The organism is Salibaculum griseiflavum (assembly GCF_003129565.1).
Lineage (GTDB): Bacteria > Pseudomonadota > Alphaproteobacteria > Rhodobacterales > Rhodobacteraceae > Salibaculum > Salibaculum griseiflavum.
In genome coordinates this window covers 1-54,326 of record NZ_QETF01000017.1, presented here as the reverse complement: position 1 = coordinate 54,326, position 54,326 = coordinate 1, and the positions used below count along the sequence as shown (strand labels likewise).

Here is a 54,326-nt window from a genome sequence, read left to right as displayed (position 1 = left end):
AATCTCAATCAGCTGCGGCGCGGTTCCAGCGCCGGTTATCATCACGGTTTGCTTTTCAAACACAATTGGTTCAAAAACGATCCGATCGCCGGACTGCAGGAAGACCTTGCGCGATGGCTGGTCAATCAGCGACCGGCGTACTGATACCCGGTATTCCTGACCATTGCGAATGATCCGCGCCATGACATCGGTTTCGCTGTCGACCGCGATATTGGCGGCATTGATCGCATCGGCCAGTTCCAGCGGTTGGGATGTCACCGGCAACTCCACGCTGGCTCCGTTGCCTGCAACCGACGTGACCGACACAGACTGCGAATTGAATCCGACAATATTCACCGCAAAATCCGGGGCACTTTCCTGAGCCTGGATCCGTATGGTGTCATCGGGGTGCAGATATATCGGCGCGCGCCGCTCAGGGCCCAGCAAATTCTTGAGTAGCACGCCATAGCGTTCTCCCTCGCGTCGGATCTCGATCAGGTAGTCCCGACCGGGTGGAGTTTGCAGACCCAACCGACTGACCACGTCAACCAACCGAACAGGCGCCTCGGCAATCGGGATCAAGCGGTCTTCAATGGTGGTGGGCAAATCACCAATCAGCCGGAGAGGCTTCGAGTTATTGGCCTGTATCGAAAGTTCGATATCAGGGTTCAGGCCATTGCGAAGCAATTCGGCGGAGATTTCCTCGATTGCCTCTCCAGTCGTGAGGCCGCCAACATCGACATCCCCCGCTCCAAGCGGCCTGACACTGCCGTTGGACGCCACGACCAGGGGCCGAGTATTGGGCACATCATTAACGTTCCCATCATCCGAGACCTGCGGCAAGACCCTGGTGATCGCCAGCACGTCACCAGCACCGATCCGGTAAACGGGTGGCGCGCCGGTGGGTGGAGGCGTCAGCTCCGTCAAAGCCTGCGCGTCTCGGCCAGAGGAACGCGCAAGCTCCCGACCAATAAGATCACGGACCGCATTTAAGGTTCGCGCCCGTACTTCAATAGATCCAATTTGGGCCGAGAAGATCGTGCCATCTTCTTTCACGGGCAGCTGTAGCACCTGAGATGTTGCGCGCGGTACACCATCACGATCGACCACCTGTTTCTTAATTTCGAGGCTCAGTTCGTCACCAACTCCCAAACGGTAGACTGGGGGCGAGGTGACGGGTGGCAGATTCTCGGCGCGGGCTGATGCTTCCTGCCGCAAGCTGGTGCCTTCGGCAGCTTGCCGGTTCGGTACAATGGCCTGCCGGTGCCATTGGCGAGCATTTGCCAGCGCAATTTCTTCGCGCGTCAGTGGTTTTACATTGAGTTTGAATTCGGTCTGCTCCACCTCGGTCACGCGTGAGGTCAATGGCAGGGTCTGGGGCTCATAGGCAATATCGCAGGCCGCAAGTGTGAACAGCGCCAAAGCTGATACTTTATAATACATTATGGCGATCTTTCTACTCAAGGATCAGCGTCTGTTGCGAGATCTTGAAGCGGTCACGCAACGCCTTCAAACGATCCGTTTGCTGCCTCGTGGTGCGCCCGGCGCCCAGGACCGACACAAGACGTTGTGCGCCCGATGCAAGGGCCGCGGCAATCGGGGCACCGGCCCCCACGCGCGGGCATATGACCAGAACACGGTCAAACTCATGCTCGATCCCGGCGACGGCCTGCTCAATCGTGAACGGACTGACCCGCGTCTTGTCCGCTGGTTTGAAAACTGTCGGGCCAGAGGCAAGATCAAACCGGTCAAGACTGCCTTCCTCGCCCGCTGGGGCCGCCCCTTTGAGGTCCAGCGTTCCGGTCAGATCAACAACAGCGCAGCGGGGACCCTCTTCGGACAAAGCGAGGTAAAGTCCGACTGCACCGGCCACCTGTTCCGATCCTGTTGGCAGGACCAGAACACGTTTCGGTGATCCCTGAGCTATTTCTACGGCTACTTCGTCCAGCTGATTATGCGGGCGCTTTTCAAATTGGGCGATCCGCCGATCAACGGGGCGTCTGCGGCCTCCGAAGTATTTCGCCACACGATCGGCGCCGATCCTGCCATTCATGGCATCCGATAACGCGTTCGCTGTATGCAGAACGCCCCGCCGCATGGATCGCACGATCCCTAAACCAGAACCAACCACTAGGCCAAGGACAAGTCCGAGAGCCGCAATCAGTTTGTTGTTAGGAGCAGATGGCTGCACTGGCGGCACAGCCATTTCATAAACATCCGCGATCGAGGCGACAAACCCATCGGTGATGCGCTGGGTCTCAAATTGTTGTACGATCACTTCATAAATAGTCTTTTGAACTGTTGCCTCACGCTCAAGAGCCGCCAGCTCGGCAGCAGCCGAGGCGTTTCGACGGGCATCTTCCTCGAACTCGTTTATCGTGCGTTCGACTTCCTCAAGTCGTTGCGTTGTCCGATCACGCGCGGTCGCCAGTTGGATGGCATCTGGCAAGACCCAATTCACAGGAGAGCTGGGCCAGCTCAGCAAGCGACGGAAATCTGCGTCGCGTATGAACGGATGATCCGTCACCAGCTGCTGCCGCAGTGGAGCCGTAAGGATATCGTTTTTTTCTGCTATCGCCTGCAGATCATCGAGCGCCGCTAGAAAACTCCTAAAACTGTCTCGCTGCTCCCGCAACAGCACCAGCTGCGCCGAGGCACGAGCCAACTCTTGATCGGATGCCAAGTCGTTCTCTACCGCATATTCAGTGATTGATGCCGTCGTTGCCTCGACATCTGCCTGGACATCAAGCAGCTGCTTGGAAAGATAATCGATCTGGGCCCGGGATTTCCGCTCCTGATCTTCAAGGAGCGTGGCCAGCGCATGGTTAACGATTGTATTCGTAATCTCCGCAGCCCTATGCGGGTCAACATGGGTCGTTGCGACCGTGACAACCCCGTTCTCACCCAACTCCACCGAAACGGACTCATTAACCCAATCGATGACGCGCATCTGTTCCTTGGCGTCAGAAGCTGTTGGAGGCTCGCTAATACCTGCTGCGATCAGAAGTGCACCTACCGGACCGACCTGTCCTACTGGTGGATTGACCTCAGGGTCTTCAAAAAGGCCGGCCTCCGGCGCGATCTTCAGAATGAAATCCCGTGATTTGATACGGTCCTCCAGCGTCTGGGCCGGGCCGCCGCTTGTCCCCCCTGAAACACCAACCAAAGCCGCAAGCCCCCCCAATTCGCTGGGCAGGGAAATGCCCCCAGAGCCATCCTCAAAAGCAAACTTTGCCCCCGCATCATAAGTTGGCTCAGCAACCCAAACCGCATAGTAGATCGCCGCTGCTGAAAACAGCGCGGTGGTTGCGCCGATCAGCAGCCAATTCGACAGAAGGGCCGAGAATAGCTCGGCTAGATCAATCTCGTCATCTAGAGGGGCGTCCGGGCTATCCGTCAATCGAGCCTCCAAGGCTTACAAGTTATAATGGTTACTGCGATGTTTATCGCCGCTTTTCAAGGCCCCAAGCTTGTTGGGCATCTTATACCGGAGCTGTCTGGGCTTGTGTACAGCTAGGGATAGAGGAGGGTAACACCATTCCGTATATCACGGTCACTTGGTAGTGAGCGACATCACAAGCGCGCTTGAGGAATGCAGGTGCGCCGACGTCAAAAGCTTTTCGACAACTCAATACTTAAAACCAGCCCTTCATCGACGGCTGTCCGATCGAGTTCATAACCGTTATAATGAACGCGCGATACCACTCGCGTTCCATGGTAGTCAAAACCTAAGCCAAGATGCGCGCTTAATCCATCGACGCGCTGACTTGAAAGCCGGTGGTTAGCAATCGACGCATCATTGACCACATCATATCCAAGGCTCCAATCAATATCATAATCGGGAAGGTCATGGGCACCGCGTACTGATACCGAAACCCCTTCGCTATCTATTGGAGCCCCCATGACAACACCATCTTGAACATACGGATGGGTCCCGTTTCTGTAGGCAGTGCCTGGCCCGCACCACCCGTTTGGGGTTTCAGAAATTCTTGTATCGACAACCTCGAAGTTTAAGTTGCTCGGAACAGTACCGATGACCGTTTGGCGTGAAAAGCCCGCAAGATACATAAAGCATGATGGCGCAAGCCCCGCCGCATCTTCACCGATCGCCTGAGCGTAGATACGGTTTGCGCCCCATGCGTAGGCCACCCCGAAACCAGCCATTCCATTCGCGTCTGGTGAAATGCCAGCGTTGGTTTCATCGCCAAAAATGTTTCGGAAATCAGCATCATCAGGAAAGAATTGAGTGGTCCAGACAGCTTCAAGCTCGAAGTCTTTGATTGGTTCTATGACGACACGTGCTCCAAGCATATTCGCGTCTCGAAAGCTGTCTCCCTTGTAGTTGTAGCCAAAGAAAAAATCAGCTTCCCAAGGGCCAATCCAGGCGAGTATGGGCGATTGAAACGGCGACCTATCACTCTTCGTTAGATATATCGTCGGGAGGGGAGCTGCATTATCAGAAAGGATCAATGATGTATTGGGCGATAGGGACCAGTGCCTATCTTTGAGCCCAACTCCAGCCACCCAATCGCCAAACGGAAGTTGAACGTAGGAGCCATCATAGAAAAGAGTTTCTTCAAGGGTCTCGTATTTGGCGTGCACCCCGCCCTCAACTGGCCCAAGTTCGAACCGATATTGACCATCAATCCATACACTTGAGCCCGCGCCGTAGGTTGACCCCTGCCCCAGTATTCCATCGCTGATGAAGCCGGCGTGAAAAGTTAGAGCATCATCCGCGGTCGTCGCTTTAGGAAAAAAAAAACCCACGCTTACAACTGCGAAAAATCTTATGATATCTCTTCTCTCACTTATCTTCATTATCTACGTATCCTTGTTTGAAGCGTTGTCGTGATCTTTTGTTAAGCGAGGATGATCTTCCGATGGCTATCTTTACACCAGCGACATGCTGTCAGCGGTAAATTCGCCTAAGACTATCCGTTAGACAAGCAGTTCGTGGTCTTTACTGTGGCTTCAACGGCGTTTAGGCGGTCAAAATCCACCAGCCTTACGGTCTCCGGCCGTTTCGCGCTTGTGCCACTTCGCGACCGTCTTCTGGATGGGCGTGGCATTTTCCGCATTAATACGAAATCTACGGATCAGAGCTGGGGCTGCCACATATGATGCAAAAAACACGATTCCGAAGCCTACGACGGCTGCAAATGAATTTATCGTGTTGTTCCAGAAGACAACTCCAACAACCGGTGGTGCAATAACGAAAGGGGTCAGCACCAATGTGGTAAGCGGATTGGCGATCCGGCGCCGATTGCGCCCCAGGGCGCAGATTTCCAAAGCGCGCATGACCATCTGATGAACATGCAACCTGTCCGGCGCCATGGCGTCCGCCTTGCGACGCGACCGACGGTAAATGGCTAGGAGCATATCGGCCACTGGCCAGAACAACACGAGCAAGATCGCCCAAGGTGAGGCGGTCGGAGCCTCGAGGAGGATTGCAATCCCGAACCAGCTCAGCACGAAGCCAAGCGTGTAGGCGCCCGCATCGCCAAGGAAGATCTTGCCAAAAGGGTAATTCAGCAGAAAAAACCCAAACACACCCCCGGCCAGCATCAAGGCCAGATGCACCATCGCGTGATAGCCAGCCTTATCGGCGATTAGGCTCATCGCCACGGCAGTTACGATCGCCGTCATTGATGCCAGGCCGTTGACCCCATCAATCATGTTGAAGGCGTTTGCGATACCAGCGGTCAGCAGCAATGTGAAGGGGATCCCGATGGGCCAATAACCCAACACTGCATCTAGGCCTGGGATACCGGCACGTGGCAACCAAACACCCAGAAGCAGCACCACCAAGAGACTGGCTCCCGCAGCCGCCAATAGTCGGTTGCGCGGCGACACATGAAACCCAAGGTCCTCGAGCAGCCCCGCTGCGAAGAGCAGAGCGGCTGACATACTAAAGAGCGCATATGACTGTGAAATCGATGCCGGCGCGAATATCACACTGAGACCAAAGGCGCCGAAAATGGCGATACCTCCAACTCGTGGTGTTGGTCGTGTATGCATTGATTGCACGGCGTGCAAATCATGAGCGCGACCAAGCAAGCGCGCCGTGCGTCGACCGTATGCGACAAAGAATAAGCTGATCATAAACGATAACGCCAGCAGCGTGACCACTCGCCAACCCAGATACACAGACGCCCATTCAAATAGCAATTTTTACATCCACATGATTCTCAAGAGCATTTGTACTTCAACCTTAACGCATCCAGAAGTTGAAATGGTTCCGTTTGGCATGATCTAAGACGAAAAAGCCAACTCGCGCACACAGGTTGTGGTTAAAATGGCACACCCGCAAGCGCCTGCCTATCCATTAGTATCTCAATTAGCACCCAATAGACTGACTGCGCACTCCAGCGCGTGGCGATCACTCACTTTGCGACAGCCGGATGGCGCGCGATGCCGCCGATCCTGGTAGATGAAAGAGGTGGCCCGTTGTCGTTGCACTACGTCGTCCGCAGCTGCTCCGCTCCGACTGCGACCCGTTTTTGCCCGCCCATGATCTCCATCAAGACCCAGACGCGGCGATCCGGCGCAATCTTTTCAACCTCGGCCACAAAGTTTGCGAACGGTCCCTTGGTCAGCGCGACCTGATCTCCAGGCTTGAGCTCTTCCGGGGGCAGTAACTTGCCGTCTGCGTCACAGCGCAGCATGATCTGCGAGACTAGATCGAGCGGCACCGCTGCGGGCTCCTTGCCAAAGCTGACCAGCCGAGTGATGCCGTAGGTCGAGTTGACTTGCCGCCACAGGCCGAGGTCTGCATCAAAAGCAACGAAGATGTAGCCCGGAAATAGAGGCCGTTCGACTGTCACGAATTTGCCATTGCGCTGTCGCGTTTCCTCGTCGAGCGGCAGGAAGGTCTGAAACCCCTGCCGCGTGAGCTGCTTGTCTGCGATCCTGGCGCAATTTGGTTTCAACTGCGCCAGGAACCAACTTGTGCCGCGCTCGTGTGCCGTCATTGCGCCTCCTTGTGTCATTGGCCCACTTATCGCTCAAATTCGAGCGCATTCAAGCCGAGTTTGCTGAAGTGATGTGATGTTTTGGTGAAGCCGGGTGACGCATCCCCTTTCAACGTTATCGCACAAACCGCGATCGCGACCGCATCGTGCTCAACACGCGCCTGCGTGCCCTGCGCCCGAAAATCATTGAGCGCACCGCTGCGGCGATCGATAATATGGGCGGTCATGTGCAGTGCGACCCGAAGTCGGAACTTCTGCACAGTAACGACGAACTGATCATCAGTTTGGTTTTGGCGGGCTGCCAGCCGACGGGGAAGAGGCGGCTGCTGTGGCGCATTCGTTTTGATCCGATGCGCTATCAAGCTGATGTCACGCTGGCTGTGCGGCCTGACCCGATGAATGCGGCCGAGCTCGATTACTACCTGCTGCCCTGGCTCGATTTGCCCTGGTAGGAAATCCGCCTCTGCAATCAAACCTCCAACGCTTTTGAGGTCTTCCGTTTCGAAGACCTCGGCTTTTTCCACGGCATGGCTGAGCGTGTGGGGCTCCAGCGATGATGGGGCAGGGGCAGAAATCGAATATAACCAGAAAGGAGAACGAGCCATGACTGCCATTAAACCAAGGAGGCCCTATCGCAGCACGTCCGCTAGGGACGGCTTGATACGAGACTGCCGGTGGGCTCTGCAGGGCCACCGCATCGCGGACTCGGCAGGTGCAGGATTTCTCTGTTGTCTACGTGTGCGTTGTGCCGTAGCGATCCCTAGGTATTTTGCCCGCATTGTAAGGGTATAGTGCGCCGTCCAGGTCGACGAGGATCGACCTCCTTCCTTGGTCTTCAGCTAACATTTGCTGTTGCGTAAGCAAGCGCACGCATATATCGCTCAAGCCAGAGCGTTCATGTTGATCGAGCTGTACATTGCAAAACCCGTTACCCCGAGGAGGCCTGCAGGCAGTCCTTGTGCGGTAGCCTGCGCGAAACTCCCAAAGTCATGACCTCCCAGCGTGACAAGCTGCGCGAAGAGGTGCAGTTTCGTATCCTGCGCCTTTTGGCGGACAATCCAGAGCTGTCGCAGCGTGAGCTGGCGAAAGAGGTTGGGGTCAGCACGGGTGGCATCCACTACGTGCTTACTGCACTGGTGGACAAAGGGCTGGTGAAGCTGGGGAATTTCACTGCTGCCGAGGACAAAAGGCGTTATGCCTACATACTGACGCCGAAGGGCCTGTCGGAAAAGGTGACATTGACCCAGCGGTTTTTGGCTCGCAAGCGTGCGGAATATGTGGCGTTGAAAGAAGAAATTGATGCGCTGGAGCGGGAAGCAGAACTTCGCGCTGATATGGCGCCAGCGCCAAGGGCCAATAAGTGATCCCTGCGTCATCGGGCGTCTGATCGTTGATTTGCGTTATCGGGCGTTTGCGAGATGAGGGGTTGCGTTATCGGGCATTTGATGCGGGGTGCGAGACGGCCAGCGTTTTGGTCCACCACATGACGTATTCGGAAAAATGAAAATCCTGGTGACAGGTGGCGCGGGGTATATTGGCAGCCACACGCTCGTCGTGCTGCTGGCCGCGGGGCATGACGTCGTCGTGCTGGACAATTTTTCCAACGGGTCGCGGGAAGCGCTTCGCCGGGTGCAGCAATTGTCCAACCGGGATTTCAATGTCGTTGAGGGAGACGTTCGGGATCGGAGCATCTTAGACCGACTGTTCGCCGACCACGAACCCGCGGCGGTGGTACATTTTGCCGGGCTGAAGGCGGTCGGCGAAAGTGTTGAGGACCCACTTTCCTATTACGACGTGAATGTTGGTGGTTCGATGCGCCTTCTGGAGGCGATGTCAAAAGCATCGTGTAAGCGGATCGTTTTCTCGTCCTCGGCGACGGTCTACGGCACGCCCGAGTATCTTCCGTATGACGAGGATCATCCGACCCGGCCGGTCAATCCCTACGGCAGAACCAAGTTGGCCGTGGAAGAGCTCCTTGGGGACTGGTGCGCGGCGAGCCCGTCCCGGTGCGCCATCTCTCTCAGGTATTTCAACCCGGTGGGCGCGCATCCCTCGGGTCGGATCGGGGAGGATCCGAAAGGGATTCCTAACAACCTGATGCCATATATAGCGCAGACGGCCGTTGGGCGGCGTGAGCGGCTGCAGATTTTTGGGGATGACTACGATACACGCGATGGTACCGGAGAACGGGATTACATCCACGTCATAGACCTCGCCGAGGCCCATGTCGCGGCGCTCGAGCGCCTCGAGAACATGTCGGCGCATACCGCTCTCAACATCGGAACAGGAAGCGGGATGACCGTGAAAGAGTTGATCGGTTGTTTCGAAAATATTCTTGGCCGTAAGTTGCCGACCAGTATAGCGCCCAGGCGGGAAGGGGATCTTCCAAGTTTCTACGCGAACCCGTCACGGGCGAATGAGGCGCTTGACTGGAAGGCTCGTCGGTCCCCCGAAGATATGTGTCGGGACAGCTGGACCTGGCAGTCCCGGAACCCGGAAGGCTTTGGTCCAACGGCCATAGACTAGACGAGGCGCCTGATCGCCATCGATCGTCTCAAGGCACGCCAGCAACAATGAAATCCAGAGCAAACAGAGTGAACGCTAACAGTGTTTGACCACGAGACTGATACTTCGCACCTCGCCCCGATCCCGGAGCTTTACGTCTCCCCTGACAGCGCGCAGAAGCTGAAGCGCGAGGCGGGCGATTTGCCGAGCTGGGACCTCAGCCCACGCCAGATCTGCGACCTGGAGCTTCTGATGAACGGCGGGTTCAGCCCGCTGAAGGGGTTCCTGGGCCAGGCCGATTACGACGCGGTCGTCGAGGAGATGCGGCTGGCCGACGGCACGCTCTGGCCGATGCCGATCACGCTGGACGTGTCCGAGGCGTTCGCCGAGGGCGTCGAGATCGGCCGCGACATCGCGCTCCGCGACCAGGAGGGGGTGATCCTCGCGATCATGTCGGTCACCGACAAGTGGGTGCCCGACAAGACGCGCGAGGCCGAGAAGGTCTTCGGCGCCGACGACCCGGCGCACCCGGCGGTGCACTACCTGCACAACGCGGCCGGCCGGGTCTATCTCGGCGGGCCGGTCACCGGCATCCAGCCGCCCACGCATTACGACTTCCGCGGCCGGCGCGACACGCCGAACGAGTTGCGGGCGCTCTTCCGCAAGCTGGGCTGGCGGCGGATCGTGGCCTTCCAGACGCGCAACCCGCTGCACCGCGCGCACCAGGAGCTGACCTTCCGCGCCGCCAAGGAGGCGCAGGCGAACCTGCTGATCCACCCGGTGGTCGGCATGACCAAGCCGGGCGACGTGGATCACTTCACCCGGGTGCGCTGCTACGAGGCGGTGCTGGACAAGTACCCCTCCGCGACGACGACGCTGAGCCTTCTGAACCTGGCGATGCGGATGGCGGGCCCGCGCGAGGCGCTCTGGCACGCGCTGATCCGGCGCAACCACGGCTGCACGCACATGATCGTGGGCCGCGACCACGCCGGCCCCGGCAAGAACAGCGCGGGCGAGGATTTCTACGGCCCCTACGACGCGCAGGAGATGGTGCGCGCGCATGCCGGCGAGATCGGGCTCGAGATGGTCGACTTCAAGCACATGGTCTACGTGCAGGAGCGCGCGCAGTACGAGCCCGCCGACGAGATCGAGGAGGGCGTGACGGTGCTGAACATCTCGGGCACCGAGCTGCGCCGGCGGCTGTCGGAGGGGCTGGAGATCCCGGAATGGTTCTCCTTTCCCGAGGTGGTGCGCGAGCTGCGCCGGCGATACCCGCCGCGGGCGAACCAGGGCTTCACGGTGTTCTTCACCGGGCTTTCGGGCTCGGGCAAGTCGACGATCGCGAACGCGCTGATGGTCAAGCTGATGGAGATGGGCGGGCGGCCGGTGACGCTGCTGGACGGGGACGTGGTGCGCAAGCACCTGTCGTCGGAGCTGGGCTTTTCCAAGGAACATCGCGACATCAACATCCGCCGGATCGGCTACGTGGCCAGCGAGATCACCAAGAACGGGGGCATCGCGCTCTGCGCGCCGATCGCGCCCTACACGGCGACGCGGCGCACGGTGCGCGAGATGATCGAGCAATACGGCGCCTTCTGCGAGGTGCATGTGGCGACCAGTCTCGAGGAATGCGAGCGGCGCGACCGCAAGGGGCTCTACAAGCTGGCGCGCGAGGGCAAGATCGAGGAGTTCACGGGGATCTCGGACCCCTACGAGGAACCGGCCACCCCCGAGCTGCGCGTCGACACCGAGGGCATGGACGTGGACCACTGCGCCCACCAGGTGATCCTCAAGCTCGAACAGATGGGGCTTATCAAGGGATGAGTCTCAGCCGAAGTGTAAACGTGAATTGATCCATTTACCGTGCGGCGACCGATGCTCGCTGCCGAACTTTCTGACATGACTAGCGTGACATTCATGTTTGTCCACAGTCGCCGCAGCGTCGAACAAAACTGTCAAAAAGTCTTGATGGGTTCCGGCGAACAGTTAGTCGACGATTGAGCCTTGTCCTGAGCCTTCAAAAAGATCTTTACAAAAAGGCTTTCGCAAGTGACGCCGAGAGAGCTGGCAAAGAAAGCTGTTCGCTCAATAAGGCGTCAAAAACATGGGCAAGGCTCATAAAATGAATGACTACGCCGTTTCCGCGCTCAGGAGAAGCGAGGAGCACGGAGTACTATTCGTCACCTATCAGGATCATTTGACACGAGTATTGCGCAATGCCATGGCGGTCAGAGGTAACCACGCTCGTTTCGCTGCAGCATCTGCTCTGTTGTCGGACCAAGAGGGCGTGTGAGTAAGTGTTTAGGCGTTCTTGCACAGGAAACCGCCCAAAAAGCTCCGCCCGTCGGCATGAGAGCTTGCCTGTCAAAGCAAAAATGAGCCTTTTTATCAAAGGGCTGGTAACCGGAGGGCGCGGTTTAATAAGGCGTGCGCTTATCGGTGAGCTCCCGCACCTCAAATCTGATAAATGTGCTGTACCTGCCTGTTATGACGCCAAGTATCAGCACTGGGGCCTTTGCGATTGTGACTGCTCGCGAGACAACCGGACCAGAGACAATAGCCCCTCTTTTGCCCAATAAATTTAGGAGGCATGCGCTATCCCGATGAGTGTTATGTTCCCACTTGCGACGAAAACGCGATGCGGAATTTCACAAATAGCTGGAAGTTGCGCATGCGTCTCGGAGTGGAGCCCAAGGTTGCGATTGCCCTTTGCATGCGCAAAGCGATCCACTCCTACCCGGCTGACCAAGTGTGAAATCTGTAGATAAATGGAGCGAAGAAATGCGTGTCCTGATACTCGGCGGAGACGGATACCTCGGCTGGCCAACGGCCATGGATTTTGCGGCAGCCGGGCATGAGGTGACAGTGGCCGACAATTATCTTCGCCGGCACATGGCCGAGGCCACGGAGAGCGACGCTCTTCTCGTGGCACCGAACCTCTCGGAGCGTGCAGCGATCTTCAAAGGCACCACCGGGCACGAGATACACGTTCGGATCGGGGATCTTTCGGACCCGGACGTCATGTTCGACATTGTCCGTGACACGACACCCGATACGATCATCCATTACGCGGAACAGCCCTCGGCACCCTACTCGATGCGCGGGTTCCGGGAGGCGCGGGAGACGTTTCAGAACAACCTCGACGTGACCTTTAACTGTATCTGGGCGGTCAAGGAGATCGTCCCGGAGGCCCATGTCGTGAAGCTCGGCACCATGGGTGAATACGGCACGCCGAATATCGATATCGAGGAGGGGTGGCTGGAGATCGAGCACAAGGGTCGCAAGGACACGTTCCTTTACCCGCGTGCGGCGGGCTCCCTCTACCACACCACAAAGGTTCTCGATACGGACCTGCTCTGGTTCTACGTACGGACCTACGGGTTGCGTGTCACCGACCTCATGCAAGGCCCGGTCTACGGGATCTCGACCGACGAGGCGGATCTCGATCCGCGTCTCTGCCCGAACTTTCATTACGACGATATCTTCGGGACGGTCGTTAACCGTTTCCTGGTCCAGGCCGTGGCTGGCGTCCCATTGACCGTCTATGGCGGCGGCGGGCAGACGCGCGGCTACCTGAACCTCCGCGATACCCTGCAATGCGTTCGCCTCGCGGCGGAGAAACCGGCCGAAAGCGGTGAGCTCCGGATCTTCAACCAGTTGACCGAGACCTTCACGGTTTCCGAGCTTGCCGAGCGCGTGAAGGGCGTCGGGGACCAGATGGGTCTCGGTGTCGAGATCAAGTCGATACCCAATCCCCGGAAAGAAAAGGAAGAGCACTATTACAACCCGACCCATTCCGGGCTTATAGAGCTTGGCCTGGAGCCGCATTACATGACGGAGGGGATTCTTGGCGCGATGCTCGAGCGGATCATCGAGAACCGCGATCGGATCGTTACGGATCGTATCATGCCGCGCGTGCGCTGGAGCTGATCATTATGGAAAAATTCAAGGACAAGACGGTCCTGGTGACGGGGTCCTGCGGCACGGTCGGTGCAGAGCTCGTCCGTCAACTGGTGGAAAGCCCGGCCGCGCATGTCGTCTGCATAGACAACAACGAGACGGAACTCTTTTTCCAGATCGAGCAATACCGGGGATCGGGGAAGGTTTCAGGGCACCTGGCCGACATTCGGGACCGCGAAGCACTCATGCTTCGCATGCGCGGTGTGGACATCGTGCTGCACGCGGCCGCGCTCAAACATGTCGGGCTCTGCGAGGACAGCCCGGCCCAGGCGATTGCAACCAATATTCAGGGCACGCAGAACGTCATCGACGCGGCCCAGGCAAATGGGGTCGAGCGAGTTATATTTACGTCGTCGGACAAGGCCGTAAACCCGACCAACGTGATGGGGACGTCCAAGCTGATGGGTGAGCGGCTCATGACCGCCGCCGCGGAGACCACTGCGAACGGGCTCGATATCAGGTCTCGTAACGCGGGCACGATCTTCGCATCGACGCGCTTTGGCAACGTGCTGGGATCACGCGGATCGGTCGTGCCGCTCTTCCGCCGCCAGATTGAGAAGGGCGGCCCAATCACGCTCACTGACCGCCAGATGACCCGGTTCATCATGACACTGGAGGAGGCCGTGCGCCTCGTACTTGACTCTGTCTGGCTTGCAACCGGGGGCGAGGTAATGGTGACCAAGATGCCGGTGGCGCGGATCGAAGACATCGCCCATGTCATGCGCGATGTGCTTGGCGCAGGACGCGAAATCGAAATCATCGAGATCGGCGCAAAGCCGGGCGAGAAGATGTACGAGGAGCTGATGAACGACGAGGAAGTTCGCCGGACTTGGGAATACGGAGATTTTTTTATCACGCTCTCGGCTTTTGCTGACAAGTCAGCTCCCGTATACGCACACTTGCAGAATTGCGCAAAGCCAGATCGTCCGTATAACTCAGTAGCGGAGCCATCCCTAAGTCGAAAAAAGCTGAAAGAATACTTTTTAAACAAAAAAGTTTTAATCGATACTAAAATCGATGAGATTACCAAGTAGAAATATAAAATCGCGCTCCGCTAAACTTAAAAGTCGCTTTCTAAAAAATGCAAACTGCCAAAAAAACTAGACAGAAAAAATTTCAATGATCTTACAAAAAATGAAAATCCGAACAAGTGCGATAGAGCAAAATAGAGAAGGCAATAAAAACAGAAAAATATTCATAATATCAGACCCAAAATCAACAATAAACCGAAATGAAAGAAACATCGCGATTAAGAAATTTGGACAAAATATTGGCCTAGATGTCGTGGAAGTACGGATCGAGCAAGGCTCAATAATTAAAGCCATCCGAGCGATAAAAAAAAACGATATTGTGGTTGCGCAGGTAGCGCCCCGTAGAAATATTATTTTTCTGCTTCTATTGCCACTTATGCCAAAAGTTATCGAACTCCGTGATCCAATTTGCGACTGGAGGTTCAGAAAAGGCCTCAAAAACAAGTCAATGGATTTATTATTTACCGTAGTTGCTCGGCTTTGCGCGAAAATAATTCTAGCCAGAAATGGATTAAACATATGCGGTATTGAAAGATTTATACTAAAAAGTAAGTTAGAATTTACTCCTCAATACGGCGTAAGTTCAAATTACATTTTTCAGAACAAAAATAAGAAATTCGAGCATCGAATTTGTTATTTTGGTAACATATACGATGAATTTTATAAAGAAGGGCTCAACAAACTATCCCTTGCTGTAAATAAAAAAATAATTTGGGTTGGGTGCGAGATCAATATTACAGAAACTCCAAGCTCGAGCCGAATTAAAAAGTATCCCCCAGTTTCAAAAAAGGACGCCTATGCGATGCAGCTCGCTGCCGGAGCCAATGTATTGATAAATAGCTTTCCAGACAGTTTTATACCATCGAAATTTTACGAGTTATTGGCATTTGGCAGACCAATCATATACCTCTGTCCTTATCGCGACAAGATTGCACGGTTCATTGATCGCCACCAATTGGGTATAGTGTTAACGCAAACTTGGGTTGAAAAGAAAATCAGCACTCCACTCACCGTAAACAATTATAAATTACAGCAAATCTCAAGAATTTCACAGAAACTATTTTCTGACGATGTTTACCATCGGAAATTTTGGCGAGAAGTGAGTAATGCTGGAGCGTTGAGAGGAGAAAAATGATCAATACGCATATAATTGGCGTAGCCAAGTGTGGAACAACAACACTTGCTGAATATTTGGGTCGGCATAGTGAAATAAAAATCGCCAAAGGAAAGGAGGTTCACTTTTTCGATGTAAATGAATGTGTAGATCGCGGTTACGACTACTATCACAAAATTTTTGGACCAAAGCTCAAAGTCAATATTGATGCCACTCCAGCCTACATACGTAGGGAGATATATTTGAAGCGTCTTCACGATTACTATCATTTTCATAATTTGACACCTCGAATAATTATACTCGTACGAAACCCTGTCGATAGAGCAATCTCACACTATCTTCATCGGTATAGAACGGGGCACGAAAGTGCCGCATTTTTCAAAATAATCAAGGATCAAATGAAAAATGGATTTCATGACCATGATGAATGGGACCAATATGTTGGTGATGGTGAATATTCGCGAATATTCACCATAGTTCAAAAATATTTTTCGAATGAAAACGTCTTAGTTTTACGAGATATTGACTTGAAGCAGGCGCCACACGAAACACTTAGAAAAGTTCAGGCGTTTCTCCAAGTTGATGATCAGACTAAAGATATCCTTGAAGCGGGAAACTCTGAAAAAAATGTTACAAGCAGCCCACGTAGCTTATTTTTATCGCGGCTTTTAGCACGTAACGGTATTGGCAAGGAAATAATAAAAAAGATTCTTGGGCGCGATAAATCTCGAAGGTTGCGGTTTCTCTTATCAAGGTTAAATACCGTTAATCAACCACTTGAGTTTTCGAATAATTTGCGAAATAGCGATGATCTATTGGAGTTGCAAAAATACTATGAGAAGGATCGCGATTATCTTTTAGATAACTTTGGAATCGAAGTCTGATACCATTAAGGTTCGTTTAACGATGCTATTAAATTTTCTTATTCGAAGTCTGATGTCTAGTTTTTCATTTATCTATATTCTTATCTTTGTAAATACATTTCCCAGAGATCTCGCTTTCGATTTCGTAAAGGTATTCAGCCTGGCGCAAATTATTTCAGCTTTTGTAACTTTCGGAGGTCGTCAGCGCCTCCTATTTTATTATTCTGGAAAAATGGATAGTATAAAGCAATTTTCAAATGCTGTTTCTGAGCTGTGCAGTTATTCAATTTTACTTATTGGAACAATACTCATTGCATTGATTATTCAAGTGATTTATTTGGGAAATAATGTGGTAAATTTGGCTATCATGCTTGGTGGAACGCTTGGACTTGGTGACCTGATTTTTCATAAACACTTGGCCACAAGAAATATTTCAATTTTTTCAATTAATTTTGGCATTATCGTGCGCTTGTTTCATGTCTTGTTATGTGCGCTCTTAATTTATGGCGCAAAACTTGAATTAGCGTTGAGCCATGTTGTATTTTTTTTATGTGTAGGTTTTTGGATCGTTATCGGTCTTGAGCTTTTCAAAACTTCAACGTCTTTTAAGAGATGCAGAGGGTCGATAAAGATAAGTATTGTTCGCGAAAGTGTAATGTATTGGGTTAACTCACTTACTTCAGTGTCTTTTGTGAATATTCCACAGTATAAGCTAGCAGACGTTGGAACAGTCTCGGACTTGAACTTTTATAGGATACTTTTGCTTGGGCCACTTGTTTCAAGCATAATTATACAAGCAATCCTACCATGGTTTTCCCGACTTGAACAAATTGAAAGAAATGAAAAACAAAGACGTAATGAAGTTATTATTTTAATCCAGAGGTGGGCGGGCTCAGCGCTATTCACATTTATGGTTGTGATGGCCGCCTTGTTTCTTGGGCATCTTTTTTCCTTCATCGACTCAAGCATTTCTTTTTTATGGATTTTAGTGCTTGCGATTTCTTTTTGTGTAAGTGGAAGTGGCGCTGTAATTGTGGCTACTAAAGGGAATACAAGTCAGCCAATTTCGCTGATTTTCGGTCTGATATTAATAAAAATGTGTGCTATATTTTTGGTTTTGTGGTCGAGTGACCCTTTTCCTATCCTTTTCGTTGCCCACAGCCTGATGATTATTTTGACTCTTTTCTCTGTAGTTCTGGCACCCAAGCGAAAGGAATGGTAACCTTTTGGCGTGAGGATTTTAGTAAGGGGCTCACTTTCTGCAAAAGGTTTCACGAAAGTGAGGTGAGCCCGCTTACGGGACATCGGAAAAAATCTTAGCCTCGCTGGCCTATCGGTAACTTTCAATGAGGTCTTGAGTGAACATACCCCAGTCCCCGGTCAGTGCCCAAGTTGTTCATGGTCTGCGCGAAGATGCCATGTTCGCGGCCTCTCTCAAACCAGTAGGGTTCTGCGATTCACCCCCACGGTTACCAACGGTTATAGATGGTCTTATATGGGCCGAATTCTGCAGGCGCGTTATAGTAATGGAACTCCATGCGATTTTCGAGGAAACCCTGCTCAGCAGGCGGCGATCATCGACGTACGGCATGCTGTTGGACTTCGAAAATAGGGCCCTAGACGACACATCTGCGCGTGCGACAGCCAGAAGAGATCAGCCATGTTCACTGCTCGGCTTTCAGTTGGTGAGCCAGATAGCAGAAATCAATCGGTCCTGACTGGAATCAGGAAGATTTATACCATGCGGATTGGAGTAGCTAAATTACCAATACTTCTTATTAGCTCGGGCATATTTATTCCAGGGTTGCACGTTTATCCGCTCTCGGTTTTGGTCATTTTTCCAGCCTTTCTGTACTTGACCCTATTTTTGATTTCTACGGGGAGTCGGAAATCTTTTAATAATCGGAATTATATATCGGTGAGTATTTCCTTCGCTTTAACGTTCCTTTTTCTTTTTGCGTTGATTTTGCTGCGGGGATTCTATTACCCAGATTGGGTCGCTCAATTTGACTCAATTCAATATATTATTCGAATTTTATTATTTCTGGGGCTATATTTTGCAATGAAAAGTTTTTTCATAAAAGACAATTATTTTGACATAGGTCGCTGGATCAACTTTGTACGATTTATTGTCATCGCGGTCGTTTTGTTTTCAATTATAGACATATTTTCTAGGACTCAGTTTTTCCCAGATATTATAAATTTTTATAAGGCGCGGGGAGATTTTGGCGGAATTCATACAGTACATTATAATCGCCTATCGGGATTGTTTTCATATCCTGGAGACCTCGGACTTGTGCTTGTATTTGCCATTTTTTCACTTAAGCTAATATATAAAAATATTTGGTCGCGTTGGGTTCTGCTGACTGTATTGGTTTATTTTCTTTTCCTAACGCAATCTAGAGCGGCATTTTTGACCTTTTTCTTCGGCCTTATTCTTTACATCCCATTCGCTTCAAAAAGAGTAGTTGCCTTCATATCGGCTATTGCAATCACGCTCGCGATTGTTTTTCAAAACGAAATTAAAGATATGATTGATGATATTTATTTGCTAAGAAATTCTGATAGCTTAGAGTTTTTTCTTAGTAAATCTTACAGATACATGGAATTCTCAAATTATTTTTCAGCTAGGCCCGCGGAATGGATTTTGGGTTTGGCGCCAGATTCACAGATGCCGTTTCACGAAGTGGAGACCATTGGGGCTGCTTCTAGATTGGGGGTAGTAGCTTTTTTTATCTATTTTTTGTTTGTCGCTTGGGGCATTGGCTGCTATTCGAGCGCTTTTCGCAATAGGGCTACCCAAAGTGCATTGTCTGCTGCAGGTATTTCGTGTTATTGGCTAAGTTTCTTGTTAATCTATTGCAATATTTCAGCGGGTTTTTCACGTCCCAAACTGATGGTGGTGGCCGCACTTGGCCTTATTTTTGTTTTGCACGCCTTACCCAGATCAGGGAATCACAATCGCCAAAAGCGTTTACATGAGAGTTTGGAGTGACGTTGGCTGAAATGAATTTCTTTTGAGAAAAAAGACGTAATCCTTTCAGAGGGCTTTTCAGATTGAAGAATCTTGATATCATACGCAGCAATTTACAAGAAATTTTAAATCGAAATAAATTAATTCGAAGTCGATCCGATTTCTTTGAAAAAATTGAGGCTGGCGGCTATTCTGTTTCTTATATTAATCCTTTTGTTCTTTCTTTTCCTGGCTTAAAGGACTTAGCCAAATTGGATCGCCATTTTTTTGTTGTTGATAGTCTTTTCTCAAAGAAGGTTCTTGATGTTGTCTACTCTTCTGCTGGCGCACTGGAAAAAATTGAGGTGCTAAACTTTGATTTTTCAGGGGTTGCATTAGATGTTTTCGAATTTGGGCGCAATGGTGACTGGGATTTTGTTTTCTGCGGTGGTACTGATAGTGATGTCAGGACTTTTACGAGTGTAATCGAGGAAAGGTTTCCAGGGATTTCTGTTTCTGGGGCATTTTCCGGCTATGACGCAAGATTTTATAAGGTTAAGCTCAAAGAATTTTTGAGAGATCGAAATGCATTTGTTTTACTTGGGCTTGGAAGCCCGAAGCAGGAAAAAGAAATTTTGGAGATTCACAGAGGCTTTGGCGGATCATCGTCTTTGGCTTGTAGTATTGTTACTTGCGGTGGTTTTATTAGTCAAACGGCGAAAGCGGAGGATGGAAATTATTATCCGGCTGTTGTTGTAAGGTATAACGTTAGATTTCTATATCGTTTTTTTAAAGAGCCTAAAACGATTTTTAGAGTCATAGTTCATTATCCAGTTTTCGTTGTAGCGGTCTTTCAAATTCGGTTTTGTAAAAAATTTTTTTGTCATTTTCTTTAGTGGTGATTGGTAGTATACGGGGTGAGCGTCTTTAGGTTTATGTATTCAGAGAAACTTTGTTTGCATTGGTTCAGTATTTTTGTTGGAAATTCTTTGGGGTTCGTTTGGGGGTTCCTTTTCCCGACCTTAAAATTTGGGTCTAGCGGAGGTTTTAGGTAATTTACTGTGCTCGACTAAGGCCAGCTCCATCTTGGTTCGCTTGAAACGATTAATCTGGAAAACTTTGCGGAAATTGGCGCGCAAATGCTGTGCGCGGATGGTTTCTTCTGGAATGCCGGCAATTTTTGGTTTTGTCGTTTAACGCATCATCGCGTATCTCGAGAGGTATGGGCGCAAGACTTGGCTGCCTAGGAACCGAATTCAGGCCCAGACATTGTGCTCAGCCTGTTCGAGGTAGCGCGCCAGGACGTTGATGGATTTCCAGCCGCCGGCGCGCATGATCGCCGCCGTGTCGTGCCCCATCTTCAGGAGATCCTGCGCAGCGCCGACACGGAGCGAGTGCCCGCTGAATTCTCCGATGGTTTCCGGATCGAGTCCTTCGCGTTTCGCGGCAGTCTTGATCATGCGCTTGACGGTGGTGGTGCTTAGATCGCGCTCGATCGCCTTTCCTTGATAGATGGGGCAGAACAGCCAGGAAATATGCGGCCCGCGCCAGTCGAGCCAGGCCTCGACAAGCGCCGCAGTACGCCGGGAGGTAAAGGCCAGCCGACCTTGCCCGAACGGGTCCGACTTGCTGCGCCGGACGATCACTTGGAGCGTCCCGTCATAGCGCGGAGAAATATCCTCGCTCCGCAAGGCCACGAGCTCGGATCGGCGCGTCAGCAACTCGTAACCGAGCCGCAGCATGGCCTTGTTGCGAAGCCCCCAGGGCGTGTCGGGTTCGCCCGCAATGAACCGGTCCAGGAAATCCCGGGTGAGGCCCTTTGCCTGGCGTGGACGGGTCAGCTTGGCGCGCCTAACGCGGCGGAGGGAGAGATTGATATCTTCGTCGTAAGTGGGATCCGGTAGCCGCAACAGGCGGTGGACCTTCCGTATCGCATAGAGGCGGCGTCGCACGGTCGACGCCGCCTTTTCTTTGCCCTGCGCCTCGATGAAGGCGCAGACCGTCTCGACATCGGAGGGGAAGGGGGCCTGCCCACGGCTCTCGCACCAGTCGACAAAAGCCTGCACGTCCGAATAGTATGAGCGCATTGTCCCGGGGGCATAGGCGCCTTCGAGACGCTCAAACTCAGACCGCCAGTCCGGTGCTCTGGGGCTTTCCATATATGCCATAAATGGCACTATAGGGCCAATAATTCGAGAGTTCAATGCTTACAGGCAATCAAATTCGCATAGCGCGCTTTGCACTTCGGCTGTCTGTCAAAGAGCTATCAGACAGGACCGGCGTCTCGGTTCGAACTCTTAAGCGTATTGAGGCATCGGATAACGTTCCTTCTTCGAGTGCGGCGACTATTGGGACCCTCAAGGACTGCTTGGAAAGAGAAGGCATCGAATTTATCGGCACGCCTGATGACGCCCCTGGAATTCGAATTCATCCACCTGCGCTGAGCGGTGACGCGGAGTCCTGAGTCTGCTTCCAGTTAGTCGTCTGGCGGGGCAGGGGGCGCGGCCGAGCGGCGTCCGCGCCTGCCTACACGCTACGCGAAACCGGCACCTTCCGCGTAGTCGGTTGGCAGAAACGTATGACCGCAAGTATTGGTATTGAACCTTGTCGCCATAACATCCGACGCCTCGGCTGCACTCTCAGCCTAGCTGGCACAGACAGGCCCAGGGACCCGGACTCCGGGCACGCGCCGCTCCTTTTTTATAGAGGTCGGAAAAATTCCAGCCCATCCCCCTGAAAACCAAGGAAAAGCCGGGGATTTTTTCCTTTGTTGGGCAGGTTGCAATGGGGTCGAGTCAAATGCCCGGAGACAATATTTATGGCGCGCTTTTAGCCAAAGACCCGGAAATAAGCCGCCACTTTACTTTGGCCGGCAGCGAGATGGCCAGGAAGGCGTCGGCTATTAGAAAGGTGTTGTTTGGGGCGAGCCGCTATGCGTCCAGCGCCTCGTAGTCGATAAGATCAGTCATGTCGCACCTTGTCCGGCTAATCGTTTCCGCTGGGTTCTTAGACGGAGACGGCAGCAAATGCAGCAGGCAGCAGCTGACGTGAGTCATTCCCGCAACAAGTTGCAGTTTTTCCAGGCATCAGTCGGGCGTTTTCCTTCTCTGTCTGAGCGCAGCCTCTACGTCTGACACTCGTGACTAGGTTTCACACGCTCCAACTGCCCCCTGACCACCACGCCTTGCGTTGGCCTGGTTTGGGGGCGTTTTTCACCAGACCGATTGCTAAGTTGAGCAAGCTGGTCCAGCTTGACCTGACCTGAGGCAAACCTAACTGTTTGTAGCTCGGGTACGGCTGAGCAGTTCCAACAACTGCCCCCTAATCGGCGCGCCTTGCGTTTGTCTGGTTAGGGGGCGTTTTTCAATAAGCTGCGATCATCAGTGTCCTGCGAAGCTTGACCCTGCGTCACCGGGCCTTAATTCTTGGCGCGTTCAGGTATCTTTGAACACTTCCTTCAACTGGCCCCTGTCGCTACCTGTAAGGCGATGGGGGCTTTTTTGTGGGTAGCATTTCATCCCATCTACGGTGCCCGTGCAAGCCTTCCCATTTCACCCCCTTCACACGGACATTCCCGTCGGGCTCTTCATCCGCCCTTGCCGACCGCAACCCAAACGCGGAATGCCCCACTTTCATCTGTGATCCTCTGCTCAATCGGCGCCGCGCGCTGGGCCGCGTCGATGGCATCGAGTGTTTTCGCCTGGGCGGCATCAAAGGCGATGGCCTCAGTGGCGCTCTGGGTCCTGTGGTTCAACCCGGTGGCGCTGTCATGCCAGACAAAGGCATCAAAACCCGCGAGATCATCACGGGCTGGATCAACCACCTCCCAGGTCTCTGACCCACCCTCGCCGAACCGCACCCCATTGATCACGCGCGCCGCCGCATGATCCCGTCGCAGTGCTGCGAAGCGGCTTTGATCATGCGCGCAGGCCGCCGCCAGCGTCTCGTGTAGCTGTCCATCCCCCGTGCGGAACAGATCCTCTAGGATATGATCGCCGAAGTATGTGATGGCGTCCGGGCGCGTGGCAAGCGCCCGCATCCACGTCACCCACCCGGCATAGTCGCTATGCGCCGTGCCTGCGTAGTTTGCATCGATCCACGATTGCCCGGCCTCTTGGTGGTCAAGGAGGGTTTGCAGGGCGACCGCGTACTCAATGACCTCAACGTCATTGGCCGCAAACCAGGCGCCAATATACGCATTGGCCCCGTCACATACGCCCAGATCTCTCAACATCTGCATGGAGACTTTCATCCGATGGCTCCGTAGGCCCGATCCGATCCACCCAGCCAGGTGACGGCATGCCCATTTGTCTTGATCGCCTTGCCCCCCGCGGCGCCGGGGTTACCACCTTGCTGCACCGTAAGGTCATCAAGGGTCTGCGTGCCCGCACCTCCTGCGGCGCCCCATCCGCCCCCACCGCCGGCAAAGGGTCTTTCAGGGTTATCGTTCCCCCCTCCAGCGTCTCTGACATAGATCGTGAAGGTATCCCCTTTGCCGGGCTGTCCGGGCCCGCCACCGGGTGCGGCAAAGATCGTATCAAAGGGAGAGCCAAAGGGCGGTGATGGACGTCTGTCCGGCGCGCCCGGCACCACCTGTTGATCGATGTCAACCCTGGGGGTGCTCAGGATCAGCTCCCCAATACCGCCACCGCTGCCGGGCAGTATGCGCCCGCCACCTTGCCCCGACAGGCCGCCAATCTTGAACGGTCCGGAACTTCCACCGCCATCTCCCATGTCTTATCCTCCTCAAAGACCGCTGCCGTCTTGCGCCCCCGCTCCGCTCGCCCCACCTGCGCCGCCATGGCTGGGAAGGGTCGCGTCGGCCCAATTGTTCGAACCTGTCGCCACGGATCCCGGCTGACCGATCGCCCCGCCCGGGCCAAAGGCGCTCAGCACGAGGCTATCGGTGTCGCCATAGGGCATGGGCCCGCCACGCCCCCCGCCAGCGCCACCGCCACCGGGGCTGTGCACGGAGGTGGCTGAGATCACGATAGGACTGCCGGTCTGGGCGCCGCCCCCACCGCCGCCGCCACCAATATACCCGGTGCTGTTGTCGATGGTGATCGGGCCGGTCAGACCGATCGCCGGCCCGCCTGATGTTGGCGCAACAGAGCTGGTGCGGTCAGCAAGCTGGTAGCCACCGTCGCCGCCCTTGCCCATGATGAAGCCTCGGTTGACCAGCGTCAGCCCGCCCGGGAAGGCCCCGCCCATGTCGAGAGCTGGCTGTGCGGTGGTGTCAGACCAGATGTAAATGCCCGTGGCCACCGTTACCTCTACCTGGCTTACCCCATCCCAGCCCTGCGCTAGCAGGTAGGCGTGCAGGTCCAACTCCTGCTGATGGCTGGTGATCACATGGGTGAACTGGGCAGATTTGCCGCGTAGGGCGCCGAGCCCGATCACACCCGTGGCAAGCCCCGCGAGCCCGCGTACCTCCGCCTCCCCCAGTGAGATCGTGGCGCCCGCCGCACGGCCCAGTTCGGTGTTGACCTGGCTCAGTGAGAGCGGACCTGCCAGTGCAAGCGCCATGGGTCACGGGCTCCCAAAGGCGGTGACATCCCCAAGCACGGTCAGGTTGCCAGCGCTATCGAGCGTCATCACGTCTGTGCCGTTATAGCGGAAGGTCAAGGTGGTCCCAGAGGCCTCAGCGGTAAAGCCCCCCCATTTGCCGCCCAGCTCCACGATCTGCTCGGTGCCATCATCTTGTTTCAAGAAGAGACGGCCGTCGTGGGTGTTTACGGCCAGCTCTCCAAGCTCAAGCTGGGCTGTGGTGGGCACTTTCCCGGCCACAGCCGAGCGCCGCAGTTTCAAAGCCATAGGGGCCTCCTCATTTTTTGGCTAGTCAAGGCGGTTCAGGGATCACCTTGGGCGTAATTGCGTGCGCGCCAGAGGCGAGAGACGGCTAATGTGGCCTCAACTGACCCTGACAACGCCATCGACCGGGGGGGCGGGATCAGAAGGTCCCGCCATCGAGCGCGATGCCGGTGATCGACCCGCCAGTGATCGACACATGGCTCGACGCCTGCGTGGCCATCGCCCCAAGCCCAAGGTTCGAGCGCGCCGTCGCCGCATTGGTCAGATCCGCAAGGTTTGAGGATTTCTCAAGCTTGCCGGCCAGAACATTGGTGACCGTGGTCGCAAAATCCGGATCATCGCCAAGCGCTGCGGCCAGCTCATTGAACGTGTCCATGGCCCCAGGAGCCGCATCGATCAGTGCCGCAATGGCGGCCGAGACAAAGGCCGTCGTGGCAATCTGCGTGTTGCTCGTGCCGCCCGCGGCGGTGGGCGCTGTCGGCGTGCCGGTGAGGGTAGGGGAGGACAGCGGGGCCTTTCCATCAAGCGCGCCTTGAAGCCCCGTCACATCCGAGATCGAATGCCCATGCGCAGAGGGCGTAAACGCCGACGGTTTGCCGGTCACCCCGCTCCAGGCCACCGCGTCAGCCACCTCGGCCGCGTCCACCTTGCCATCATCATCCGTGTCATAGATCGACGTCTGCATGTCGCCAGCGCCGAAGCTGGCAATCTCATTCTGCACAAAGGCGGTGGTGGCCAGCTGCGTGCTATTGGTGCCACCGGCTGCTGTCGGCGCGGATGGCGTTCCGGTCAGAGCAGGCGAGGCCAGTGACGCCTTGGAATTCAGCGCCGTCTGCAGCCCCGACACATCGGAGATGGCGTGGCCATGCGCGGCCGCGGCAAAAGCTGTGCTGCTCAGCAAGGCTGCCGTGCCCAAGCCGAGAGCGGTCCGCTGCGCGGCCACATCGGCCGCCTTGAGAATCGCGCGACCGGCAAGCGTGCTGTCGCTGATCTCGCTGGCGGTGTGATTGTGGCTTGTGTCCGCCTTGCCATCGAGCGCGGTCTGCAGCCCCGTCACATGCCCGATGGCATGGCTGTGGCTGGCATTCGCCTTGCCGCCCAGAAGCGTATCAAGCTGCGCCTTGCGCACCAGGTCCGTGCCGGCCGCGGCATCCTGCGCGGCCGCCGGCACCGTGCTAAAGGTTTTCTTGCCGGCGATGGACTGCGTGCCGGTCCTGGCCATGAAGGCCCCGGCGCCACCGATCGCGGCGATGGCGGTCGCGTTGCCGGCGCCATCATCCCCCTTGCCGATGTAGAGCGTATCATCCACCTCATTATGGGCGACTTCGCCCGATTTGAGCGCGGCCGGTGCGCCCGCATTGCCCGAGACCCGGCGCTTAAATTGGATCGTGTTGGCCATTAGAAGAACCCTCCGTTAATTGGCGCATCTGTTGGAAGAATGGTGACGCCGGGATCTCCCTGGTCGCCTTTTTCACCTTGCGGCCCAACCGAACCCTGCGGTCCGGGCTGGCCGGCGAGGCGCAAACGGAGGGGCCCCTGTTGGTCCGAGACGTGAATGGCCCCGGTCACAGCGATCGGCCCTGTTTGGTCATGAAGCGTGCTCATGCAAGCCCCCGCGTTACGGGCAGGATCACTGGGATCTCAAGGGCAAAGCCCAAATGCAGATCAGGCTCGACATCCCTGCGCACCACATCAAGCACCACCGACCCCGGCCGCATTCGCGCGGTTGCCGCAGCAGGGATATGCAGATCAAGCGCGTAATCTGAGACGCGCAGCAGCTCGCCGGCCTCAGAAGTCAGACTGGCCAGGATCTCCTCCGCGGCGGCGGTGGCGCGGACATGCCCGGTCAAGCGCGCGCCTTCCGGGAAGCTGCCGACCGTGGCCTCAAGGCGCAGGTGATAGGCATAGCCAATCAAGATCGTGGGTCCGGTTTGTATCGCGCTCCTCATGGCTGCCACCCGCAAAGCTCTGCGCCGGTTGCGTTATGGAACAGGATCTGGCGCTGCGTGCCGGGCGTCAGAACATCCGCCCGCGACGGACGGATAGGTTCCGCCCAGTCACACTCCGCAGTGAGGCTAATCCCGCATCCAGCGAGCAAGGCGGTCGGCAACACCAGCATCATCCTCCGCATCCACATCGCGCCGCACCTCCGCTGCTTGTTTCAAAATCTGGAGACGGGCCTCAGCGCGTTTTACCGCAAGCCGCGCAACGCCCGCTGCCCGACCATGCCGCCAAATCGCACCTACCGCGCCCAAAACGATGAGGGTGATCACAGCGCCATAGACAATGCGGCGCCGGATCCCCGCCAAGCTGATCCCGAAGAGGCTCACCCCACACCTGCCAGGATCCGACGGATCCGTTCGCGCGCGATCCAGACCGCCATGACCATGACCAGCCCCGCCACGACCAGCGCGATCACTTGCGCCGTGCCATCCAGCGATCGCAACGCCTCCAAAGCACCACCGGCGGCGGCCGCCACCTGAACCGTGGTCGCCTGGACCGTGGTGCTGTCTTTCGCCGAACGCCGGCGCGGAGGAAGCTCTCTGGGCTCCACCGCGCGGCGCACCGCAACAACGCGCGACTTAGGATAGGCGCGGATATTGACCTGATCGCCTTGATTGCCGCCCAGAAGGCGCACGACGTCGCTCTCGGCGCTGTCAAAGAACGCCACATGCCCCTGCCACGGCTGGCCGCGCGACAGGACCACCACATCGCCTGGCCGCGCCTCTTCGAGCTGGATGGCGCGCCCCCAGCTCTCATAGCTGCGCGCCAAAAGCGATCCCGTGCCTTGCACCCCGCAGCGCGCCAGGACCGCGCCGACAAAAGCCGCGCACCAGGGCACCTCGTCGCGTGTCTGGGGCACACCTGCGTCCTTGTAATAGGCCAGAATACGCGGATTATCCCCTTCGGCCCATTCCCAAACGCCCTCATCCGCTTTTGCGGTCTCATAAATCAGATCGCTGATCTGCATGGCTGCCTCCTGCAATAAAAAAAGCCGCCCCAAAGGACGGCTGGTCGGTCAGATGTGTGTCGTCTGAGGTGTTGCAGACTCTGCAACAGCTAAAGTGGCTACTCCTTGCGCCCAAGCCATGCCGCGAGCAGGCTCTCAGCGCCGCGGGGGCCCATATAAGCAAGCGTGGCCACCAACCCGGTCGAGGCCGGCTGGCCAAGACCCAAATAGCTGGCGGCGGCCTCTCCAATCAGCGCCATGCCCACGGCCACCGGGATCTCCCACAACAGCTCCTTGCCAAAGAACCGCCGCTTGCCCAGCTTCACTTCGCCTGAGTGATACATCAGCCGCCCCGTGAAGGCGCCGATCAGCGTGGTGACCGCCCCGCCAAACAGCCGGTCGATCATTTCAATAAAACTCGGATCTTGCATGGGTGATCTCTTTGCTTGCGCGCCGGCACGGTTGATGGCTTGACAAGTCTAATATTGGTATCATTTATGGAGCCATATTTAGTGCACTCAAGAAGGGGCGCCCCACATGCAACGCGTAGACGCAAATGTCGCGGTCAGCGTGTCTGACCTCAAAAAAAGTCCCACCGGCGTGCTGGAACAGGCAGATGGGGAACCGGTTGCTGTCCTCAACCATAACCGCGTCATGGCCTACATGGTGCCGGCTGCGCACTATGAGGCCATGATGGAGCGTATGGATGACCTCGCTTTGATAGATGTTGTGCAGGCGTGTGCTGCCGAGGCCCCGGTCAAGGTCACCCTGGATGAGCTATGAACTGCAGTTTCTGCCATCCGCATTGAAAGAATGGCGTAAACTCGGCACACCGGTGCGCCAACAGTTCAAAAAGAAGCTCGCCGAACGTCTGATCAGCCCACATGTTCCCGCAGATCGCCTGCACGGTTTGGAGCATCACTACAAAATCAAATTGCGCAGCGCGGGCTATCGCCTCGTCTATGAAGTGCACGAGGCAAGCGTTACCGTGACCGTCATTGCCGTGGGCAAACGTTATAAGGGCACGGTTTATAAAACCGCCCAAAATCGCAAGGGTTCTCAGTAAACACCGCCATCGAGGAGCTCCTCCCAGGCCTCATCGGTGGCGTTTCGGATGCGCAAAACCGGTGCTGCGCCGCTTGTGTCGTACCAAATCATGCCCGGCCGCGTGCCGGTGGGCGCCGTGGCACCCGCATTGCACGATTGCAGCGCCGCCAAGACCTCGTTCAGCCGCAGCCGAACAGCGAGGCCGGCGTCATCTTCGATAAAATAGCTGGTTGTTTGCGCCATTACGCCACCTCATCTGCATGTAGTCGAAGGCGTGAGACGACCGGCGTGTAGGTGGCATCGGCCGTTCTAAGCCAAGCCCGGGCCTCGATCGCACGCGCCTCGATTTCATGATTGTCGATCCGGCCCCACTCCGACCAGACCGGCGCGCTGGCCGGGTCATCATCGGTCTCGCGGATTTCCACCACAACGTCGGTCTCAGCCCCCTCCGTGCCGTCAAAACTCGCCCAGGTGTCAATCGGCTCAAGTCGCGCATCAATTCGGTCCGCAAGGGCCAGCACGCCAAGGCGGATTTCACTGCGCAGGCGCACCCGGCGCATCGCGCCAAAGTCCATGCCAGCCCCGAACTCAAAAAGCCCCTCGGCCTGCACCACAGAGGGCACCCCGTTTGCATCCTCCGCCGCGGCCAAGCGCAGCGTGCCATCCACCACCGCCAGACCGGTCTTGTTGCCCGGGAAGGTGCCATCGGCCTGCAGGCTTTGCACCGGCGCAAATGCCAAGGCCTGCGCGCCCTTGGTGGACAACATGGTCACCGGCCCCAGCCGGCCACCACTGTCCTCAGCGCGCAGCAGATAAGTCCCTGGCTTGAGCGGCACCACCGCAATCGCCTCCGAGCCCGCCACCCGGTCCATCGAGTAGCTGTTGGCCCAGCTGGGGGCCGCGTCCGTGCTGTGACGGATGACGATATTCCCGGCCACCCGGACATCCGGGTCCGCAGCCCGGGTCCATTTCAAAATCGCCAAGCCGCCCGCCGTCTGCAGCGTCACCCCCTCAAGTGCGACCGGCGGATCCGTCAGCCCGGTGATTTCAGCGGTACGCGCGCGCCAGTTGGAACGCACGCCAAGCGCAGAGACCGCTTGCACCCGTACCTCCCACATTCCAGGCGTGGCATCGCGGATCTCAAGCCGCGTGCCCAATTGGCGGCCATACTCCACCCAAGCCCCGCCATTGCGGCGCGCCTCGATCTGATAGGTCTCCACAAAGGCCGAAGGCGCCGGCGCCCAGGTTGCCGTGATCAGCACCTTCAAGCCGCCCCCATCACGGGTCACATAGAGCGCTTCAGACAGTTCCGGCACGCCCGGGGTCGCGGTGCGGAAGGCCGAGGGCAAATTCGTCCGTGGCGCGGCTTGGTAGATCTGCTCTTCTGAGGCCTCCCAGTCATAAACGAGCGGCGAGGTCTCGCGCAAAATCAGCTCCGGCACCAGCATCACGCCCTCGCCAACCGCACTCAGGTCCAGCCGGGAGGACTGCACCTCAAACGGTTTGTCCTCAAAGCCCCAGCGCGCATACTCCACCACGACTGTATCGCCGGCCGCTGCCTTCCAGGCCGAGAGCGTGCCCGACCATTTGACCAGCTGCTGGCGTCGCGCGCGCTCCAGCTCGATCTTGGCAATCCGCTGCGCTGCCGAGGCCGAGATGGTGAAGGGCAGGTTGATATCGTGCCAGATCTCCTCGCCACCATCTTCGGCCACATAAGCTGCAGAGCCATAGGCCGGGAAGTCATCGGGCTGCCAGTCATTATCGGGGCTGATGAACTGGCCCCGCACACCGTTAAAGATCGTGGCCCGGCTTTGCCGTGTGGTGAGCGCCAGCCCGCCTTCACGCAGATCCTCCACACCCAAGGTCACCTCCGGCGCACGGTAGGCGCCCGCATGGATGCGCCAGGCCGCGCCTTGCCAGACGCAGCGCCCGGCCATGGCCGTGAGCATTGCCTCGATGATGGTCTGCGGGGTTTGATCGAGCGTCACAACCCCGTTGCAGGTATAACGCGGCTCGGTCGCGGGTTCGGTTTGCCCCTCGCGTAGAGCCAAGGTGACAGGCTCGTCGCAGATATTGGCCGCCTCGATCAGGCGCTCGGTCTCAATGCCGTCCTCGGCGCCAATCTTCGCCCCAAGCCCAAAGGTGGCGTGCCCCATGTAATCGGCAAGGCACAAAGCGGTGTTTACGCTGTAGCCACGATCGCCAGTGCGCGGATCCAGAATGTCGTCCTTGCCCTCCATATCCGCCGCGATGTCCGGGATCCCGCCCGGAAAGGCATCGCGGTCATGCTTGAGCCGCAAATAGAGTGCGGCACAGCCCTCCAACCGATGTGCGGTGGTCCAATGCTCTGAGACCTCCTCGACCAGGCCGGGAAAGGCGGATTGCCCAGTATCGCCCAAGCGCTTGTCGACCGTGACCTGGCCCTCCCAGCGGCCGACGGCTTGCCCTGTGGCATCAATGGCCATTTCCCCGTCAAAGTAGATGGCGCCAATGGATTTGACGCGATGCGCGGCCAAGACGATGACCAGATGCAAAAAGGCGTCATCGTCCCCGGTCTCGTGGATAAAGACGATCACGCCGCCTTTGCGCACCCGGCCATAGACCATATCCCGCGCCATGACGGGCTCGCGCACGCTCACCGTGCGCGGCTGCAGTGTCCCAGAGGGCATCGATGGCGTCGGCATCAAGGCCTGCGCGGCCCCCGACAAGAGCATCGAGGCCCCAAAGTTCGCAGCAAACCCGATCAGCCCGCCTGCGGCAAAGGCGGCGGCCAAACCGCCTGCCGCCACGGCGGCCCCGCCCAGGGCCACCGCGCCAAGCACAAGAGGCGGCATGGATTAGACCCTCCAGGCCAGCGCGCAAGAGGACAGCGGCAGCCGCACCAGACCGCCTGGCGACAGGAAGGCCGCCCGCGCGCCGGCACAGACCCCAAAGGCTGGATCCGCGCCGCCCAAAACGAGATCCCCGCGCCGTGCCAAAAGCGGCGTGGCCAGTGGCGCGCCCAGAAGATCGCGGCCCATGGCCTTCAAGTCGGACCAGCCCAGCCGGCGCATCACGCGCAACGCCCCCAGCGCCGTCCTGTATCGACCCCGCCATTCCGCAGCCACATCCGCGCCGCCAGTGAGATCGCGCCGCAGATCAAAGGCCCAGGTGGCACAGTCATGCGTGCCCCAGGCAAAGGGCTCTGCGTGCGCTGCCTCAAGCCGGTCTGCCAACATAGATTCCCAATGCGCCACTCTCATCCGCGCCCCCAGGTGATCTCTTTGTCTTGAATGGCCGCCACGAACGCGAAGCCCTGATCCCCCGGCGCCAAGATCTGCTGGCTCTCATGGGTGTAGCGCCAGCTGCGCGGCCTTTGCAGATCGAGCAGGCGGTTCTCATAGCTGATGGTCAGCGTGCAGGTGTCTCCCGCATCCGCGATTTCAGGGACATCAAGCCGGCCGGTAAAGGCTTGTATCGGATCCGCAATCACCGTGCGCTCTTGCGTCAAAAGCCCAAGCCAAACCCGGCCGGGCTTGCCTTGCTGGGCCTCCGCAATGGCCAGCGACACCATCTCTTGAGGCACGGCTGAGAGCGACACAGTGGTGCCATTGGCCACCACTTGCTGCGTCTCTTCAATTGAACCCAGCCCCAAAAGACTGCCCACCCCGGTCCAGCGGCGATCATTCCACTCCAGATCCCCCAAACCCGACCAGATCCGCACCCAGCCCGAGGCGAACTCCCCTTCAAAAAACAAGATGGGCCGCAGCTCGCGCTCCTCGAGCGCCGTGCGGAGCATAGCCGACATATCGCGTGCCATCAGAGCGCCTCCCGTGCCGACACGGAAAACCGGAAGCTATCGGCCCGGCTGATCCGCGTGGGCACCGGCTGCGTCAAACGCAGTGCCAGACCAGGAGAGGCCACCTCCACAGGCGCCAAGTCAGGCGGCGTGCTGCGCAGGCGCGGGGTGAACCTTAAAACCGAGATCCCGCCCAGATCCGAAGCCGCATCTTGCGTGATTTGATAAAGCCGCATGTCGCGCCCTGTGCCCAAGGAGAAAAAATCCCCGGCCTGCAGTGTTTCGGCCTCTGGCGCCCAGCCCGCGGTCACCAACAGATTGCCGCGCTGGAACGCCCCGTTGACGGTAATGCTTCGGGTCAGACCGGGCTGCGCGGTGGAGGGGTCGCGCAAAACAAACCAGCCGCGCAGGCCACCCAGAGCCGTTAAGAAGGCCGACAGCCGCCGGCCGTTGCGCCCCTTGGTCAGCGCCATGTCAAAACTGACCTCCCACCACTCGCCGCCCCAGTCCTGGATCTGCTGGCTGCCAGTAAAGGGCGAGGTCTGCGCCGAGACTGCCGTCGCCAAGCGGCGCTCAATCGACTCCACAAGGGTCAGGGGTAATTCGCTCATAGCTGCAGCCTGTTCATTCCAGAAGGCGGTGCGGTGCTGCGGTACGCGGCTTTGGTGTCATTGACAAAGGACAATGTGCAGAGGTCACCAAACTGCGAGCTTGTCTGACGGAAGGCGCCGTTCCTTTTGATCTGCATAACAGGTCGAGGGGCAAAGGCGGCTTCCACGCTGGTGGGCGGGCCAAAGTTATTTTCTGACGACTGCATTTGATCCTCGTCCACCAGCCTCGACGGGCGCTCTCATACCGCATGCCCCCGCTGCCGGCGCTCTCTCACGCTTTGGATCGCAACCCGTTTGATCTCCGGCAGGGCCGCGCGCAGCTTCTGATCAATCTGCTCGGCCACGCCCATCTGCGCGCCGCGCGCATCAATCGCAATCGAAACGCCTGTGCCAGACCCGCCACCCGGCACATAGTCGGCCGCCTCGCGCCGGTTGAGCACCCGCTCCCCGCGCTGCAGGATGGTGGGCACCTCGTCTGGACGCAGGCCTGGCCAGCCACCGCCATGCATGCGCGGCGCACCGGCAAAGACCGCCCTGGGCACAGAGCGCGACATGCCTGAGAGACCCACGATGCCGCCATTATGCGACACCGCCGCAGGGGTGGTGCCCCCGCCAAAAACGCCGCCCAGCGCATTGGCGATGGGCCCCAAGACGGCGCGACGGAACGCCAGCACCGCCAAGTCCGCTAGGATTGAACGCACCAAACCTTTGAAGTCCAGCTTGCCGGTTTCCACAAAACTGCGGAAGGCGCTCTCCGCGCCGCTAAAGGCCTTCGTCAAGGTTGCGCCAAGGCCCTTGCCCCAATCCATGGCGGTCTTGGCATAAGACTGAAGGCTATCGCGCACACGATCAAAGCCAGAGAGCTGCTCCTCTGGCTTGACGGCGGAGGCCAGAGACCCCGCGGCCCCGCTAGCCTGGCTCAGCGCCTCGGTTACTCTGTCTGCCGAGGCTGCAGCCTCGTCCAGAGCCGCGGCACCCTCCTGTCCACTGCCGGTCACCGCCTCGTTCAAGGCTCGCCAAGAGGCCAGCGGCCCTGAGGCCGCGTCTCTGAGCATGCGGGCCGCCTCCGCATAGCCCAAAGACCGCAACCGCGCGCCTCCTGCCATATCGCCAAAGAGATCCGGTGCTGTTAGCGGGCTGTCGGTAAAGGCCTCATCATACGCCGTGCGTGCGGCATTGCCGAGATCAACCGCCTCCGGGACCGTCTTCTTCCACTCGGAAAGATCTGGCGCCGCGATGGCCCAGTCCGGACGGCGTCCGCCCAGAGTGAGAAGGCTGTTCACCGCAGAGGTCAGGCCCTCAAGCCCGGTTTCCATGGCCTCGACCAGACCGTTGATGGCCAGCACCCCGATGCGACCAAAAACATCCGGGAGCGCCTCCCAGATGGATTTGACCGCCAAGAACGTGCCCTCAAAGGTGTTGAGCACGGAATTGGCCCAGTCAACCACGCGATCACTGGCGATCTGCAGCCCATCGAGGATGGCCGCTTGCGCCGCGGCCCAGTCGCTTTTGACATCGGTCCAAGCCGCCTCCGCTGAGAGCGCGACCTTGGACCAGACATCAGATGCCACATCCCTCAGCAACCCCATGGCATCGCCAAAACTGCCCGCGCCGCTGACCAGCGTCGTAAACCAATAGACAAGCTCGCCGGCGCCGACGACCAGCGCGCCGATCCCAGTGCGAAGGAGGGCGCCGCGCAGCACGACGAGCGCGGTCGCCAGTCCTTTGACCGACAGAGCCGCCACGGTCATGCCGGCCACCCATTTGCCCGCCATCAGACCGGCAAATGTCCCGGCATAGGTCACAATGCGGTCCAGATTGCCGATCAGGCCCTGGATCGCCTGACCCAACGGCCCGGTCACACGCGCAGCCGTCACAAGCGCATCGGCAATACCCTCCAGCGCGGGTGCCGCTGCCACTGCCAGCTGGTTCGAAAGCCCGCGCCATATCAGCCCCAGGCGCGACAGCGCATCATTGGTCCGCTCGATCTGGTTGGCGTCCTGCTCGGAGGCCACGACACCAAAATCCGCCAGGTCCTTGGTGGCCTGGCGCAGTGTGGCGCTGTCGATCCGCGCCATGGCAATCGAGCCTTCCTCGCCAAAAAGCTGCCCCGCCACCACCGCGCGCTCGGCCGCCGGCACAAATGCCGTGATTGCGTCATTGATCGCCGCCACCCGCGCATCAAGCGGCAGTGCCATCAAGGCGCCAGCCGATAGGCCTAGCCGATCGAGCGCCGCGGCCGCAGGCCCACCTCCAGCCGCCGCCTGGCTCAGCCGCCGGGTCAGGTCCTTTGTGGCCTGCTCGATGCCCGACATGGCCACGCCTGCGAGCGCGCCCGCACGCTCCAGGACCTGCACACTGGCCACTGTGGTGTCGAGCGATTGCGCGAGCTTGGCTTGGGCATCCACCGTTTGCAGTCCCATGCGGACCATCGAGACGCCCGCCGCGGTCACCGCTGCGGCGGCTGTGGCCGCCATCAGCTTGGCGCGCCGCGCGAACGCCGCCATGCGTTTGTTTGCAGCGTCCATCTCGCGGCTGAGCGGGCCCATGCCTTTGGATCCAGCCTTGCCCACGCCCTCAAGCTCGGCGCGCACCTGCCGGCCGCCCGTGGCAAAGAGGCGGACAGAAACCTGTTTTGTGGCCATTTGGTATCCTTGCAAAATGTATCACACCGTGATACACGGAATTCATGATCATCAGTACCCGTGGAAAGCTTGCCGCTGGCGCGGTGCAAAACCGGTTCGGCAAGGGATTTCCCGCAGATCTGGTGAAGCGCACCCGGGCCATGTTGTCAGCGCTCGACGCAGCCGTGGTGCTGGAAGATTTACGCTTTCCGCCGGGCAATCATCTCGAAGTCCTGAGCGGAGATCGCGCCGGACAACACTCGGTGCGCCTCAACGGACAATGGCGCATCTGTTTCATTTGGACCGATCAAGGCCCCGCAGAGGTCGAGATCGTGGACTATCACTAGGAGGCCCCGACATGAGCCGCATGACCAATCCATCCCATCCCGGCGAAGTCTTGGCCGAGCTGTATCTTTCCCCACTCGATATGAGCGCCATCGCCCTTGCCGCAGAGCTTGGCGTGCCGCGCACTCGTATCGAGCGCCTTGTCAAAGGCCAGACCGCCATCACCGTCGACACCGCCATGCGACTGGCGCGGTTTTTCTCGACGACACCGGAGTACTGGATGAACCTCCAGCGCGCCTGGGATCTGGCCCGCGCCCGCGAGACGATCGATGTGTCAGGCATCAAGCCCTTCGAGGCCGCCTGACCTGGTCTCTTCGTTTGTCTTGCGCACCATCACCGCCTCGATGGGCGGCAGAAGTTCGGCGATGATGCGGGGTGACAGCCCGAGAGCGGCGCCGAGCTGCAGCGCCGTCCCCATATTCCAGCCAATGACCGCGCCGCCATTTGCGCCGCCAGTCACGCGCACCTGCCCGCCAAGCCGCTGGACCAAGTCCCAGACCTGCCAACCCTCGAAGGTGTGCGGCGCATTGAGACGGTAGGGGCAGTCCGGGCACGCCCCCACGCAGGCCGCGCAATACTCACCGCCCCCGCCGAACTCCCAGTCAGCGAGCGCGGTCAGGCGTTTTTTTCCTGCTCCAGGATCAGCGCCCCGGCGATGTAGTCGGTCTGGAACGCCTCGAAGATCGGCCAGAGCTCCAGAAGCGCGTCGATGCCCTCAGGCGTCAGCGGCAGAGGCTTGCCCTCCGCATCGCCAACCCCCTCCCAGTCTTTGACAACGATGCGCGCCACGGCCTTGGCTACGATCCGCGCCAGGTCGTCGTTGGACGGGGCCGCAGTACCTTCTGCGTCCACCGTGGCGTCCAAGATCGCCGGATCACTGCGCGCGGCCAGCATAATGGCCGTGGTCAACGGCTCCACAAGCAGCCGGACACCATGGCCAAGATCAAGCCAGTGCGGCTCAGTGGAAAGGTTGAGTTTGAGCATGTCTTGAGGTCTCCATCATTCATTGGCACAAAAAACGAAACGGTCACGCAGCGAGGCCTGCTGAGGATCTTGCCCCCGCGGGGGTCACGCCTGATCCGCGACCAAACGAGAGGAACGCGCCAAATGGCTGAGGATCCCAAGTGGCGACAGATTTTGGAACTTTCTGTGGCTTTGGAGATCACCAAATCTGAGCGCGCGAGCCTCAAAGAGCAGGTGACCCTGCTTCAGGACCAATTGCGCGAGGCCACGCAGCGCGCTGAAAGAGCCGAAGAGCGCCTGCACGACACCACCGTTATGATGGCCACCATAAGCCGTGAGGCGATCACAGCCCCAGGCCGGTCCGTGGCCACCGAAGTGACGATCAACGGCAGACCCGTCCTGCGCCTGAGCAATCCAATCTCTCATATTGAACACTGAGCGATCCGCTCCCGGCACCATCAATAAGCCTCCCGATCATTGATCAGGGCCACCGTGCACATGTGGCCCTCATTTGGATCGCTGGCCGCCTGCCAGTCGAACGTGGCCTGCACGCCCTGTGGGCCGGAGATCTCAACACGCGGCCGCGGCAGATAGACGGCATGGGCGGTCAGCGTCAGGCTCTCGCCAGTGGCCAACGTGTAGGTAAATTCGAGCGCGCAGGCCTCACCATTGATCGCTTGTTGCACCAGTGTCTGGTCCGCGAAGCGCACAACGATATTGCCTGTGAGCGCCGCGATCGACGGGTCCGCCCCGTCGATCTTGCCATCGGCCCGGATCGTTTCGATGCGATCGAGATTGTTGGCATAGGTGATGTCCGCCGAGACCACGTTGCCGATATCGGCCCCGTTGCGTGTGACGGCGCCGTTAAAATGCCCAAATCGCTGCAGGGTGATAGGTGCCGGGACGCCAGCGGCGCTTACAGTGTCAACCTCTTCGCCCTGTGCCACAAGGCTGACCGTGGCGGTCAGCAAACCGGACCGCGCCATCTGCCAACTCAGACTATCGACCATGCAGCCGGAATACATGGCATAGCGCGGCACCTCCGGCATACCGGTCTCGACCGAGAAGCTCGGCAGCGCCCAGTTCCCGGAGGTAAATGTATGGGTATAGGGCGCCTCGGCCCCTGTCGTGCTGGGCGCCCCGAACCCCGCCTTCAGCCAGAACCCGAACGCGTCGGCATCGATCGGCACCACAACATTGCCATCCGCCGTCACCGCATCCTTGATCGGCGCTTGCGGATCCCGGCCATAGCCCAGGAGTTCTGAGGTCTGCAGTGGCTGCTCCGACCCAAGCGTTGTGCTGGCGAAGGGCATCTTTGTGTAGCCGCTCGCAGGCGGCGTGCCATAGGTGGTCTCGAACGCCAGCGCCATCTGCGCCCGCGCCCCTTGGGCTCGTGCCATTATCTCTCTCCGTCAACGTCAGGTTTTGTCGTCAGGCCAGCGGATCGCTGGTCGCGTAATGCAGTATGATGGGCACGACGGCGGCCTTTAGGCTTGCCGCACCCTCAACCGGCAGGTCGACCGGCTCAGGCGCCTCGGCCTCAACCCAATCGCACAGACCACCAAGTGTGCGATCCGCCACGATGACCGCCCCGATCGAGGCAATGAGCTCCGCAAAACGCGCGTCGCGGCTCTTGGCATCCTGCACTACCACCTCCAGCTCAGCGCGGTGCTGGTAATGATACCGCAGCGGTGACAGTGTCACCCCCGGTTCGCCTGGATCCCCATCGCGCAAAATGATCAGGCCCGATGGCGGTAGGCGTTCAGGCAAAACCTCGCCGCGCAGCACCGGCACATGTGGGATCGTGCGCAAGAGATCCGCCAGGGCGGTGAGGATGGTTTCGCGGGTGGTGGGCATCGACTTGTTTTTCCGAACAGAATGCGGCAACTAGCCCCCGAGTGGGCCTGTAGCTCAATTGGTTAGAGCAGAGCGCTCATAACGCTTTGGTTGCGGGTTCAAGTCCTGCCGGGCCTACCAAAGCCCACGTGGTGGAATGGTAGACACACGAGACTTAAAATCTCCTGGCCAGATTGGCCGTGCCGGTTCGAGTCCGGCCGTGGGTACCAATAACAGGCTGCAAGAAACTGGCGGTTTGATCGCTCGTGACCTAATTTCCGCCATGGCGGACAGGATGGTTTCGCGTGACGTGGGCATGTGTGAATGCGAGTTCACGCTGGATGCAATCGTCTGGGCATGCTAGGTATTACCTATCAATACTTTTGGGAGATAGGCTAATGAGTGCCATGCGCCCCGTAGCCGTCAAATTGGACGAAGATACCCGATCCCGCGTGCAAAAATTGGCGGAAGCCCGAGATCGGTCACCTCATTGGATCCTTAGAGAGGCAGTATCAGAGTTTCTGGAGCGCGAGGAACAGCGCGAAACCATGCGGAATGCGGCGCTCGCGGCATGGGAAGAGTTTGAGCTGACTGGCCTGCATGTCACGCACGCAGAAGCGGATGCCTGGTTGGCCCGGCTTGAGCAGGGACAAGAGACTGAGCCGCCTGAATGCCACAACTGATTTGGTCGCCCGCGGCGCTGAAAGATGTTGATCGCCTTTACAGTTTTCTGTCGGACAAAAATCAACCTGCGGCCCAGCATGCGATCAGAACCATCCGCGGCAGTCTGAAGATCCTTGTTGACAACCCCGAAGCTGGGCGTCCCATGGACCATATGCGGCCAGAGTTTCGGGAATGGTTGATACCATTTGGTGGCAGCGGATACGTCGCCCTCTACAGGTTTGACGGCGATCAAGCCGTACTGCTGGCTATTCGCCATCAACGCGAAGCTGGATATTGATTGATTTACGATACGTCCTTCATTCTCCTCGCTACCCATCGGTCAACAATCAACCCCGGCACCGCAGCCCGCGCCTTTTGCGCATCGCGATCGAGATCCAGCCGCTTTGGCAGCTTGACCTGCGGAACGAGCAGGAAGATCGGGACCGTCGCGCGTCCGCGCCCGGTCTTGGCGCGGGAGACGACGCCAAACCCGCGACTATTCAGCCGCCCATCGGCCACGAGCAAGCTCGGCCCGCGGCGACGATAGACAAAGCGCAGGCGCAAACCGCGGCGCCGCTCCCACTCCCCGGGGGTCAGCGCCTTGCCCCGCGTGCCTTTGCCAGCGGCCTCGGTGGGGATCGCGAGGTAGAACCCGTCTTTCGAGCGGATCAGCGGGCCGGTGTCATGGGCATCGACGATGACAGGTGCCTTGGACCAGACCAGCGCTGCAGCGTTCAAGCTCTCCCCGGACCGAGGATAGGTCCGGCTCCGGATCGAGTTGGCCAGGCGCCGGCCCAGCCCAGCTTGCGTGATCTGCCCGCGCCAGTCGGTCTTGAGCCCGGTCCCGGCCTCTCGCATTGCCGCAGTGACGGCCTTTTCGCCGGCCTTGATCTCTGCCGCCATCAAAGCGGTGAGGTCGGGCGTGATGTCGATGTCGAGTTTCATGCGGGGTGCAACTCCAGCGTCCAGATCAGCCGTTCGCGATCACGGCGCGGCTCCCCCTGTATCAGAAAGGTCTCATCAGCGATCAGGATCTGTTCCTCGGGCTGTGGAGCCGGGATCTCGGCCGTGCGCACATCCAGACGCACGGTATCTGACATAAGCCGCGCTGCGCCAAACTCGGTGATCTCGTCAGGACGGCGCAAAATACCTCGGGCGCGGGTGAAGCGGCCCGTGACATCGCGATGCCAGATCCCCACCGAGATGTTGGGATCAGAATAGAGCGCGTCGAGCGCTGCAGAAAAGGCGGTCATGAGACAGGCGCTCAGTTCGAGCTGTGCAGGCGGATGGCCAGCCGCGGGCGCTTGTTTACCGGCAGGATCGAACTTTCCGTCATCAGATCGATCCAGCGACCCTTGGCATCCAACATCTGCCGCGCATAAAGCGGCAAGCCGACGGTATTGGCCGTTTCCAGAAGGTTCGCCGGCCCGCCATAGGTGGTGAAGGTATCAAACGTCCCAAGCGGGAAGGCTATGCCTTCGCCTGCGGGGATCAGACGTTCCGAGGTGCCGTTTGAGAGCGTGACTGACCCGTTATACTCTTCAAAGAGAATGCCCGCGAATGGGAAGGCGCGGCGCATGTCCTCGCGAAGCGGCTGGCCGCCCGTGGCCGAGAAGAACTTGTAGGCCTCTTCGGTCTTGGGGTGGCTGATCAGCTTGTCGAAGAACTCCGAGCTGACGAGCGCGTGCGCCGTGGTCATGGTTTCACCGAGCAGGTTGTCCTCGATCCCGCGTAGGACGGTGCGGACCTTGCCCTGCACATTTGTGCTAGCGGTGCCAAAGACGAAGTCGACCGAGATCTTTTCAAGGCCAAACTCGCTGAAATAGTCATAAAGCGTGGTGCCTGCGCCATCCTTCACGATGCCGCGCAGCGCATTGATCTCCATGTATTCGCGGGTCTGGGCGTGCTTGCGGCGCATCAGCGTCAGCTTGCGGTTCATCACCTCGACCAACGGATCGGCGGCATCCGAGACGCCCAGTGCCGGCATTCCTTGAATATCAGCCGGCAGGATCACGTCATCATGCGGGATCCAGGGTAGGGCAAAGCTGCGCATCGAGCGCTGCTCGCGGGTGCCCACCGTGGCGGGTGCCCCCAGAGGAACCGAGGGCAGGAGGCTGAGGACGCCTTCGCGCTGTTCAATCACAACGGAACGTTGGGTGACGCCTTCAAAGCGAAAAAGGCCGATCTGGCCGAGGCGGGTGTAGAGATTGGGCAGGATGTTGATGGCCTGCGTCATCTCGGCGAGCGAATAGCCGCCCGCGTCAAACGGGTTGCGGGTGATGGTCATGGGATAACTCCGGCAAAGAGAGGGAAGGGTGTGCAGTCTGATCAGGCTGCGTCGCGTGGGATGATGCCAAGCGCCACGAGCTGGTTGTGTTTCGTGGCAGTTTTGGCCGCGTCATCGACGCTGGCGTCAAAGACGAGCGCCACCTTGGAGACGAGGGCGGGTCCGCGCAGGATCACGACGGCCTCTTGATCGGCGGAGCTGGCGTCAGTCGCATAAAGCAGGACAGCAGCTGCCGTCTGCGCGCCATCGGTGCCACCTGAAGTGGCCAGCTTGTATTTGCCACTCGCGGTGACGCGGCCGAGCACGGCGCCGACGGGATATTTGGTCCCGGCGAGCAGCGTGACGGTCTCGCGGGTGTAGTTGGGGTTCAGCTCGTATTTGAGCAGATCGCCCATGGAGGGCGGTTGGGTCAGCACGGACATGGGCAATCTCCGAAATGTGAGGATCAAAAAGACATCCCCCGCCGGGGAGGAGCGGCGGGGGATCAGGTGGGCGGCAGCTTTTGCGGTGAGCGGTTCAGCCACTGCTGCCCGTCGAGGCCGCCTTCTTTGCTGCGGCCACGATGGGGCTTTCCGCAGATTTGGGGAGAACGGGCGAGGGCGGGGCCGCTACGATGTCACGAGCATCTGCAGCCGCCGAGGCGCGCTGCAGGACAAGTTTGCGCAGGGCTTCCGGCGCCGTGCCGTCTCGCAGCGCTTTCGCCGCATCGATCGCGATGCCGAGGCGGCCGGCTTGGGCGGCGATTTCTGTGATTTCAGCGGCTTCTTGGCGCAGCTGCGCAGAGACCTCTGCCAGATTGGATGGTTGCGTGGCGGTTGGCACCGGCGCAGGTGATACCGCTGAGGCCGGCGTGGAGTTCTCTTGGTCCACGCCTCCTTCGTCTTCCCGCGCATCTTCTTCACTCACGCGCTCCAGGACGGTGTCTTCGGTGTTAGTGGGCTCAGTATTTGCCTCAGTGGCATCTGTTTTGGCGCTCATGGCGGCCTCCTTTGCTCGGGGATAGGTTGCGCGCGGCAGCCGCGCGGTGGGCGATGGGGCGGATAGGTTCTCGCGGAAACGGTCAAAGCCGCGGGTCAGGTCGATCACTTCGTCAGCCAGGCCTGCGGCAACAGCATTGGTGCCGCGATAGGTGGCCGCCTCGGTCGCCAGAGCAGAGTCTTGGCTGAGCCTGCCAGCGCGGCCTGCGGCAACAGTCTCGGCGAAGAGGAAGCGCAGCACGTCTATCTCGCGTTGGATGTCATTGCGGACGTTCTCGGGTAGCGGCTCATAGGGATTGCCATCGACTTTGTGCTGGCCCGAGTGGATCATGGTGACCTGCACCCCGTCCTGATCCAGCTGCCCGCTGAGATCGGCATGCATCACCACCACGCCGATACTGCCGACCGCGCCCGTGCGCGGCAGGAGGATGCGGTCGGCCTGGGAGGCCAGCGCATAGCCCGCCGAGAAGGCGTGCTCGGCGACGAAGGCCCAGACGGGCTTGCTGCCCCGAATGGCACGAATGCGATCGGCGAGGTCAAAAACCCCCGCGACTTCGCCTCCGAAACTATCGATTTCCAATGCAATGGCGCGCACCGCCTGATCGCTGGCTGCCGCCTCGATTTGTGCGGCGATCCCCTCATAGCTGGTCTGGCCCGAGGATTGGCCGATCCAGCCGCCGCGGTGGATCAGCACGCCGGCAATCTCGATTACGGCGATGCCGTCCACGACAGGGTAGGGTGCATGGCCATGCTGCTGAAGGCGCTCGGTAAGGTTTCCGGCGAGAATACTGGCGCGGGCGGGGAGGATGGTGGTGACATCGGCTGCGTCGCCGCCCTCTGTCAGTTCCACCTGCCTCCCGAGAATGCGCGGCCCGAGGCCGGACAGAAACGCCATGGCCTTGGTGGGTTCAACCAAGAGCGGCGTGTTGAAGGCGCGCGCGGCAATGCGGGCGTGAAGCATGAGGGCTCATCCTGGGTTTGATTTTGCATTTCTAACCCCCATTTGGTAAGGAGAAATGACAATATGTAAGGAATGCGCCGATGTATGAATCGACAGTGACAGTAAAAGGCCAGACGACCCTACCGAGGGACGTCCGGGCCGCGCTTGGCCTGACCAGTGGGGACAAGCTGCGCTATATGATCCTCGATGGTGAGGTGCGCATCCTGAAGGCCTGCTCAGTCAAGGAATTGCGGGGTATCCTTTCAAAGAGTAGTCAGAAGCCGGTCTCCTTGGACGCGATGGATGAGGCGATTGCGGCTGGCGCAACTGATAGCGTAGGTCCCGACAAGTGATCGCCCTCGATACGAATGTGCTGGTGCGTTTTCTGGTGCAGGACGACCCCGAACAGGCCCAGTTGGCCACAAAGGTGATCGACCAATTGACCGACGATATGCGAGGCTTTGTAAGCCGGGAGGTCTTGATCGAACTCGTTTGGGTTCTGGAGCGTGCCTATCGCCTCGACCGCCCTGAAATCGCCACTGCGCTTGATGGTTTGCTTTCTGCCATTGAACTGGACATTGAAGGCTCAGATGAGGTTGCGCCTGCGCTTGAACTTTATCGCAACGATGGGTTTGGTTTTGCTGATCTCATGATTGCCGCGGCTGCGAGACGTGCAGGCGCTACCGAACTGGTGACCTTCGATCGCAAGGCGGCAAGACTTCCCGGTGTCCGCTTGCCGGGTGACTGACTTCTATCCTTCCTCTTGTGCTGTGATGGGTTGATCCTCGGTATCAGGTTCCTGGGTTTCAGCATTGTCTTCCGCAGTAGGCACCGCCTGTACTCCTTGCGCGGGTGATCCGGGCCGGCGGAAGTCGAGGCCCAGCGCGCGCTCGCGTTCCCGCTCCGCCGCAACTTCCCGATCCACCTGTTCGGCGTCATAGCCGCGCTCGGCGATGGCTTGGGTGCGGGATTTGAGCCCCGCCTCGATCTGGGCGATTTCGGCGTTGGCGTCCTTCAGCGGATCGACCCAGTCCCATTTTGTGGGGAGCCAGTCGGCGGCCAGCATGCGCGGGCGGTCTGCCTCATAGCCGGGCAGGGGCAGCGCACCCGACAAAACCGCCAAGTCCAGCCAGCGCGCATAGACCGGACGGCAGAGTTGGTAAACCATGACTGAGTGCTGCCAAGCCGAGACGCGGCGCCGGAATTCGATCAGGGCGAGCCGCGAGTTCGAGAAGTTTCCCTTCACCATGTCATTGGCGAGGTAAGGGTATGGGATGCCCAGAGCGGCCGAGATCTGCAGCAGCGTCCGGTATTGAAACGGCTCATAGGTCGCCCCGCTATCGGCGGGCTGGCCCACGGTAACATCTTCGCCGGGATCCAGCCGCACAATCTGGCCTGGGCTGATCTCGACGCCGGCTGGCATCTCCTCATCATCCAAAGGTGCCAGCGGGTTCTCTGGCGCCGGGGAGGTCACGAACATCGCGTACATCGCTGCGACCTTTTTGCGGTCGAGCTCGGCGTCGTCGTACTGATCCAAGAGGAACAGCTTTACGATCGCGGGTGCCAGTTTCGCCACGCCGCGCAGCTGGCCGCCTTCCACCGGGTCAATGACGTGGATGACCTCCGAGGCGGGCACTCTTACACTCTCACCCGACAGCCCCGGATCGGTGCTGTCGCCGGGATGGCGGCGCAGGAAGTGATAGGCCACACGCCGCCCGATCCGATCGAACTCGATGCCCTGGCGGATCGCGTTGCCGTTGCGCGCCACGCCGGTCTCATGGAGCGGCAGCATTTCCGAGGGCAGCATTTGCAACTGCAGTGGCACGGTCAGCCCGTCCTCGGCGCGCCGCGGCCGTATCCGTATGAAGACTTCGCCTGCGATGAACACTTCGCGCGCCGCTCTTCGCTGCAGCCCGTAGAAATCCGTCAGCCCCTCGGCATCGGCCTCGTCAGTCCAGGCGAGCCAGAGCCGCTGCAGTTCTTCCTTGCGGGAGGCATCGGCCAGCTTCGAGATCGGTTTGATCCCATCTCCCACAGTATTGGCCGCCCAGCTTTCGACCGCATTTACGGCATAGCCGTTGTTGCGTACGAGCCAGCGGGCACGAGCGGTGATGTCAGGCCCTGAGGCTGCGATGAGCGCATTCACATGAGCCCGCGTCGCCTGGAACCCGCGCAGCCGCCGGTGGTGCTGACCCGCATCAAAGCCGCCGATGAAAGCCCCAAGGCGCTGCCGCCAGTTCATGCCACCGCCCATCACAGGTCTTTCACCGCATGGGGGCGCAGCACACGCCCAGCGCCGCGCTCGAGTTTCGCGATGCGCCGTTCGACATCGCCTATGGCCGCGGCAAGCTCGGCGTCGGTGCCATAATTCACCGTCTTGCCGTCATAGCTGACAGACCGTGTGCCGCTATAGCGCGCGGCCAAGAGCGCGCTGTGCCGGAGTTTCAGCTCGTCGAGGGTCATGGGTTTTTCTTTTCTTGAGTGGATGCGGCGGGTAATGCTCGACCAAGGGAGTTGCTCATGTCCGGACCCAACACCGAAAAGAAAGCGCGAGAGCCTGGGACACGCGGTGACACCGCGGCGGAACAGCGAGCCAAAATCTGGGCCCACAACAATGTGGCCGCTATCGCAGAACGCCGCGCATGGATCGAAACCGAGGGCACACCGCTGGCGGATATTCAGGTCTTGCAGGATATTTGAGCGGGCTCAGAGCGCGGGCGTCGTCGTTTCATTCCATGTATTTGGGCGTGCTGATCTTCCAGCCACGCCGCCGGGGCGATGCGATACGCCCGGCTTGGGGTTCAGTCGTCTTGTCTGGCGCGTTCGTCTCATCATTGACCTTGGTTTCCACGCCCGCCTGCTTCTCCAACTGGCGCCACATGCGCTCGTCAAAGCGATCTGCCCCAAGGATCCAGGCCGCAGCCCGTGCGTAAACGCGTGTGTCGAGCGCCTCGTTTCGTTCTCGCATTTTTTGCCATTCCTGGCGGGCGTAGCCGCGGCGGTCGCGGATCGTGGCCAATTGCTCGGCCACGAGCTGCTTAAGCCATTCGCTATCCGCCCAATCAGGCAGGTGGATCATACCCGCCGGATTGGGCGTGCCGGACGCGCGGTCCTCATCGGAGGGCCGCTCAAGTCGCAAATACCGATAGGTCTCGGCCTTGAAAGTGGCGGTGGCCACCGTCCAGAGCCTGGCACCGCGTTTCAGCTTGCGGCCATTCACCGTCGCATCGACAAAGGTCGGACCCGACACCGGTGCTGCCCGATTGAAGCCTTCGAGACCCTTGACGGGTGCCACCTGTGAAATGCCTTGCGCTCGCGCCCAAGCGTAAACGGCGGCGGTTTCATACCCGGTGTCGATGGCCAGCTTGGCCAGTGGCATCACGGCGCCTTGTTCATGCGCCCATGTCTGTCCGAGCAGCGCAGTCAGAGTCTCCCAGCAGGCGGGATCACCGGGGCCACCGGGAATAACGATATGGTCGATGAGCCAGCTTTCCAGGCCGCGCCCCCAGGCCCAGACATCGACCTCGATGCGGTCCTTCTGAACGTCTGCCCCGGCGGTGAGGAACAACCCACCCATCGGGATCTGCGCCGCATAGGCCTCACGCTGATCCGCGAGACGCTGCCATTCCGGGGCTTCGCCACTTTCGACCCAGGTCTCGCCCAGAAGCGTATTGCGCGCCGCGCGCAGCATCTCGTCAGAGCCTTGGGCTGCCAGCCAGTCCCGCGCGATTTGCTCCCAGCTTTTCCAGCCGATCGGTGAATAGAGCGCCGAAAGGTGGAAGCCGATGGCGTTCGGATCCGCGCTGACCGCCGTTGCCCGCCATTCGCCCTGTTCAAGCATCTGCGTCTTGTGATGCTCAGCGATGGATTGGTCGCAGCCTTCGCAGACGTAGGTGGCTGTTTCAGGCCGCCCCTTGTCCCAGCGCAGCCGTTCGAACTGCAGCCATTGCATATGGCCGCAATGCGGGCAGGGCACGAAGTAGCGCCGCTGGTCGCTGGCCTCGAACTCGCGCTCGATGCGCGACAGCCCCCGGATCGTTGGGGTCGAGACCATGAATACCTTGCGCCGATGAGCGAAGGTTGTGGTCCGCGCCTCAGCCAAACTGACCGGATCACCTTCCTCATCGGCCGAAGCCGGATAGGCGTCCACTTCATCCAGAAACACATAGCGCGCGGGCATCGATCGCAGGCCCGTGGCTGAGTTGGCCCCAGTCAGCACGAGGAGGCCGCCCGGGAACTCCTTGGACAGCATCGAATTACCTGCATCGCGCGAGCGCGCCGGCTGCACGCGTTCCTTCAGCGCCGGGCTGTCCTCGATCAGCGGATCGATCCGGCCGCGCGATGTCCGCTTGGCCATCTCGACGGTGGGCAGCACCGCCAGCATTGGGCCCGGCGCATGATGGATCACAAACCCGATCCAGTTGTTCCCGGCCTCTGTCGCGCCGACTTGCGCGGCTTTCATAAAGCTGATCCGCTGTGCCGGATGACCGGGCGACAGCGCATCCATGATGTCGCGCAGGTATGGGGTCCGGGCGGTTCGATATTGGCCGGGTTCGGCCGAGGCCCGCGATGACAGTTTCCTGTGTTTATCTGCCCATTCGGACACGGTCAGGTCAGGGTCGGGTCGCATCCCACGGCGCCAGGCGCGCAGGATATCCTCGGCGCCCTCGAAGGCGAGATCGAGGCCCTCGGTCAGATCAGATGTGTTCTCCTCCTCATTCAAGCGAGACCCTGAGGTCGGCCAGGGCGTCGAGCTGCTCTCGGACATGGGTTTCCAGCACCCTTTGCAGGATCGCGGTCTCGATCGTTATGGCCTTGCCGGATTCTGTCTCCATATCTGCGGACAATTGGGCGGCCATCAGGGCTGCAACACGTGTGGGCCATGTGACCCAAAGATCGCGCTCTTGACGTGCCAAGCGAAACACCAGCGTTTCAGCGCGCGCACGATCCACCAGCACGCCCTTCTTCTTCTGGATCGACAGCTGGCGCTCTTGCGCCTGATAAACGGTCAGCGCGGTGCGGGCCTTGATGTAGGACGTGCTGTCGCCTGAACCTGAGATGGCAGGCCCGTCACTAGCTGCGCCGGACCCTCCACGTGAGCGCATCTGTTGATCTGGATCGGTGGCCGCTCCACGCCGCGCATCCGAGGCCGCGACGTTGATCGAGCCATCAGCGAAGAGCACCAGCCGTCCATTTTTGCGGGCCTTCTGCACGGCCCCGCGGGAGATCCCGGCATGCTCGGCATAGGCGCGTTCAGACAGTCCTTCCATGGCGATTGGTTTAGCCTCAATATATTGTAAATAAACAGAAAAAACTGCCTATTTGAGTTGATTACACTGCCGCTAAGAGCGATTCTCACATCAAGCAAATTGCCTGATTGGAGACACGCCCATGACCTTAGCCACCCGCTACAACGCTGAAGCCAAACGTCTGATGCCGCACATGGCAGATAGCCTGGCCGTTGATCCCGCCATCACCTGCGCCTGCGAGATTGATGACATCGTGTTTCGCCGCAGCGAGTACCTCGGTGGAATGGCGATCGCCATTCTCGCCCTCATCGAACAGCAGGCTTGAGGAGCAGAGCATGACCATGGCCACCACAACAATCCGTATCGACTACGATGCGCTCCCCAGCCATTTTGACCGGTCGCGGCCCGACACCGTCGCTGAGGTCATTGAGACCGAACTCCGCGACGCGGGGCTCACGGCCGAGGCCGCGGACGTCATCTCGCACATCAAGATCGAATTGCCGACCAACCAGCTTGCAGCTGCCAGCTCCCTGTTGGCCAGCCTGCATCTCATTTGAGGGAGGACAGGATGAGTACGCGTGCACAAATCGCCATCCAGATCGGGCCCAAAGAATGGGCGCATGTATATTGCCATTTTGACGGTTACCCGTCGCACATGCTGCCCGCGCTGGCCGCATGGACGCCCGAGGACATCCTTGCCGCACGGGAAATCCGGCAGGTCCGCGCCAATGAACTCGACTGCTTCGATCCGCCACGGCCGCCTCGGATTCTGCCGCGGCCGACTTGTGAACTGTCCCATCTCTACGTCTGGCAGGACGAGACATGGATCGATGCGACGGATCAATCGGAGTGATCAGATAGCAATGAAATTGCTGTGATTTTGCTACGCTAATCGGCCCTTCAGAGCGATTGTGATTGCACCAAAACGATGCAACTCACCAGAAAGGCCCACCCCATGACCAACCACGCCACGCTGCCCAGCCAAAACGAAAGCTTTGGCTTCTTTGGAACGGTGACCAATTGCCCGCACCGCGATCGTCCAAGTGCGGAGGTCTGGGCTTTGGCCTTCAGCCTTATCGCGGAAGCAACCCACGCCGAGAGCGAGGACGAGATGATCGGCATCCGCGATTTCCTCGACAGCCGCTGGGGACGGCATTTCGCCGACGATGTGATCGGCAACATCACCGGCTGCAACACCAACCTTGAGGCTGCCATCACCGCAGCCATTGCCAAATGGCAGGACTGGCGCATCAGCCGCCGCACTCAGCGCGAAGAGGGGATCCCGGCAGGGCTGCCTTACCTGACCGGCTGGGTGCAGCACTTCGCTGTGACGGCTGCAATGGAAGATGCTGACTGACCCCAACCGACAACCTGATCACAAGGAAGCTGTGATGCCCAAGATTACCGATACTCAAACCATTATACTCACTCGCGCCGCGACCCGTCCCGGGAACTTAGCCATGCCGCTGCCTGACGGGCTGGCCGGTGCTGCCGCCAAAATGGTGGTGGCCAAGATGATAGAGCGCGGTTGGCTTGAAGAGGTCGATGCCAACCTCCGCTGCAATGAGCCGCTCTGGCGCGAAACCGGAGATGGCCATGGCACCACGCTGATCGCGACCGAGGCCGGGCTTGAGGCCATCGGGGTCGACCCTGTCGTGGCGAGCACGGTCAGCAACATCCGCAAGGCAGGAGCAGGCACCAAATCTGCAGGCGTTACTGCGGGCGACATTCCGACGCCGAAGCTGGCGTCCATTCGGCAGGGCACCAAGCAGGCGCTGTTGATCGAGATGTTACAGCGGCCCGAGGGCGTTTCGATACAAGAGATCGTCAAAAAACTCGACTGGTTGCCGCATACCGCGAGAGGTGTGATTTCCGGGGCGCTCAAAAAGAAGCTGGGCCTGCCAATCACCTCCGAGAAACAAGACGGGCGCGGCACTGTTTACAAATTGGATGCGGCCTGAGCTCGCCCATCACCCCCAGCGTGCGAACAGCCGGCGAAGGGCGTAGCTGCGCAGGAGCGAGATCCCGGTGAACACACAGCCAATGGCAAGGTTCTCGCCGAGACTGACTTGCAGCCCAAACCATGGGAACACCACGATTTGCGTCAGCACGGCCAGCGCATATCCCAACACGACATTGGTGATTGCCTCGATCAGTGAACGGCGTCGCGACTGCATCAGGCGGCCAACCGCTTGGACTTGAGCGCAGCGAAGGTTTCACCACTGTCCGCCAACACAGCCTCTTCGCCTGTAAATGCCTGCCAGCGCTCGATGGCCACATCGACATAGGCGGGGTTCAACTCCACGCCGTAGCAGATGCGCCCCGTAGTTTCCGCCGCGATCAGTGTAGTGCCGGATCCCATGAACGGCTCATAGACGGCCTGGCCAGAGTTAGAGTTATTCAGGATTGGACGCCGCATGCATTCGACTGGCTTTTGCGTCCCATGCACGGTCTCGGCATCCTGGTCCTTGTTTGCAATCTGCCAGAGTGTGGTCTGTTTGCGATCGCCTGCCCAATGGCCTTTGCCCTTGGCGCGCACGGCATACCAGCAGGGCTCGTGCTGCCAGTGGTAATCGCCGCGGCTGAGCACCAGCCGATCCTTGGCCCAGATGATCTGAGAACGGATGGCGAAGCCCGCGGCGATCAGGCTGTCGGCCACCGTCGCTGCGTGCAGCGCGCCATGCCAGATATAGGCAACATCACCGGGAAAGAGGGACCAAGCTTCGCGCCAATCGGCGCGGTCGTCGTTCAGCACCTTGCCTGTACGTTTGGTCTTGGCCGCACCAGTTTGGTTGCGCCACGACGGATCGTATTCCACGCCATAGGGTGGATCGGTCACCATCAGCAGCGGTTTGACGCTTCCCACAAGCCGCCCGACCACATCGGCGCTGGTGCTGTCCCCGCAGATCAGACGGTGCGACCCGAGCTGCCAAAGGTCGCCGGACACCGATACTGGGTTAGCAGGCGGTTCCGGGAGGTCATCTTCACCGTCGACGGCGCCATCTTCGCCGACCGTCTCTGGATCTTGCAGCAGGGCATCCAGATCCTCATCCGAGAAGCCCAGCAGATCGAGGTCAAAGTTTTCGGCCAAAAGCCCTGCGATCTCGTCGCGCAGCATCGCCTCGTCCCAGTCGCCGAGCTCGGTCAGTTTGTTGTCGGCAATGCGGTAGGCGCGCCGCTCCGCTTCATCGAGATGGCCAAGCCGGATGACAGGCGCCTCGGTCAAGCCCAGCGCCCCAGCAGCCAGCACGCGACCATGGCCAGCAATCAACTCGCCGTCATCTGCCACCAGGCACGGCACAGTCCAGCCGAACTTCGCCATGCTGGCGGCGATCTTCGCCACCTGCGCTTCGCCATGGATCTTTGCGTTCTTGGCATACGGGCGCAGCTGCTCGATCGGCCAGATCTCAATCTGGCGCGGCGCAAAAACCAGTTCCATGGGATGGTGAGCTCACGGGGCAGGGGCGAAACATGCTGACGCCAGCCCCGTTACAGGGTCGTCAAAAGTCGCGATGTCAGGAAAACAAAAGCGCCCGCAAGGGTTATCCCTCGGGCGCAATTCTTCGATGCTCAAGGGGTACGTCAAGGGGGCTAGAAATGTCAACGGGAAATGTGAATCGGACTCACATTTTGGCGCGGGTGGCTTCCAGCTGGATTCGGTGAATCCAAAACTGGCTTGGATGGATTCTTGACTAAAATAGTAAAATCCACCTTTGGCATCTTTGTGGGCCACGCAAGCCATTGTTATTGTGATGTAATTCTTTCTCTGCGATCATGGGCGGCTTCCAGCTGGATTCCCCGGTGAAAATCTAACTCGCTAGAAAACTTGCGCGCTGAGCCCCCCCGTATAGCCAAAGGCCCGGGGAGGAACCATGGGAGGGGGGAGGCTGACGTGATTGGCTGAGAGCGCAAAGGTTCCTTTCGCTCTTCACGCTTTGCCGTTTGTCTACTGAATATCAGGATAGGTATTGGCCTCGAAATACTCTGCCAAGTCGCTCACACTGAGCTTGCCTGCGACACGCGCTCGTAACTTGGCTTCGAGATCAGTTTCGGAGACATCCAAGAATGAACCATTCAATGTAATTAACGTTAATGCCGCGATAGCGCCCGCCCTTTTATTCCCATCCATCAACGCGTGGGGTGTCGCGATACCATCGTACATCAAGGCAGCGAGGTAGGCTAACTTCGCCTCTGGTTGGTATTCAGCGGCAGATCTTGCCCGCTCGAGGCCTGCTTCGAATGCATCGCGGTCGTTCAAGACCATTCGATGCCCCATGGTGTCCATGAATGCTGATGTTTCGTCCAAGATCGCATCAGCATTGGGCCAAGCGTAGCCATTCTCTTCCGCGGTCACGCGACGTCGCCCTCACGGCCAAGCTTAACGAGCGTGCGCCGATACCTTTGTGTGACTTTTGCTGCTGCCTCACGCGTTTTGGCGTAATTATCATTGACGGTACGCACGATCAGTGTGCCGTCATCCGTTGAAAGCGTAACCTGTTGCCCTGCGCGCAATTGCAATGCGTCCATCGTCGCTGCCGACAGCGGCAGGAAGTGGCCATTTCCGATCTTCTTAATTTTATTTGTTGTCGTCACCATAGTGCGCGTTCTTTACTGATTGATATATATGTTTATACGTAACGTTTATACGTTTGAGTTGCACATGTCAACGTGGCTTGATCTGCAGTCTGTCCTTGCTTGCGACCGGTGATCATGGCCTACACAAGGTTTTCGCGGTGCTGGAGGCTAGGGTCAGGACTCATAGCCAGTAGATGACGAGTGCTGCGAGGGCGATGGCTGACAGGAAGACCTTCGGGCACCTGTCGTAGCGGGTTGCCACACGCCGCCAATCCTTCAACCTACCAAACATGA

64 protein-coding genes, 2 tRNA genes and 2 pseudogenes (1 of these 68 running past the window's edge) are annotated in these 54,326 nt (G+C 58.5%); 27 read left to right on the top strand and 41 right to left on the bottom strand.

What is annotated here, in order from left to right; all coding sequences use genetic code 11:
• The 6 genes from DFK10_RS13335 to DFK10_RS16310 form a co-directional block, all read right to left on the bottom strand.
• Positions 1–1,422: the 5' portion of a polysaccharide biosynthesis/export family protein gene (locus DFK10_RS13335; RefSeq protein ID WP_109389534.1), read on the bottom strand. Its footprint begins 324 nt before the window's first position; 1,422 of the gene's 1,746 nt are visible here — the first part of the coding sequence; it begins with the start codon at positions 1,420–1,422; the stop codon falls past the left edge of the window.
• A 13-nt stretch (positions 1,423–1,435) separates the two neighbouring features.
• On the bottom strand, positions 1,436–3,379 hold the full coding sequence (locus DFK10_RS13330; RefSeq protein ID WP_217810153.1) for a Wzz/FepE/Etk N-terminal domain-containing protein: 1,944 nt from the start codon (positions 3,377–3,379) through the stop codon (positions 1,436–1,438).
• Positions 3,380–3,588: 209 nt separating this feature from the next.
• On the bottom strand, positions 3,589–4,797 hold the full coding sequence (locus DFK10_RS13325) for a capsule assembly Wzi family protein (RefSeq protein WP_109389532.1): 1,209 nt from the start codon (positions 4,795–4,797) through the stop codon (positions 3,589–3,591).
• Between the two features lie 171 nt (positions 4,798–4,968).
• Positions 4,969–6,108, bottom strand: coding sequence for a glycosyltransferase family 4 protein (locus DFK10_RS13320; protein ID WP_109389531.1), 1,140 nt, complete (start codon positions 6,106–6,108; stop codon positions 4,969–4,971).
• A gap of 329 nt (positions 6,109–6,437) precedes the next feature.
• Positions 6,438–6,950, bottom strand: coding sequence for a transcription termination/antitermination protein NusG (gene nusG, locus DFK10_RS13315; protein ID WP_109389530.1), 513 nt, complete (start codon positions 6,948–6,950; stop codon positions 6,438–6,440).
• 26 nt (positions 6,951–6,976) lie between these two features.
• A complete protein-coding gene (locus DFK10_RS16310) occupies positions 6,977–7,564 on the bottom strand; it encodes a hypothetical protein (RefSeq protein WP_146193271.1) in 588 nt (195 codons plus the stop codon).
• A gap of 375 nt (positions 7,565–7,939) precedes the next feature.
• Between DFK10_RS16310 and DFK10_RS13305 the strand changes: the two genes are divergently transcribed.
• From DFK10_RS13305 to DFK10_RS13275, 10 genes are all read left to right on the top strand, one after another.
• Complete coding sequence (locus DFK10_RS13305) at positions 7,940–8,314, top strand: MarR family EPS-associated transcriptional regulator (protein ID WP_109389528.1); 375 nt, start codon at positions 7,940–7,942, stop codon at positions 8,312–8,314.
• Between the two features lie 136 nt (positions 8,315–8,450).
• Positions 8,451–9,476 (top strand): UDP-glucose 4-epimerase GalE, encoded by a 1,026-nt coding sequence (gene galE, locus DFK10_RS13300; RefSeq protein ID WP_109389527.1) that lies wholly within the window; start codon positions 8,451–8,453, stop codon positions 9,474–9,476.
• Positions 9,477–9,557: 81 nt separating this feature from the next.
• The gene (locus DFK10_RS13295; RefSeq protein ID WP_109389526.1) at positions 9,558–11,279 is read left to right on the top strand and encodes a bifunctional sulfate adenylyltransferase/adenylylsulfate kinase; all 1,722 of its coding nucleotides are present in this window, start codon (positions 9,558–9,560) and stop codon (positions 11,277–11,279) included.
• Between the two features lie 957 nt (positions 11,280–12,236).
• Positions 12,237–13,385 carry an NAD-dependent epimerase/dehydratase family protein gene (locus DFK10_RS13290; protein ID WP_109389525.1) on the top strand — a complete coding sequence of 383 codons (1,149 nt, stop codon included), beginning with the start codon at positions 12,237–12,239 and terminating at the stop codon, positions 13,383–13,385.
• A 5-nt stretch (positions 13,386–13,390) separates the two neighbouring features.
• On the top strand, positions 13,391–14,449 hold the full coding sequence (locus DFK10_RS13285; protein ID WP_217810152.1) for an SDR family NAD(P)-dependent oxidoreductase: 1,059 nt from the start codon (positions 13,391–13,393) through the stop codon (positions 14,447–14,449).
• Positions 14,450–14,549: 100 nt separating this feature from the next.
• On the top strand, positions 14,550–15,581 hold the full coding sequence (locus tag DFK10_RS16305) for a glycosyltransferase family protein (protein WP_146193270.1): 1,032 nt from the start codon (positions 14,550–14,552) through the stop codon (positions 15,579–15,581).
• Positions 15,578–16,444: a sulfotransferase domain-containing protein gene (locus tag DFK10_RS13280; protein WP_109389523.1), complete on the top strand. Its 867-nt coding sequence runs from the start codon at positions 15,578–15,580 to the stop codon at positions 16,442–16,444. The genes DFK10_RS16305 and DFK10_RS13280 overlap by 4 nt, the downstream gene beginning before the upstream one ends.
• Positions 16,445–16,496: 52 nt before the next feature.
• The gene (locus tag DFK10_RS16300) at positions 16,497–17,645 is read left to right on the top strand and encodes a hypothetical protein (RefSeq protein ID WP_146193269.1); all 1,149 of its coding nucleotides are present in this window, start codon (positions 16,497–16,499) and stop codon (positions 17,643–17,645) included.
• 438 nt (positions 17,646–18,083) lie between these two features.
• Positions 18,084–19,418, top strand: a complete 1,335-nt coding sequence (locus tag DFK10_RS16295) for a hypothetical protein (RefSeq protein WP_146193268.1) — start codon at positions 18,084–18,086, stop codon at positions 19,416–19,418.
• A 62-nt stretch (positions 19,419–19,480) separates the two neighbouring features.
• On the top strand, positions 19,481–20,272 hold the full coding sequence (locus DFK10_RS13275) for a WecB/TagA/CpsF family glycosyltransferase (protein WP_109389522.1): 792 nt from the start codon (positions 19,481–19,483) through the stop codon (positions 20,270–20,272).
• Positions 20,273–20,632: 360 nt separating this feature from the next.
• On the opposite strand, the gene DFK10_RS13270 is transcribed toward DFK10_RS13275, so the two are convergent.
• The 10 genes from DFK10_RS13270 to DFK10_RS13220 all read right to left on the bottom strand — a co-directional run bounded on the left by DFK10_RS13270 (position 20,633) and on the right by DFK10_RS13220 (position 28,568).
• A complete protein-coding gene (locus DFK10_RS13270) occupies positions 20,633–21,544 on the bottom strand; it encodes a tyrosine-type recombinase/integrase (RefSeq protein ID WP_109389521.1) in 912 nt (303 codons plus the stop codon).
• A gap of 1,418 nt (positions 21,545–22,962) precedes the next feature.
• Positions 22,963–23,628, bottom strand: a complete 666-nt coding sequence (locus DFK10_RS13265) for a hypothetical protein (RefSeq protein ID WP_109389520.1) — start codon at positions 23,626–23,628, stop codon at positions 22,963–22,965.
• Positions 23,625–24,110: a hypothetical protein gene (locus tag DFK10_RS13260; RefSeq protein WP_109389519.1), complete on the bottom strand. Its 486-nt coding sequence runs from the start codon at positions 24,108–24,110 to the stop codon at positions 23,625–23,627. The genes DFK10_RS13265 and DFK10_RS13260 overlap by 4 nt, the downstream gene beginning before the upstream one ends.
• A gap of 12 nt (positions 24,111–24,122) precedes the next feature.
• Complete coding sequence (locus tag DFK10_RS16290) at positions 24,123–24,902, bottom strand: hypothetical protein (RefSeq protein WP_146193267.1); 780 nt, start codon at positions 24,900–24,902, stop codon at positions 24,123–24,125.
• 3 nt (positions 24,903–24,905) lie between these two features.
• Entirely contained in the window at positions 24,906–25,190 is a 285-nt protein-coding gene (locus tag DFK10_RS13250) for a hypothetical protein (RefSeq protein WP_109389517.1), read from the bottom strand.
• A 136-nt stretch (positions 25,191–25,326) separates the two neighbouring features.
• The gene (locus tag DFK10_RS13245) at positions 25,327–26,586 is read right to left on the bottom strand and encodes a phage tail fiber repeat family protein (RefSeq protein ID WP_109389516.1); all 1,260 of its coding nucleotides are present in this window, start codon (positions 26,584–26,586) and stop codon (positions 25,327–25,329) included.
• 202 nt (positions 26,587–26,788) lie between these two features.
• Complete coding sequence (locus DFK10_RS13235) at positions 26,789–27,136, bottom strand: hypothetical protein (RefSeq protein ID WP_109389514.1); 348 nt, start codon at positions 27,134–27,136, stop codon at positions 26,789–26,791.
• Between the two features lie 126 nt (positions 27,137–27,262).
• On the bottom strand, positions 27,263–27,460 hold the full coding sequence (locus DFK10_RS16525; protein WP_217810151.1) for a hypothetical protein: 198 nt from the start codon (positions 27,458–27,460) through the stop codon (positions 27,263–27,265).
• 53 nt (positions 27,461–27,513) lie between these two features.
• Entirely contained in the window at positions 27,514–28,158 is a 645-nt protein-coding gene (locus tag DFK10_RS13225) for a TIGR02594 family protein (protein WP_109389512.1), read from the bottom strand.
• 98 nt (positions 28,159–28,256) lie between these two features.
• On the bottom strand, positions 28,257–28,568 hold the full coding sequence (locus DFK10_RS13220; RefSeq protein ID WP_109389511.1) for a phage holin family protein: 312 nt from the start codon (positions 28,566–28,568) through the stop codon (positions 28,257–28,259).
• Between the two features lie 106 nt (positions 28,569–28,674).
• Here DFK10_RS13220 and DFK10_RS13215 point away from each other — a divergent pair, with 106 nt between their 5' ends.
• Positions 28,675–28,920: a type II toxin-antitoxin system Phd/YefM family antitoxin gene (locus DFK10_RS13215; RefSeq protein WP_109389510.1), complete on the top strand. Its 246-nt coding sequence runs from the start codon at positions 28,675–28,677 to the stop codon at positions 28,918–28,920.
• Positions 28,910–29,203 carry a type II toxin-antitoxin system RelE family toxin gene (locus DFK10_RS13210; RefSeq protein WP_109389509.1) on the top strand — a complete coding sequence of 98 codons (294 nt, stop codon included), beginning with the start codon at positions 28,910–28,912 and terminating at the stop codon, positions 29,201–29,203. The genes DFK10_RS13215 and DFK10_RS13210 overlap by 11 nt, the downstream gene beginning before the upstream one ends.
• On the opposite strand, the gene DFK10_RS13205 is transcribed toward DFK10_RS13210, so the two are convergent.
• The 6 genes from DFK10_RS13205 to DFK10_RS13180 form a co-directional block, all read right to left on the bottom strand.
• Complete coding sequence (locus DFK10_RS13205; RefSeq protein WP_109389508.1) at positions 29,197–29,427, bottom strand: hypothetical protein; 231 nt, start codon at positions 29,425–29,427, stop codon at positions 29,197–29,199. The genes DFK10_RS13210 and DFK10_RS13205 overlap by 7 nt on opposite strands.
• Positions 29,427–32,018 (bottom strand): phage tail protein, encoded by a 2,592-nt coding sequence (locus DFK10_RS13200; protein WP_109389507.1) that lies wholly within the window; start codon positions 32,016–32,018, stop codon positions 29,427–29,429. The genes DFK10_RS13205 and DFK10_RS13200 overlap by 1 nt, the downstream gene beginning before the upstream one ends.
• Before the next feature lie 3 nt (positions 32,019–32,021).
• The gene (locus tag DFK10_RS13195) at positions 32,022–32,402 is read right to left on the bottom strand and encodes a DUF6950 family protein (protein WP_235866844.1); all 381 of its coding nucleotides are present in this window, start codon (positions 32,400–32,402) and stop codon (positions 32,022–32,024) included.
• A gap of 20 nt (positions 32,403–32,422) precedes the next feature.
• Entirely contained in the window at positions 32,423–32,983 is a 561-nt protein-coding gene (locus DFK10_RS13190; protein ID WP_109389505.1) for a hypothetical protein, read from the bottom strand.
• Positions 32,983–33,573: a hypothetical protein gene (locus tag DFK10_RS13185; RefSeq protein ID WP_109389504.1), complete on the bottom strand. Its 591-nt coding sequence runs from the start codon at positions 33,571–33,573 to the stop codon at positions 32,983–32,985. The genes DFK10_RS13190 and DFK10_RS13185 overlap by 1 nt, the downstream gene beginning before the upstream one ends.
• A gap of 239 nt (positions 33,574–33,812) precedes the next feature.
• Positions 33,813–36,218, bottom strand: a complete 2,406-nt coding sequence (locus DFK10_RS13180; RefSeq protein WP_109389503.1) for a phage tail tape measure C-terminal domain-containing protein — start codon at positions 36,216–36,218, stop codon at positions 33,813–33,815.
• 44 nt (positions 36,219–36,262) lie between these two features.
• Between DFK10_RS13180 and DFK10_RS13175 the strand changes: the two genes are divergently transcribed.
• Positions 36,263–36,544 carry a type II toxin-antitoxin system RelE/ParE family toxin gene (locus DFK10_RS13175; RefSeq protein WP_109389502.1) on the top strand — a complete coding sequence of 94 codons (282 nt, stop codon included), beginning with the start codon at positions 36,263–36,265 and terminating at the stop codon, positions 36,542–36,544.
• 11 nt (positions 36,545–36,555) lie between these two features.
• Entirely contained in the window at positions 36,556–36,846 is a 291-nt protein-coding gene (locus DFK10_RS13170; RefSeq protein WP_109389501.1) for a HigA family addiction module antitoxin, read from the top strand.
• Here DFK10_RS13170 and DFK10_RS13165 read toward each other — a convergent pair.
• Together DFK10_RS13165 and DFK10_RS13160 are read right to left on the bottom strand one after the other, a co-directional pair.
• A complete protein-coding gene (locus DFK10_RS13165) occupies positions 36,817–37,032 on the bottom strand; it encodes a DUF7697 family protein (RefSeq protein WP_235866843.1) in 216 nt (71 codons plus the stop codon). The two genes, DFK10_RS13170 and DFK10_RS13165, sit on opposite strands and share 30 nt — an antisense overlap.
• 125 nt (positions 37,033–37,157) lie before the next feature.
• Positions 37,158–37,526 (bottom strand): hypothetical protein, encoded by a 369-nt coding sequence (locus DFK10_RS13160; RefSeq protein WP_109389500.1) that lies wholly within the window; start codon positions 37,524–37,526, stop codon positions 37,158–37,160.
• A gap of 123 nt (positions 37,527–37,649) precedes the next feature.
• Between DFK10_RS13160 and DFK10_RS13155 the strand changes: the two genes are divergently transcribed.
• A complete protein-coding gene (locus DFK10_RS13155; RefSeq protein ID WP_109389499.1) occupies positions 37,650–37,943 on the top strand; it encodes a hypothetical protein in 294 nt (97 codons plus the stop codon).
• Between the two features lie 20 nt (positions 37,944–37,963).
• Here the strand turns inward: DFK10_RS13155 and DFK10_RS13150 are convergent, their stop codons facing one another.
• Together DFK10_RS13150 and DFK10_RS13145 are read right to left on the bottom strand one after the other, a co-directional pair.
• Positions 37,964–38,905, bottom strand: coding sequence for a phage tail tube protein (locus tag DFK10_RS13150; protein ID WP_109389498.1), 942 nt, complete (start codon positions 38,903–38,905; stop codon positions 37,964–37,966).
• Positions 38,906–38,936: 31 nt separating this feature from the next.
• A complete protein-coding gene (locus DFK10_RS13145; protein WP_109389497.1) occupies positions 38,937–39,362 on the bottom strand; it encodes an acyl-CoA transferase in 426 nt (141 codons plus the stop codon).
• Between the two features lie 43 nt (positions 39,363–39,405).
• On the opposite strand from DFK10_RS13145, the gene DFK10_RS13140 reads away from it, so the two are divergent.
• The 3 genes and pseudogenes from DFK10_RS13140 to DFK10_RS16765 form a co-directional block, all read left to right on the top strand.
• Positions 39,406–39,482, top strand: a tRNA-Ile gene (locus DFK10_RS13140).
• A 2-nt stretch (positions 39,483–39,484) separates the two neighbouring features.
• Positions 39,485–39,571: transfer RNA gene (locus DFK10_RS13135), tRNA-Leu, on the top strand.
• Between the two features lie 111 nt (positions 39,572–39,682).
• A pseudogene (locus DFK10_RS16765) lies at positions 39,683–39,826 on the top strand (hypothetical protein); the annotation flags it as partial.
• A gap of 27 nt (positions 39,827–39,853) precedes the next feature.
• Here DFK10_RS16765 and DFK10_RS16630 read toward each other — a convergent pair.
• Positions 39,854–39,994 (bottom strand): hypothetical protein, encoded by a 141-nt coding sequence (locus DFK10_RS16630; RefSeq protein ID WP_235866842.1) that lies wholly within the window; start codon positions 39,992–39,994, stop codon positions 39,854–39,856.
• Positions 39,995–40,011: 17 nt separating this feature from the next.
• On the opposite strand from DFK10_RS16630, the gene DFK10_RS13125 reads away from it, so the two are divergent.
• Entirely contained in the window at positions 40,012–40,302 is a 291-nt protein-coding gene (locus DFK10_RS13125) for a type II toxin-antitoxin system RelE/ParE family toxin (protein WP_109389495.1), read from the top strand.
• A gap of 5 nt (positions 40,303–40,307) precedes the next feature.
• Here the strand turns inward: DFK10_RS13125 and DFK10_RS13120 are convergent, their stop codons facing one another.
• From DFK10_RS13120 to DFK10_RS13100, 5 genes are all read right to left on the bottom strand, one after another.
• Positions 40,308–40,949, bottom strand: a complete 642-nt coding sequence (locus DFK10_RS13120) for a DUF6441 family protein (protein WP_109389494.1) — start codon at positions 40,947–40,949, stop codon at positions 40,308–40,310.
• Entirely contained in the window at positions 40,946–41,257 is a 312-nt protein-coding gene (locus tag DFK10_RS13115; protein WP_109389493.1) for a head-tail joining protein, read from the bottom strand. Before DFK10_RS13115 ends, DFK10_RS13120 begins: the two co-directional genes overlap by 4 nt.
• 11 nt (positions 41,258–41,268) lie before the next feature.
• Positions 41,269–42,291, bottom strand: coding sequence for a major capsid protein (locus DFK10_RS13110; protein ID WP_109389492.1), 1,023 nt, complete (start codon positions 42,289–42,291; stop codon positions 41,269–41,271).
• 41 nt (positions 42,292–42,332) lie between these two features.
• Positions 42,333–42,713 carry a head decoration protein gene (locus tag DFK10_RS13105; protein ID WP_109389491.1) on the bottom strand — a complete coding sequence of 127 codons (381 nt, stop codon included), beginning with the start codon at positions 42,711–42,713 and terminating at the stop codon, positions 42,333–42,335.
• 94 nt (positions 42,714–42,807) lie between these two features.
• Complete coding sequence (locus DFK10_RS13100) at positions 42,808–44,229, bottom strand: S49 family peptidase (protein ID WP_109389490.1); 1,422 nt, start codon at positions 44,227–44,229, stop codon at positions 42,808–42,810.
• Positions 44,230–44,309: 80 nt separating this feature from the next.
• Here DFK10_RS13100 and DFK10_RS13095 point away from each other — a divergent pair, with 80 nt between their 5' ends.
• Both DFK10_RS13095 and DFK10_RS13090 read left to right on the top strand, forming a co-directional pair.
• Positions 44,310–44,561, top strand: coding sequence for an AbrB/MazE/SpoVT family DNA-binding domain-containing protein (locus tag DFK10_RS13095; RefSeq protein ID WP_109389489.1), 252 nt, complete (start codon positions 44,310–44,312; stop codon positions 44,559–44,561).
• The gene (locus tag DFK10_RS13090; RefSeq protein ID WP_109389488.1) at positions 44,558–44,956 is read left to right on the top strand and encodes a PIN domain-containing protein; all 399 of its coding nucleotides are present in this window, start codon (positions 44,558–44,560) and stop codon (positions 44,954–44,956) included. Before DFK10_RS13095 ends, DFK10_RS13090 begins: the two co-directional genes overlap by 4 nt.
• Before the next feature lie 3 nt (positions 44,957–44,959).
• Here the strand turns inward: DFK10_RS13090 and DFK10_RS13085 are convergent, their stop codons facing one another.
• Entirely contained in the window at positions 44,960–46,450 is a 1,491-nt protein-coding gene (locus DFK10_RS13085; RefSeq protein ID WP_109389542.1) for a phage portal protein, read from the bottom strand.
• A gap of 11 nt (positions 46,451–46,461) precedes the next feature.
• Positions 46,462–46,671 (bottom strand): phage head-tail joining protein, encoded by a 210-nt coding sequence (locus tag DFK10_RS13080; protein WP_109389487.1) that lies wholly within the window; start codon positions 46,669–46,671, stop codon positions 46,462–46,464.
• 57 nt (positions 46,672–46,728) lie between these two features.
• Here DFK10_RS13080 and DFK10_RS13075 point away from each other — a divergent pair, with 57 nt between their 5' ends.
• Positions 46,729–46,908 carry a hypothetical protein gene (locus DFK10_RS13075; protein WP_109389486.1) on the top strand — a complete coding sequence of 60 codons (180 nt, stop codon included), beginning with the start codon at positions 46,729–46,731 and terminating at the stop codon, positions 46,906–46,908.
• A 28-nt stretch (positions 46,909–46,936) separates the two neighbouring features.
• Here DFK10_RS13075 and DFK10_RS13070 read toward each other — a convergent pair whose 3' ends face one another.
• Both DFK10_RS13070 and DFK10_RS13065 read right to left on the bottom strand, forming a co-directional pair.
• Positions 46,937–48,976 carry a phage terminase large subunit family protein gene (locus DFK10_RS13070; protein ID WP_109389485.1) on the bottom strand — a complete coding sequence of 680 codons (2,040 nt, stop codon included), beginning with the start codon at positions 48,974–48,976 and terminating at the stop codon, positions 46,937–46,939.
• Positions 48,924–49,478: a hypothetical protein gene (locus tag DFK10_RS13065; RefSeq protein WP_109389541.1), complete on the bottom strand. Its 555-nt coding sequence runs from the start codon at positions 49,476–49,478 to the stop codon at positions 48,924–48,926. Before DFK10_RS13065 ends, DFK10_RS13070 begins: the two co-directional genes overlap by 53 nt.
• Positions 49,479–49,599: 121 nt before the next feature.
• Here DFK10_RS13065 and DFK10_RS13060 point away from each other — a divergent pair, with 121 nt between their 5' ends.
• The 5 genes from DFK10_RS13060 to DFK10_RS13040 all read left to right on the top strand — a co-directional run bounded on the left by DFK10_RS13060 (position 49,600) and on the right by DFK10_RS13040 (position 51,418).
• On the top strand, positions 49,600–49,782 hold the full coding sequence (locus tag DFK10_RS13060) for a hypothetical protein (RefSeq protein ID WP_109389484.1): 183 nt from the start codon (positions 49,600–49,602) through the stop codon (positions 49,780–49,782).
• 10 nt (positions 49,783–49,792) lie between these two features.
• A complete protein-coding gene (locus DFK10_RS13055; RefSeq protein WP_109389483.1) occupies positions 49,793–50,014 on the top strand; it encodes a hypothetical protein in 222 nt (73 codons plus the stop codon).
• A gap of 11 nt (positions 50,015–50,025) precedes the next feature.
• Complete coding sequence (locus DFK10_RS13050) at positions 50,026–50,310, top strand: hypothetical protein (protein ID WP_109389482.1); 285 nt, start codon at positions 50,026–50,028, stop codon at positions 50,308–50,310.
• A gap of 102 nt (positions 50,311–50,412) precedes the next feature.
• Positions 50,413–50,814, top strand: coding sequence for a hypothetical protein (locus DFK10_RS13045; RefSeq protein ID WP_109389481.1), 402 nt, complete (start codon positions 50,413–50,415; stop codon positions 50,812–50,814).
• A 34-nt stretch (positions 50,815–50,848) separates the two neighbouring features.
• A complete protein-coding gene (locus DFK10_RS13040; RefSeq protein WP_109389480.1) occupies positions 50,849–51,418 on the top strand; it encodes a DUF3489 domain-containing protein in 570 nt (189 codons plus the stop codon).
• Positions 51,419–51,427: 9 nt separating this feature from the next.
• Here DFK10_RS13040 and DFK10_RS13035 read toward each other — a convergent pair whose 3' ends face one another.
• The 5 genes and pseudogenes from DFK10_RS13035 to DFK10_RS13015 all read right to left on the bottom strand — a co-directional run.
• Positions 51,428–51,634, bottom strand: a complete 207-nt coding sequence (locus tag DFK10_RS13035) for a DUF7220 family protein (RefSeq protein WP_408005592.1) — start codon at positions 51,632–51,634, stop codon at positions 51,428–51,430.
• Positions 51,634–52,896, bottom strand: a complete 1,263-nt coding sequence (locus tag DFK10_RS13030; protein WP_109389478.1) for a site-specific DNA-methyltransferase — start codon at positions 52,894–52,896, stop codon at positions 51,634–51,636. The genes DFK10_RS13035 and DFK10_RS13030 overlap by 1 nt, the downstream gene beginning before the upstream one ends.
• A gap of 507 nt (positions 52,897–53,403) precedes the next feature.
• On the bottom strand, positions 53,404–53,811 hold the full coding sequence (locus DFK10_RS13025) for a hypothetical protein (protein WP_109389477.1): 408 nt from the start codon (positions 53,809–53,811) through the stop codon (positions 53,404–53,406).
• Positions 53,808–54,053, bottom strand: a complete 246-nt coding sequence (locus DFK10_RS13020) for an AbrB/MazE/SpoVT family DNA-binding domain-containing protein (protein ID WP_109389476.1) — start codon at positions 54,051–54,053, stop codon at positions 53,808–53,810. Before DFK10_RS13020 ends, DFK10_RS13025 begins: the two co-directional genes overlap by 4 nt.
• Before the next feature lie 160 nt (positions 54,054–54,213).
• A pseudogene (locus DFK10_RS13015) lies at positions 54,214–54,326 on the bottom strand (IS5/IS1182 family transposase); the annotation flags it as partial.

Coding starts and splice junctions, on each gene's coding strand:
- DFK10_RS13325 (WP_109389532.1), bottom strand. CDS start 4,797: ATGAAGATAAGTGAGAGAAGAGATATCATAAGATTTTTCGCAGTTGTA.
- nusG (WP_109389530.1), bottom strand. CDS start 6,950: ATGACGGCACACGAGCGCGGCACAAGTTGGTTCCTGGCGCAGTTGAAA.
- DFK10_RS16310 (WP_146193271.1), bottom strand. CDS start 7,564: ATGGCAGTCATGGCTCGTTCTCCTTTCTGGTTATATTCGATTTCTGCC.
- DFK10_RS13305 (WP_109389528.1), top strand. CDS start 7,940: ATGACCTCCCAGCGTGACAAGCTGCGCGAAGAGGTGCAGTTTCGTATC.
- galE (WP_109389527.1), top strand. CDS start 8,451: ATGAAAATCCTGGTGACAGGTGGCGCGGGGTATATTGGCAGCCACACG.
- DFK10_RS13290 (WP_109389525.1), top strand. CDS start 12,237: ATGCGTGTCCTGATACTCGGCGGAGACGGATACCTCGGCTGGCCAACG.
- DFK10_RS13285 (WP_217810152.1), top strand. CDS start 13,391: ATGGAAAAATTCAAGGACAAGACGGTCCTGGTGACGGGGTCCTGCGGC.
- DFK10_RS16305 (WP_146193270.1), top strand. CDS start 14,550: ATGAAAATCCGAACAAGTGCGATAGAGCAAAATAGAGAAGGCAATAAA.
- DFK10_RS13280 (WP_109389523.1), top strand. CDS start 15,578: ATGATCAATACGCATATAATTGGCGTAGCCAAGTGTGGAACAACAACA.
- DFK10_RS16300 (WP_146193269.1), top strand. CDS start 16,497: ATGTCTAGTTTTTCATTTATCTATATTCTTATCTTTGTAAATACATTT.
- DFK10_RS16295 (WP_146193268.1), top strand. CDS start 18,084: ATGTTCACTGCTCGGCTTTCAGTTGGTGAGCCAGATAGCAGAAATCAA.
- DFK10_RS13270 (WP_109389521.1), bottom strand. CDS start 21,544: ATGGCATATATGGAAAGCCCCAGAGCACCGGACTGGCGGTCTGAGTTT.
- DFK10_RS13265 (WP_109389520.1), bottom strand. CDS start 23,628: ATGAAAGTCTCCATGCAGATGTTGAGAGATCTGGGCGTATGTGACGGG.
- DFK10_RS13260 (WP_109389519.1), bottom strand. CDS start 24,110: ATGGGAGATGGCGGTGGAAGTTCCGGACCGTTCAAGATTGGCGGCCTG.
- DFK10_RS16290 (WP_146193267.1), bottom strand. CDS start 24,902: ATGGCGCTTGCACTGGCAGGTCCGCTCTCACTGAGCCAGGTCAACACC.
- DFK10_RS13250 (WP_109389517.1), bottom strand. CDS start 25,190: ATGGCTTTGAAACTGCGGCGCTCGGCTGTGGCCGGGAAAGTGCCCACC.
- DFK10_RS13245 (WP_109389516.1), bottom strand. CDS start 26,586: ATGGCCAACACGATCCAATTTAAGCGCCGGGTCTCGGGCAATGCGGGC.
- DFK10_RS13235 (WP_109389514.1), bottom strand. CDS start 27,136: ATGAGGAGCGCGATACAAACCGGACCCACGATCTTGATTGGCTATGCC.
- DFK10_RS13225 (WP_109389512.1), bottom strand. CDS start 28,158: ATGCAGATCAGCGATCTGATTTATGAGACCGCAAAAGCGGATGAGGGC.
- DFK10_RS13220 (WP_109389511.1), bottom strand. CDS start 28,568: ATGCAAGATCCGAGTTTTATTGAAATGATCGACCGGCTGTTTGGCGGG.
- DFK10_RS13215 (WP_109389510.1), top strand. CDS start 28,675: ATGCAACGCGTAGACGCAAATGTCGCGGTCAGCGTGTCTGACCTCAAA.
- DFK10_RS13210 (WP_109389509.1), top strand. CDS start 28,910: ATGAGCTATGAACTGCAGTTTCTGCCATCCGCATTGAAAGAATGGCGT.
- DFK10_RS13205 (WP_109389508.1), bottom strand. CDS start 29,427: ATGGCGCAAACAACCAGCTATTTTATCGAAGATGACGCCGGCCTCGCT.
- DFK10_RS13200 (WP_109389507.1), bottom strand. CDS start 32,018: ATGCCGCCTCTTGTGCTTGGCGCGGTGGCCCTGGGCGGGGCCGCCGTG.
- DFK10_RS13195 (WP_235866844.1), bottom strand. CDS start 32,402: ATGTTGGCAGACCGGCTTGAGGCAGCGCACGCAGAGCCCTTTGCCTGG.
- DFK10_RS13190 (WP_109389505.1), bottom strand. CDS start 32,983: ATGGCACGCGATATGTCGGCTATGCTCCGCACGGCGCTCGAGGAGCGC.
- DFK10_RS13185 (WP_109389504.1), bottom strand. CDS start 33,573: ATGAGCGAATTACCCCTGACCCTTGTGGAGTCGATTGAGCGCCGCTTG.
- DFK10_RS13180 (WP_109389503.1), bottom strand. CDS start 36,218: ATGGCCACAAAACAGGTTTCTGTCCGCCTCTTTGCCACGGGCGGCCGG.
- DFK10_RS13175 (WP_109389502.1), top strand. CDS start 36,263: ATGATCATCAGTACCCGTGGAAAGCTTGCCGCTGGCGCGGTGCAAAAC.
- DFK10_RS13170 (WP_109389501.1), top strand. CDS start 36,556: ATGAGCCGCATGACCAATCCATCCCATCCCGGCGAAGTCTTGGCCGAG.
- DFK10_RS13160 (WP_109389500.1), bottom strand. CDS start 37,526: ATGCTCAAACTCAACCTTTCCACTGAGCCGCACTGGCTTGATCTTGGC.
- DFK10_RS13155 (WP_109389499.1), top strand. CDS start 37,650: ATGGCTGAGGATCCCAAGTGGCGACAGATTTTGGAACTTTCTGTGGCT.
- DFK10_RS13150 (WP_109389498.1), bottom strand. CDS start 38,905: ATGGCACGAGCCCAAGGGGCGCGGGCGCAGATGGCGCTGGCGTTCGAG.
- DFK10_RS13145 (WP_109389497.1), bottom strand. CDS start 39,362: ATGCCCACCACCCGCGAAACCATCCTCACCGCCCTGGCGGATCTCTTG.
- DFK10_RS13125 (WP_109389495.1), top strand. CDS start 40,012: ATGCCACAACTGATTTGGTCGCCCGCGGCGCTGAAAGATGTTGATCGC.
- DFK10_RS13120 (WP_109389494.1), bottom strand. CDS start 40,949: ATGAAACTCGACATCGACATCACGCCCGACCTCACCGCTTTGATGGCG.
- DFK10_RS13115 (WP_109389493.1), bottom strand. CDS start 41,257: ATGACCGCCTTTTCTGCAGCGCTCGACGCGCTCTATTCTGATCCCAAC.
- DFK10_RS13110 (WP_109389492.1), bottom strand. CDS start 42,291: ATGACCATCACCCGCAACCCGTTTGACGCGGGCGGCTATTCGCTCGCC.
- DFK10_RS13105 (WP_109389491.1), bottom strand. CDS start 42,713: ATGTCCGTGCTGACCCAACCGCCCTCCATGGGCGATCTGCTCAAATAC.
- DFK10_RS13100 (WP_109389490.1), bottom strand. CDS start 44,229: ATGCTTCACGCCCGCATTGCCGCGCGCGCCTTCAACACGCCGCTCTTG.
- DFK10_RS13095 (WP_109389489.1), top strand. CDS start 44,310: ATGTATGAATCGACAGTGACAGTAAAAGGCCAGACGACCCTACCGAGG.
- DFK10_RS13085 (WP_109389542.1), bottom strand. CDS start 46,450: ATGAACTGGCGGCAGCGCCTTGGGGCTTTCATCGGCGGCTTTGATGCG.
- DFK10_RS13080 (WP_109389487.1), bottom strand. CDS start 46,671: ATGACCCTCGACGAGCTGAAACTCCGGCACAGCGCGCTCTTGGCCGCG.
- DFK10_RS13075 (WP_109389486.1), top strand. CDS start 46,729: ATGTCCGGACCCAACACCGAAAAGAAAGCGCGAGAGCCTGGGACACGC.
- DFK10_RS13070 (WP_109389485.1), bottom strand. CDS start 48,976: ATGTCCGAGAGCAGCTCGACGCCCTGGCCGACCTCAGGGTCTCGCTTG.
- DFK10_RS13065 (WP_109389541.1), bottom strand. CDS start 49,478: ATGGAAGGACTGTCTGAACGCGCCTATGCCGAGCATGCCGGGATCTCC.
- DFK10_RS13060 (WP_109389484.1), top strand. CDS start 49,600: ATGACCTTAGCCACCCGCTACAACGCTGAAGCCAAACGTCTGATGCCG.
- DFK10_RS13055 (WP_109389483.1), top strand. CDS start 49,793: ATGACCATGGCCACCACAACAATCCGTATCGACTACGATGCGCTCCCC.
- DFK10_RS13050 (WP_109389482.1), top strand. CDS start 50,026: ATGAGTACGCGTGCACAAATCGCCATCCAGATCGGGCCCAAAGAATGG.
- DFK10_RS13045 (WP_109389481.1), top strand. CDS start 50,413: ATGACCAACCACGCCACGCTGCCCAGCCAAAACGAAAGCTTTGGCTTC.
- DFK10_RS13040 (WP_109389480.1), top strand. CDS start 50,849: ATGCCCAAGATTACCGATACTCAAACCATTATACTCACTCGCGCCGCG.
- DFK10_RS13035 (WP_408005592.1), bottom strand. CDS start 51,634: ATGCAGTCGCGACGCCGTTCACTGATCGAGGCAATCACCAATGTCGTG.
- DFK10_RS13030 (WP_109389478.1), bottom strand. CDS start 52,896: ATGGAACTGGTTTTTGCGCCGCGCCAGATTGAGATCTGGCCGATCGAG.
- DFK10_RS13020 (WP_109389476.1), bottom strand. CDS start 54,053: ATGGTGACGACAACAAATAAAATTAAGAAGATCGGAAATGGCCACTTC.